At 61.9% G+C, this 55,490-nt stretch carries 55 protein-coding genes, 3 tRNA genes and 1 pseudogene (1 of these 59 running past the window's edge); 28 read left to right on the forward strand and 31 right to left on the reverse strand.

Going from position 1 to position 55,490, the window contains the following annotated elements; translation table 11 throughout:
- Positions 1-77: pseudogene (locus AC0L3H_RS27515) on the reverse strand (GTP-binding protein); the annotation flags it as partial.
- A gap of 306 nt (positions 78-383) precedes the next feature.
- Between AC0L3H_RS27515 and AC0L3H_RS27520 the strand changes: the two are divergent.
- Positions 384-1,271: a DMT family transporter gene (locus AC0L3H_RS27520; protein ID WP_473587564.1), complete on the forward strand. Its 888-nt coding sequence runs from the start codon at positions 384-386 to the stop codon at positions 1,269-1,271.
- Between the two features lie 63 nt (positions 1,272-1,334).
- Positions 1,335-1,781: a GFA family protein gene (locus AC0L3H_RS27525; protein ID WP_473587565.1), complete on the forward strand. Its 447-nt coding sequence runs from the start codon at positions 1,335-1,337 to the stop codon at positions 1,779-1,781.
- Between the two features lie 100 nt (positions 1,782-1,881).
- Here the strand turns inward: AC0L3H_RS27525 and AC0L3H_RS27530 are convergent.
- Both AC0L3H_RS27530 and AC0L3H_RS27535 read right to left on the reverse strand, forming a co-directional pair.
- Positions 1,882-1,955: transfer RNA gene (locus AC0L3H_RS27530), tRNA-Gly, on the reverse strand.
- Positions 1,956-2,025: 70 nt separating this feature from the next.
- Positions 2,026-2,110 (reverse strand) — tRNA-Tyr (locus AC0L3H_RS27535).
- Between the two features lie 200 nt (positions 2,111-2,310).
- Between AC0L3H_RS27535 and AC0L3H_RS27540 the strand changes: the two genes are divergently transcribed.
- Positions 2,311-3,162 (forward strand): TrmH family RNA methyltransferase, encoded by an 852-nt coding sequence (locus AC0L3H_RS27540; protein ID WP_473587566.1) that lies wholly within the window; start codon positions 2,311-2,313, stop codon positions 3,160-3,162.
- 120 nt (positions 3,163-3,282) lie between these two features.
- Here AC0L3H_RS27540 and AC0L3H_RS27545 read toward each other — a convergent pair whose 3' ends face one another.
- From AC0L3H_RS27545 to gcl, 3 genes are all read right to left on the reverse strand, one after another.
- Positions 3,283-4,170 (reverse strand): 2-hydroxy-3-oxopropionate reductase, encoded by an 888-nt coding sequence (locus tag AC0L3H_RS27545; protein WP_473587567.1) that lies wholly within the window; start codon positions 4,168-4,170, stop codon positions 3,283-3,285.
- Between the two features lie 237 nt (positions 4,171-4,407).
- A complete protein-coding gene (hyi, locus tag AC0L3H_RS27550) occupies positions 4,408-5,199 on the reverse strand; it encodes a hydroxypyruvate isomerase (protein ID WP_473587568.1) in 792 nt (263 codons plus the stop codon).
- Between the two features lie 13 nt (positions 5,200-5,212).
- Entirely contained in the window at positions 5,213-6,994 is a 1,782-nt protein-coding gene (gcl, locus tag AC0L3H_RS27555; RefSeq protein WP_473587569.1) for a glyoxylate carboligase, read from the reverse strand.
- 202 nt (positions 6,995-7,196) lie between these two features.
- Here gcl and bhcR point away from each other — a divergent pair, with 202 nt between their 5' ends.
- Both bhcR and AC0L3H_RS27565 read left to right on the forward strand, forming a co-directional pair.
- The gene (gene bhcR, locus AC0L3H_RS27560) at positions 7,197-8,081 is read left to right on the forward strand and encodes an HTH-type transcriptional regulator BhcR (RefSeq protein WP_473587570.1); all 885 of its coding nucleotides are present in this window, start codon (positions 7,197-7,199) and stop codon (positions 8,079-8,081) included.
- Between the two features lie 61 nt (positions 8,082-8,142).
- Complete coding sequence (locus AC0L3H_RS27565) at positions 8,143-8,637, forward strand: YbaK/EbsC family protein (RefSeq protein WP_473587571.1); 495 nt, start codon at positions 8,143-8,145, stop codon at positions 8,635-8,637.
- On the opposite strand, the gene AC0L3H_RS27570 is transcribed toward AC0L3H_RS27565, so the two are convergent.
- The 3 genes from AC0L3H_RS27570 to AC0L3H_RS27580 form a co-directional block, all read right to left on the reverse strand.
- Positions 8,605-8,961 carry a hypothetical protein gene (locus AC0L3H_RS27570; RefSeq protein ID WP_473495596.1) on the reverse strand — a complete coding sequence of 119 codons (357 nt, stop codon included), beginning with the start codon at positions 8,959-8,961 and terminating at the stop codon, positions 8,605-8,607. The genes AC0L3H_RS27565 and AC0L3H_RS27570 overlap by 33 nt on opposite strands.
- Positions 8,962-9,130: 169 nt before the next feature.
- Positions 9,131-9,439, reverse strand: coding sequence for a BA14K family protein (locus AC0L3H_RS27575; protein WP_473587572.1), 309 nt, complete (start codon positions 9,437-9,439; stop codon positions 9,131-9,133).
- A 199-nt stretch (positions 9,440-9,638) separates the two neighbouring features.
- The gene (locus AC0L3H_RS27580) at positions 9,639-9,806 is read right to left on the reverse strand and encodes a hypothetical protein (protein WP_473587573.1); all 168 of its coding nucleotides are present in this window, start codon (positions 9,804-9,806) and stop codon (positions 9,639-9,641) included.
- Positions 9,807-9,953: 147 nt separating this feature from the next.
- On the opposite strand from AC0L3H_RS27580, the gene AC0L3H_RS27585 reads away from it, so the two are divergent.
- A tRNA-Thr gene (locus tag AC0L3H_RS27585) sits at positions 9,954-10,029 on the forward strand.
- A 1,000-nt stretch (positions 10,030-11,029) separates the two neighbouring features.
- On the opposite strand, the gene AC0L3H_RS27590 is transcribed toward AC0L3H_RS27585, so the two are convergent.
- The 3 genes from AC0L3H_RS27590 to AC0L3H_RS27600 all read right to left on the reverse strand — a co-directional run bounded on the left by AC0L3H_RS27590 (position 11,030) and on the right by AC0L3H_RS27600 (position 12,045).
- Complete coding sequence (locus AC0L3H_RS27590; RefSeq protein ID WP_473587574.1) at positions 11,030-11,275, reverse strand: DUF982 domain-containing protein; 246 nt, start codon at positions 11,273-11,275, stop codon at positions 11,030-11,032.
- Between the two features lie 18 nt (positions 11,276-11,293).
- On the reverse strand, positions 11,294-11,479 hold the full coding sequence (locus tag AC0L3H_RS27595; protein WP_287062051.1) for a hypothetical protein: 186 nt from the start codon (positions 11,477-11,479) through the stop codon (positions 11,294-11,296).
- Between the two features lie 392 nt (positions 11,480-11,871).
- A complete protein-coding gene (locus tag AC0L3H_RS27600) occupies positions 11,872-12,045 on the reverse strand; it encodes a hypothetical protein (protein ID WP_254027199.1) in 174 nt (57 codons plus the stop codon).
- A gap of 1,294 nt (positions 12,046-13,339) precedes the next feature.
- Between AC0L3H_RS27600 and AC0L3H_RS27605 the strand changes: the two genes are divergently transcribed.
- Positions 13,340-13,930 carry a recombinase family protein gene (locus AC0L3H_RS27605; RefSeq protein WP_473587575.1) on the forward strand — a complete coding sequence of 197 codons (591 nt, stop codon included), beginning with the start codon at positions 13,340-13,342 and terminating at the stop codon, positions 13,928-13,930.
- A gap of 169 nt (positions 13,931-14,099) precedes the next feature.
- A complete protein-coding gene (locus AC0L3H_RS27610; RefSeq protein WP_473587576.1) occupies positions 14,100-14,342 on the forward strand; it encodes a hypothetical protein in 243 nt (80 codons plus the stop codon).
- An 808-nt stretch (positions 14,343-15,150) separates the two neighbouring features.
- Here the strand turns inward: AC0L3H_RS27610 and AC0L3H_RS27615 are convergent.
- Both AC0L3H_RS27615 and AC0L3H_RS27620 read right to left on the reverse strand, forming a co-directional pair.
- On the reverse strand, positions 15,151-15,894 hold the full coding sequence (locus tag AC0L3H_RS27615) for an ankyrin repeat domain-containing protein (RefSeq protein WP_473587577.1): 744 nt from the start codon (positions 15,892-15,894) through the stop codon (positions 15,151-15,153).
- A gap of 407 nt (positions 15,895-16,301) precedes the next feature.
- On the reverse strand, positions 16,302-16,538 hold the full coding sequence (locus tag AC0L3H_RS27620) for a hypothetical protein (RefSeq protein WP_473587578.1): 237 nt from the start codon (positions 16,536-16,538) through the stop codon (positions 16,302-16,304).
- Between the two features lie 256 nt (positions 16,539-16,794).
- Here AC0L3H_RS27620 and AC0L3H_RS27625 point away from each other — a divergent pair, with 256 nt between their 5' ends.
- The 3 genes from AC0L3H_RS27625 to AC0L3H_RS27635 all read left to right on the forward strand — a co-directional run bounded on the left by AC0L3H_RS27625 (position 16,795) and on the right by AC0L3H_RS27635 (position 18,024).
- Entirely contained in the window at positions 16,795-17,124 is a 330-nt protein-coding gene (locus AC0L3H_RS27625; RefSeq protein WP_023798135.1) for a hypothetical protein, read from the forward strand.
- Positions 17,125-17,276: 152 nt separating this feature from the next.
- Positions 17,277-17,555, forward strand: coding sequence for a hypothetical protein (locus AC0L3H_RS27630; protein ID WP_473587579.1), 279 nt, complete (start codon positions 17,277-17,279; stop codon positions 17,553-17,555).
- Positions 17,556-17,778: 223 nt separating this feature from the next.
- The gene (locus tag AC0L3H_RS27635; RefSeq protein ID WP_473587580.1) at positions 17,779-18,024 is read left to right on the forward strand and encodes a hypothetical protein; all 246 of its coding nucleotides are present in this window, start codon (positions 17,779-17,781) and stop codon (positions 18,022-18,024) included.
- 511 nt (positions 18,025-18,535) lie between these two features.
- On the opposite strand, the gene AC0L3H_RS27640 is transcribed toward AC0L3H_RS27635, so the two are convergent.
- A complete protein-coding gene (locus AC0L3H_RS27640) occupies positions 18,536-19,150 on the reverse strand; it encodes a TetR/AcrR family transcriptional regulator (protein WP_473587581.1) in 615 nt (204 codons plus the stop codon).
- A gap of 91 nt (positions 19,151-19,241) precedes the next feature.
- On the opposite strand from AC0L3H_RS27640, the gene AC0L3H_RS27645 reads away from it, so the two are divergent.
- The 7 genes from AC0L3H_RS27645 (at position 19,242) to AC0L3H_RS27675 (ending at position 26,950) form a co-directional block, all read left to right on the forward strand.
- Positions 19,242-20,348 (forward strand): polyamine ABC transporter substrate-binding protein, encoded by a 1,107-nt coding sequence (locus AC0L3H_RS27645; protein WP_473587582.1) that lies wholly within the window; start codon positions 19,242-19,244, stop codon positions 20,346-20,348.
- Positions 20,349-20,361: 13 nt separating this feature from the next.
- Positions 20,362-21,249 (forward strand): ABC transporter permease, encoded by an 888-nt coding sequence (locus AC0L3H_RS27650; protein WP_473587583.1) that lies wholly within the window; start codon positions 20,362-20,364, stop codon positions 21,247-21,249.
- A 2-nt stretch (positions 21,250-21,251) separates the two neighbouring features.
- Positions 21,252-22,034: an ABC transporter permease gene (locus AC0L3H_RS27655; RefSeq protein ID WP_473587584.1), complete on the forward strand. Its 783-nt coding sequence runs from the start codon at positions 21,252-21,254 to the stop codon at positions 22,032-22,034.
- Positions 22,031-23,095 carry an ABC transporter ATP-binding protein gene (locus AC0L3H_RS27660; protein WP_473587585.1) on the forward strand — a complete coding sequence of 355 codons (1,065 nt, stop codon included), beginning with the start codon at positions 22,031-22,033 and terminating at the stop codon, positions 23,093-23,095. The genes AC0L3H_RS27655 and AC0L3H_RS27660 overlap by 4 nt, the downstream gene beginning before the upstream one ends.
- A gap of 3 nt (positions 23,096-23,098) precedes the next feature.
- Positions 23,099-23,860: an MBL fold metallo-hydrolase gene (locus AC0L3H_RS27665; protein ID WP_473587586.1), complete on the forward strand. Its 762-nt coding sequence runs from the start codon at positions 23,099-23,101 to the stop codon at positions 23,858-23,860.
- A gap of 482 nt (positions 23,861-24,342) precedes the next feature.
- On the forward strand, positions 24,343-25,116 hold the full coding sequence (locus AC0L3H_RS27670) for an NAD kinase (RefSeq protein WP_128246554.1): 774 nt from the start codon (positions 24,343-24,345) through the stop codon (positions 25,114-25,116).
- Positions 25,117-25,306: 190 nt separating this feature from the next.
- Positions 25,307-26,950 carry a DEAD/DEAH box helicase gene (locus AC0L3H_RS27675; protein ID WP_473587587.1) on the forward strand — a complete coding sequence of 548 codons (1,644 nt, stop codon included), beginning with the start codon at positions 25,307-25,309 and terminating at the stop codon, positions 26,948-26,950.
- 100 nt (positions 26,951-27,050) lie between these two features.
- Here AC0L3H_RS27675 and AC0L3H_RS27680 read toward each other — a convergent pair whose 3' ends face one another.
- From AC0L3H_RS27680 to AC0L3H_RS27705, 6 genes are all read right to left on the reverse strand, one after another.
- On the reverse strand, positions 27,051-27,701 hold the full coding sequence (locus AC0L3H_RS27680) for a YiaD family glycine zipper/OmpA-like lipoprotein (protein ID WP_031254560.1): 651 nt from the start codon (positions 27,699-27,701) through the stop codon (positions 27,051-27,053).
- Between the two features lie 200 nt (positions 27,702-27,901).
- On the reverse strand, positions 27,902-28,270 hold the full coding sequence (locus tag AC0L3H_RS27685; protein ID WP_473587588.1) for a GFA family protein: 369 nt from the start codon (positions 28,268-28,270) through the stop codon (positions 27,902-27,904).
- A gap of 204 nt (positions 28,271-28,474) precedes the next feature.
- Positions 28,475-28,861 (reverse strand): hypothetical protein, encoded by a 387-nt coding sequence (locus AC0L3H_RS27690; RefSeq protein ID WP_023798148.1) that lies wholly within the window; start codon positions 28,859-28,861, stop codon positions 28,475-28,477.
- A gap of 444 nt (positions 28,862-29,305) precedes the next feature.
- Positions 29,306-30,437, reverse strand: a protein-coding gene (gene prfB, locus AC0L3H_RS27695) for a peptide chain release factor 2 (RefSeq protein ID WP_473587589.1) whose coding sequence is annotated in 2 segments (ribosomal slippage) — positions 29,306-30,370 and positions 30,372-30,437 — 1,131 coding nt in all. Because the reading frame shifts where the segments join, the coding sequence is not laid out codon by codon here.
- A 142-nt stretch (positions 30,438-30,579) separates the two neighbouring features.
- On the reverse strand, positions 30,580-33,036 hold the full coding sequence (locus AC0L3H_RS27700; RefSeq protein WP_473587590.1) for a penicillin-binding protein 1A: 2,457 nt from the start codon (positions 33,034-33,036) through the stop codon (positions 30,580-30,582).
- 213 nt (positions 33,037-33,249) lie between these two features.
- Positions 33,250-34,527 carry an N-acetylmuramoyl-L-alanine amidase gene (locus AC0L3H_RS27705; RefSeq protein ID WP_473587591.1) on the reverse strand — a complete coding sequence of 426 codons (1,278 nt, stop codon included), beginning with the start codon at positions 34,525-34,527 and terminating at the stop codon, positions 33,250-33,252.
- A 687-nt stretch (positions 34,528-35,214) separates the two neighbouring features.
- Between AC0L3H_RS27705 and AC0L3H_RS27710 the strand changes: the two genes are divergently transcribed.
- Entirely contained in the window at positions 35,215-38,289 is a 3,075-nt protein-coding gene (locus AC0L3H_RS27710; RefSeq protein ID WP_473587592.1) for an Rne/Rng family ribonuclease, read from the forward strand.
- Between the two features lie 95 nt (positions 38,290-38,384).
- On the opposite strand, the gene AC0L3H_RS27715 is transcribed toward AC0L3H_RS27710, so the two are convergent.
- The gene (locus AC0L3H_RS27715) at positions 38,385-39,314 is read right to left on the reverse strand and encodes a glutaminase (protein ID WP_473587593.1); all 930 of its coding nucleotides are present in this window, start codon (positions 39,312-39,314) and stop codon (positions 38,385-38,387) included.
- A 4-nt stretch (positions 39,315-39,318) separates the two neighbouring features.
- Positions 39,319-40,467: a pyridoxal phosphate-dependent aminotransferase gene (locus AC0L3H_RS27720; RefSeq protein ID WP_473587594.1), complete on the reverse strand. Its 1,149-nt coding sequence runs from the start codon at positions 40,465-40,467 to the stop codon at positions 39,319-39,321.
- A gap of 207 nt (positions 40,468-40,674) precedes the next feature.
- Here AC0L3H_RS27720 and AC0L3H_RS27725 point away from each other — a divergent pair, with 207 nt between their 5' ends.
- From AC0L3H_RS27725 to aat, 6 genes are all read left to right on the forward strand, one after another.
- Positions 40,675-42,069 (forward strand): M48 family metalloprotease, encoded by a 1,395-nt coding sequence (locus AC0L3H_RS27725; protein WP_473587595.1) that lies wholly within the window; start codon positions 40,675-40,677, stop codon positions 42,067-42,069.
- 118 nt (positions 42,070-42,187) lie between these two features.
- On the forward strand, positions 42,188-42,991 hold the full coding sequence (locus AC0L3H_RS27730; RefSeq protein WP_473587596.1) for a DsbA family protein: 804 nt from the start codon (positions 42,188-42,190) through the stop codon (positions 42,989-42,991).
- A gap of 307 nt (positions 42,992-43,298) precedes the next feature.
- A complete protein-coding gene (gene aroQ / locus AC0L3H_RS27735) occupies positions 43,299-43,733 on the forward strand; it encodes a type II 3-dehydroquinate dehydratase (RefSeq protein WP_031254564.1) in 435 nt (144 codons plus the stop codon).
- Positions 43,734-43,759: 26 nt separating this feature from the next.
- Positions 43,760-44,218 carry an acetyl-CoA carboxylase biotin carboxyl carrier protein gene (gene accB / locus AC0L3H_RS27740; RefSeq protein ID WP_473495173.1) on the forward strand — a complete coding sequence of 153 codons (459 nt, stop codon included), beginning with the start codon at positions 43,760-43,762 and terminating at the stop codon, positions 44,216-44,218.
- Between the two features lie 19 nt (positions 44,219-44,237).
- The gene (gene accC, locus AC0L3H_RS27745; RefSeq protein WP_473587597.1) at positions 44,238-45,581 is read left to right on the forward strand and encodes an acetyl-CoA carboxylase biotin carboxylase subunit; all 1,344 of its coding nucleotides are present in this window, start codon (positions 44,238-44,240) and stop codon (positions 45,579-45,581) included.
- A gap of 29 nt (positions 45,582-45,610) precedes the next feature.
- Entirely contained in the window at positions 45,611-46,228 is a 618-nt protein-coding gene (gene aat / locus AC0L3H_RS27750; RefSeq protein WP_473587598.1) for a leucyl/phenylalanyl-tRNA--protein transferase, read from the forward strand.
- A 25-nt stretch (positions 46,229-46,253) separates the two neighbouring features.
- Here the strand turns inward: aat and AC0L3H_RS27755 are convergent, their stop codons facing one another.
- From AC0L3H_RS27755 to AC0L3H_RS27765, 3 genes are all read right to left on the reverse strand, one after another.
- Positions 46,254-46,622, reverse strand: a complete 369-nt coding sequence (locus AC0L3H_RS27755) for a hypothetical protein (protein WP_287234631.1) — start codon at positions 46,620-46,622, stop codon at positions 46,254-46,256.
- 118 nt (positions 46,623-46,740) lie between these two features.
- On the reverse strand, positions 46,741-47,340 hold the full coding sequence (locus tag AC0L3H_RS27760; RefSeq protein ID WP_473587599.1) for a DUF2155 domain-containing protein: 600 nt from the start codon (positions 47,338-47,340) through the stop codon (positions 46,741-46,743).
- A gap of 293 nt (positions 47,341-47,633) precedes the next feature.
- Positions 47,634-48,032: an NADH:ubiquinone oxidoreductase subunit NDUFA12 gene (locus AC0L3H_RS27765; RefSeq protein ID WP_473587600.1), complete on the reverse strand. Its 399-nt coding sequence runs from the start codon at positions 48,030-48,032 to the stop codon at positions 47,634-47,636.
- Between the two features lie 252 nt (positions 48,033-48,284).
- Here AC0L3H_RS27765 and panB point away from each other — a divergent pair, with 252 nt between their 5' ends.
- Together panB and panC are read left to right on the forward strand one after the other, a co-directional pair.
- Positions 48,285-49,127 (forward strand): 3-methyl-2-oxobutanoate hydroxymethyltransferase, encoded by an 843-nt coding sequence (gene panB, locus AC0L3H_RS27770; protein ID WP_473587601.1) that lies wholly within the window; start codon positions 48,285-48,287, stop codon positions 49,125-49,127.
- A 13-nt stretch (positions 49,128-49,140) separates the two neighbouring features.
- A complete protein-coding gene (gene panC, locus AC0L3H_RS27775; protein ID WP_473587602.1) occupies positions 49,141-49,992 on the forward strand; it encodes a pantoate--beta-alanine ligase in 852 nt (283 codons plus the stop codon).
- Positions 49,993-50,144: 152 nt separating this feature from the next.
- On the opposite strand, the gene AC0L3H_RS27780 is transcribed toward panC, so the two are convergent.
- The 5 genes from AC0L3H_RS27780 to AC0L3H_RS27800 form a co-directional block, all read right to left on the reverse strand.
- Positions 50,145-50,597, reverse strand: coding sequence for a phasin (locus AC0L3H_RS27780; RefSeq protein WP_027154463.1), 453 nt, complete (start codon positions 50,595-50,597; stop codon positions 50,145-50,147).
- Positions 50,598-50,853: 256 nt separating this feature from the next.
- Positions 50,854-51,342 carry a GNAT family N-acetyltransferase gene (locus tag AC0L3H_RS27785; protein ID WP_473587604.1) on the reverse strand — a complete coding sequence of 163 codons (489 nt, stop codon included), beginning with the start codon at positions 51,340-51,342 and terminating at the stop codon, positions 50,854-50,856.
- 4 nt (positions 51,343-51,346) lie between these two features.
- Positions 51,347-52,846, reverse strand: coding sequence for an Asp-tRNA(Asn)/Glu-tRNA(Gln) amidotransferase subunit GatB (gene gatB, locus AC0L3H_RS27790; RefSeq protein ID WP_023798169.1), 1,500 nt, complete (start codon positions 52,844-52,846; stop codon positions 51,347-51,349).
- A gap of 343 nt (positions 52,847-53,189) precedes the next feature.
- The gene (locus AC0L3H_RS27795) at positions 53,190-53,621 is read right to left on the reverse strand and encodes a CBS domain-containing protein (protein WP_023798170.1); all 432 of its coding nucleotides are present in this window, start codon (positions 53,619-53,621) and stop codon (positions 53,190-53,192) included.
- Positions 53,622-53,722: 101 nt separating this feature from the next.
- Positions 53,723-54,481 carry a rhomboid family intramembrane serine protease gene (locus AC0L3H_RS27800; RefSeq protein WP_473587603.1) on the reverse strand — a complete coding sequence of 253 codons (759 nt, stop codon included), beginning with the start codon at positions 54,479-54,481 and terminating at the stop codon, positions 53,723-53,725.
- Positions 54,482-54,900: 419 nt separating this feature from the next.
- Here AC0L3H_RS27800 and AC0L3H_RS27805 point away from each other — a divergent pair, with 419 nt between their 5' ends.
- Positions 54,901-55,490, forward strand: partial view of a PAS domain-containing protein gene (locus AC0L3H_RS27805; protein ID WP_091591271.1) — the 5' portion only. 49 nt of this gene lie beyond the right edge of the window; 590 of the gene's 639 nt are visible here — the first part of the coding sequence; it begins with the start codon at positions 54,901-54,903; its stop codon lies beyond the right edge, outside the window.

Consider the following 55,490-nt stretch of genomic DNA (forward strand, 5'->3'; position numbering starts at 1 on the left):
GTCTTGCCATGATCGACATGGCCAATCGTGCCGATGTTCACATGAGGCTTTGTACGCTCGAATTTACCTTTTGCCATAGTCTCTTTCCTTGGACGGCCTGGACCTTCAGTTCAGTCGAATGCGGGGCGATTAGCGACTGCGGCCGAAAAACACAAGTGTCTTGTGGCCGGGGCTTTCTCACCCGGTCTGAACCCAGCATCCGGTTTTCGGGGATGTGGCGCGGATATAGGAACGAACAAGAAGAAATGGAATGGCCAAAGATAGGTTCCGCGGGTATCGCCATTCAGCGAATGGACATCGCCGCTTCCGCCTGTCCGCCTTGCCGGATTTACTGCCGGATCTGGCCCATTGCCGGTGTGACGCCGGTCTGATTTCCTGATACGATGCATTTCATTCCGATCGCCATCCGCGGCCCGCTGTTCATGATCCTGTCGACCGGGTCCTATGTCGCCAACGACACCATGTTGAAGCTCGCGACGGTTGGGCTGCCGCCCTATGAAGTGCTGTTTCTGCGCGGGACGGCGGCAACGTTGTGGGGAATCCCGTTGCTGTTTGCGCTGGGCTACGCCAGGCAGATCCCGCTGATCCTCGACAGGAGAGTGTTGCAAAGAAACCTGCTCGAGCTGGCGGCAATCCTTTGCTACGTGGTGGCGCTTGCCAACATGCAGATCGCCGATTCGACCGCCCTGGGACAGATCACGCCCCTGCTCATGCTGATTGGCTCCTCTGTCCTGTTCGGCGAGCGGATCGGCGGCTTGCGCATGGCGCTGATCGGGCTCGGCTTCATCGGCGCGGTGATGGTGGCGCAGCCGACGATGCAGGGAATCTCGGTCTACGCCTTGCTGGCGCTCGGCAACGCGGCGTTCGCCGCCGCGCGCGATCTCGCCGGGCGGCGGGTCGCAGCCGACGTGCCTGGCATGATCGTCGCAATTTCCGCGGTGGTGGTGGTGCTGGTCGGATCGGGCGTCGCGCATCTGATGTCGGAGCGTTGGGTGATGCCCGAGACGCATCATTTGCTGCTGATGGCCGGGGCCGGATTGTTCCTAATTTTTGGCCATTTCTTCATCTTCATGGCCTATCGCGTCGGGCCAACCGGCGTCGTGGCGCCGTTTTACTACTGCTTCACCGTCTGGGCGGTCATTTCCGGCCTGGTGGTGTTCCAGCAATTGCCGAACGCACTGGCGATCGGCGGTATCCTGCTGGTGGTGGCCAGCGGGCTGACCATCGTGTCGCTCGACGAACGCCGGCGCCGGCTGACCGTCGTCGCATAATTTGGGCAGTGGTGACCAAAACAACGGACCACAGATTTTCAACTTGGCCGCTGCCCGCAAAAAATGGAGAAACCTGTGACAAGCCAGGAGAACGTCGGCAATCGCATGCTTGCCGGAAAATGCCTGTGCGGCGCCGTGCAATACGCGGTGGCCGACGAGTTCATCTACGCCGCCAACTGCCACTGCTCGGACTGCCGGCGCACCACCGGTTCGGCCTTCAAGCCGTTTGCCGGCATCGAGCGTGAGAGACTGAGCCTGACCAAGGGCGAGGACAACCTCCTGATCTTTGGCGAGGAGACCGGCCACAACGTGCACTGCAAGACCTGCGGCTCATTGCTCTACTCGGTCGTCCGCGACGGCGCCTTCGTCCACATCACCATGGGAACCCTCGTCGACGAACCGGCCATCCGTCCAACGCAGCACATCTTTGTCGGCTCCAAGGCGAAGTGGTTCACGATCGCCGACGACCTGCCTCAATATGAAGAGCATGCTGCCGGGGGCGCCGACTGAAGACCTGGCGATGTGGCTGACGGCATTGCCGCTCAGCACACGCAGTGACAAGGCGCATTTTCAAGGAAGTTATTTTCGATAATGACTTCAACAGCATGCTTGGAGCGGGTAGCGGGAATCGAACCCGCATATTCAGCTTGGAAGGCTGCTGCTCTACCACTGAGCTATACCCGCGCATTTCACCCGAAAACCGCTATGCACTTTTCGGTCCGAGGCTTGCGTTTCAGGGCTTCCGGGCCGGCAGTGGTGGAGAGGGTTGGATTTGAACCAACGTAGGCATAGCCAACGGATTTACAGTCCGTCCCCTTTAACCACTCGGGCACCTCTCCAGTCTGCCGCCGGAGCCATGCAACGAGGCATCGACGCGTCGCGGCCGCAGGAGCAGCCCGTCGCGAAGCGCCTTATGGCGGCAGCGCCCAAAACTGTCAACCGCAACATCCCGGCAAAACGCGCTGAATTTGTTGACGACCCGACGAGCAGGGTTTTGCGGCTGTATCCATAGGCGAACGACACGGCTATAGAACCGGCCATGAGCAACGACAACAAGCCCAAGACCCCGAAAGACACCCACTACGCCAAGCTGCGCCGCGCGCATCGCGACGAGAAGAGCGGCGGCGCGCCGGCGGTCAGGCCGCGCCAGCCGGTACCACCAGGAGAGACCGTCGCGGATGGGCTGGTGCGGCTGTACGGCCTGCACACGGTGCGAGCAGCACTCGACAATCCGCGCCGGCGGATCAAGAAGATGCTGGTGACGCGCAACGCCGCCGAGCGGCTGGCTATCGCCGACCTCACCGCCCTGCCCTTTGAGACAGAGATGGTCGAGCCGAAAGACATCGACAAGGTCACCGGCTCTGACGCCGTGCATCAGGGCGTGCTGATCGAAGCCGAGCCGCTAAAACCCAAGCGCCTCGATGCGCTCGGCGATACCACGCTGGTGCTGGTCCTCGACCAGGTCACCGATCCGCACAATGTCGGCGCGATCCTGCGCTCGGCGGTCGCCTTCGGCGCCGGCGCGCTGATCACCACGGCGCGCCACAGTCCGAATGAATCCGGCGTGCTGGCAAAGTCGGCCTCCGGGGCGCTGGAGCATATCGACCAGATCGAGGTGAAGAACCTCGCCGACGCGCTCGGCCAATTGCACGAGGCCGGCTTCCAGACCATCGGCCTCGATTCGGACGGACCGGCGGAACTCGAAAAGAGCTTTTCGGGAGAAAAGATCGCATTGGTGCTGGGCGCCGAAGGCAAGGGCCTGCGCCAGAAGACCCGTGAAACGGTGACGACGCTCGCCCGGCTCGACATGCCCGGCGCCATCCGCTCGCTCAACGTGTCGAATGCGGCGGCGGTGAGCCTTTATGCGGCGAGGAATTTTTTAGGGCAGTAAGGCAGTAAGGCAGTAAGGGAGTAGGGAGGTGCAGTTTGTCGGATGCCGTGAATAGACCCTCCCCCTACTGCCCTACTGCCCTACTGCCTTACTGCCTTACTGCCCTATTCCCCTATTCCCCTACTCCCCTAACTCATATCCCGCCATTCGCTCCAGCGCCTTGACCAGCGCCGAATGATCCTCCTTGGCGCCGCCGTTGGCCGCGCAGGAGTTGAACAATTGCTGCGTCGTCGAGGTGTTGGGCAGCGCCACGCCAAGCGCCTTTGCCCCTTCCAGCGCGAGATTAAGGTCCTTCTGGTGCAGTTCGATGCGAAAGCCCGGCGCGAAGCTGCGCTTGATCATGCGCTCGCCATGCACTTCGAGGATGCGCGAGGCGGCCAGCCCGCCCATCAGCGCCTGCCGTACCTTGGCCGGGTCGGCGCCGGCTTTCGATGCAAAAACAAGCGCTTCCGCGACTGCTTCAATGGTCAGCGCGACGACGATCTGGTTGGCGACCTTGGTGGTCTGGCCGACGCCGTTCGGTCCGACCAGCGTGATGTTCTTGCCCATTTTCTCGAACACCGGCCTGGCGCGCTCGAAGGCCTTTTCCTCGCCGCCGACCATGATGGTCAGCGACGCGGCCTTGGCGCCGACCTCGCCACCCGACACCGGCGCGTCGAGATAGTCGCAGCCGAGATCGTTGATTTTTGTGGCGAATTCCTTGGTCTTGATCGGCGAGATCGAGCTCATGTCGATGACCAGCTTGCCCGCGGTCAAACCCGAGGCGACGCCGTTGTCGCCGAACAGCACGTCGGCCACCTCAGGCGTGTCGGGAACCATGGTGATGACGACGTCGGCGGCATGTGCCACGGCGTGATGGCCGGAGACGGTTTTTAGACCCTCGGCGATGAGATCGGCCGGCGGTTTCGAGCGATGGTCGCTGGCGACGACGGTGTAGCCGGCGTCGAGCAGATGCCCCGCCATCGGCGCACCCATGATGCCGAGGCCGATGAAACCGATGGTGTCCATTGTTGTTTCTCCCTGGTATTTTCCTTGTTAAGGCCGCGTTCCGTCGCGCCCCCCTCTGGCCTGCCGGCCATCTCCCCCACAGGTGGGGAGATCGGCAGTTCCGGCGCCGGCTTCTACTTTTCCAACCTCGAAAATTGGCGAAAGCGGCGGTGACGTCCAATCTCCCCACCCGTGGGGGAGATGGCCGGCAGGCCAGAGGGGGGCGCGAAGGAACTCGACGTCAATTGTAAACGTCCCCTACGCCGCCGCCTGCCCGACAAACTCCCGGAACCAGCCCAGGCCGGCTTCCGTCCCGCCCTTCGGCTTGTATTCCGCCCCTACCCAGCCGGTATAGCCGATGCGGTCGATGTGGCTGTACAGAAAAGGAAAATTGATCTCACCCGTCCCCGGCTCATGGCGGCCGGGATTGTCCGCAAGCTGGATATGCGCGATGCGGTCGAGGTTTGCCTCGATGGTGCGGGCGAGATCGCCCTCCATGATCTGCATGTGATAGATGTCATATTGCAGGAACAGGTTCTTTGAGCCGACGCGGTCGATGAGCGCCAGTGCCTGGTCCGAATAGTTGAGGAAAAAGCCCGGAATGTCGCGGGTGTTGATCGGCTCGATCAGCAGCCTCACGCCGGCCTGCTCCAGCTTCTCGGCCGCGAAAGCCAGGTTTTCGGCGAAGACATCTTCCAGCACCGAACGCTCGACACCTTGCGGTGCGATGCCGGCGAGGCAGTTGACCTGTTCGCAACCCAGCGCATGCGCATAGGTAATCGCCCTGGCGATGCCTTGCCGGAACTCGGGAATGCGATCCGGCAACACCGCAATGCCGCGCTCGCCCTTGCCCCAGTCGCCGGCCGGCAGGTTGAACAGCACCTGCGTCAGGCCGTTCTTCTTCAGCCTCGCCGCAACGACATCGGGCGCATGGTCATAAGGGCCGATATATTCGACACCCCCAAAACCGGCGCGGGCGGCGGCTTCGAAGCGGTCGAGGAAATCGTGCTCGCCAAAGAGCATCGAGAGGTTGGCTGAAAACCGTGGCATTCTTTTTCTCCGTTCAGTCCAGCATGACAATCGCCGTCGGCGCGTCTTCATGATGTTCGGCAAGGTCCTCGAATTCGGTGATCTTGTCGATTTCGGTGCCCATCGAAACATTGGTGACGCGCTCCAAGATGAATTCGAGCACGACCGGAACCTGGTGCTCCTTCATCAGGCGCTGCGCCTGCTTGAAGGCGCCGGCGAATTCCTCCGGCCTGCGCACCCGGACCGCCTTGCAGCCCATGGCCTCGGCGACAGCAACATGGTCGACGCCGTAGCCGGCCTCGGGATCGTCCTTCCGGTTGACGTTCTCGAAGGCGAGGCTGACCTCGAAATCCATCGAAAAGCCGCGCTGCGCCTGGCGGATGAGGCCGAGATAGGCATTGTTCACGACGACATGGATCAAGGGCAATCTGTGCTGCGCGCCGGCCGCCAGTTCCTCGATCATGAACTGGAAATCATAGTCGCCGGACAACGCCACGATGTTGCGCTGCGGATCGGCGGCGCGAACGCCAAGTGCGGCCGGCAGCGTCCAGCCGAGCGGGCCGGCCTGGCCGCAATTGATCCAGTTGCGCGGCTTGTAGACATGCAGGAACTGAGCGCCGGCGATCTGCGAAAGCCCGATCGTGGTGACATAGGTGGTGTCGCGGCCGAATGCCTTGTTCATCTCCTCGTAGACGCGCTGCGGTTTTAGCGGCACCTGGTCGAAATGCGTCTTGCGCTTCAGCGTCTTCTTGCGGCCCTGGCATTCCCTGGCCCAACCCGACCAGTCGCGCAGTTTTCCAGCCGTTTTCCACTCGGTGGCGACGTCGAGCAGCATTTTGAGCGCCGCACCGGCATCCGAAACGACGCCGAGGTCCGGCGCGAAGACACGGCCGATCTGGGTCGGCTCGATGTCGACATGGATGAATTTCTTGCCCCTCGTGTAGACGTCGACGGAGCCGGTGTGGCGGTTGGCCCAGCGGTTGCCGATGCCGAAGACGAAATCGGCCTCGAGCATCGTCGCGTTGCCGTAGCGATGCGATGTCTGCAGCCCGCACATGCCGGCCATCAGCCGGTGGTCGTCGGGGATCGCGCCCCAGCCCATCAGCGTCGGGATCACCGGCACGCCGGTGACTTCGGCGAACTCGATCAGCAGATCCGAGGCATCGGCGTTGATGATGCCGCCGCCGGCAACGATGACTGGTTTTTCCGCCGCGTTGAGCATTTTCAGCGCTTTCTCGGCCTGGCCGCGCGACATTGCCGGCTTGAACGGCACCAGCGGCTCATAGGCGTCGATGTCGAACTCGATCTCGGCCAGTTGCACATCGACCGGCAGATCGATGAGAACCGGCCCCGGCCGCGACGAGCGCATCAGGTGGAACGCCTTCTGCAGCGCCATCGGCACCAGATAGGGTTCCATGACGGTGACTGCCCATTTGGCGACGGGTGCTGCGATGGCGGCGATGTCGACGGCCTGGAAATCCTCCTTGTTGAGACGCGCCCGCGGCGCCTGGCCGGTGATGCAGAGGATCGGGATGGAATCGGCCGCGGCCGAATAGAGGCCGGTGATCATGTCGGTGCCGGCTGGACCCGAAGTGCCGATGCACAGGCCGATATTGCCTGATATGGCGCGGGTATAACCTTCGGCCATGTGCGAGGCCGCCTCGACATGGCGCGCCAGGATATGGCGGATCGTAGCCCTCGCCTTCAGCGCCGAATAGAACGGGTTGATGGCAGCGCCCGGCACGCCAAAGGCGCAGGAGATGCCTTCCTTTTCCAGAACGAGAACCGCTGCGTCGACTGCGCGCATCCTGGCCATGTCAGCCTCCACGGAATTGTTGATGGCCGAGAATGGCAGCGCGTCACTTATTTTTCAATTTTTTCAGAATATTTTTTCATTTTCAGGAAACGGCTGTTATATACTGATTTAATTGGATTTCCTGTTTTCCACGAAATTCCCTTGGCAAATAAGTGAAAAACTTGTTCATTGCGCATTTGGCGAAATCGGCAAGAATGCCACTATGGAAACCGCCGAAAAACGCCAGCGCGGACGGCCGCGCGCCTTCAACGGCCCGGCCGAGGCGGCTTCGGTGCAGTCGCTCGACCGGGCGCTGCGCATCCTGGCCATCGTCGCCGAAGGCAGCGGCCTGTCGCTGAGCGAGATCGCCGCGCAGAGCGGCCTCCCCGCCTCCACCGCCTACCGCATGCTGACGACGCTGGAAAACCACGGCATGGTCGAGTTCGACAGCAGCGACCAGCTGTGGTCGATCGGCGTCGAGACCTATCGCATGGGCGCGGCGTTCCTGCGCCGCCGCAAGCTGGTCGACCGCGCCCGCATTGTCATGCAGGAATTGATGGAGAAGACCGGCGAGACCGCCAATCTCGGCGTCGCCGAGGACGATTGCGTCGTCTTCGTCAGCCAGGTCGAGACGCATCAGGCGATCCGCGCCTTCTTCCGGCCGGGCACGCGCAGTTCCTTCCATGCATCGGGCATCGGCAAGGCGGTGCTGGCGCATCTCGAGCCGCAGCGCGTCGGCGCCGTCCTGCGCCGGACCGGGCTGGAGCGCTTCACCGAAAAGACGCTTTCCGACGTCTCGGCGCTGGCCCGTGATCTGGTGACGATCAAGCTGCGCGGCTGGTCGGTCGACGACGAGGAACGGCACCCCGGCATGCGCTGCGTTGCCGCGGCCATCTTCAACGAGTTCGGCGAGCCGATCGGCGGCGTGTCTGTTTCGGGACCGACGGTGCGGGTCACGCCGCAGCGGCTGGCCGAGATCGGCCCGCTGGTGCGCGATGCGGCAGCGGAAATAACCAGGATGATTGGTGGTCTGCCGCCCCCTTCTTCACCAAGCCGCGCCGCCGAACCGGGTTCACTCTTCGAGATTGGCGCTGCGCGCTCACCTTGACAGCCGCCCGGCTACGGCCAAGTTTGCGTCCACCTTCCGCCAGCCGACGCCCGAAAGACGCATGAGCCTCCAATCCGTCAAAGCCTTCTTCGCCGAGTATGCCCGCGACATCGAGGTGATCGAAACGCCGACAAGCTCGGCGACCGTCGCGCTCGCGGCCGAGGCGCACGGCGTCGAGCCGGGGCAGATCGCCAAGACCATCTGCCTGCGCGTCGGTGACCGGGCCATGCTGGTCGTCGCCCGCGGCGACGCGCGCTTCGACAATCGCAAATCGCGCGATGCATTCGGCGGCAAGCCGCGCATGCTCGATGCCGAGCAGGTGGCCGAAATCACTGGCCATCCGATTGGCGGCGTCTGCCCCTTCGGCCTCGCCTCGCCGTTGCCGGTCTATTGCGACGTATCGCTGCGCGCCTACGATCAGGTCGTGCCCGCGGCCGGCGCAACCAATGCAGCGGTGAAAATAGGCGTCGAGCGCATGGCAGCGCTGACCGGCGCCGAATGGTGCGACATCTGTCAGGATGAGCTAGGCCCCGGGCACCGCGCTCTTGGTCGATAGGTCGTAGAAATCAAGCAGCATCGCCAGCCCAACTCCGCAGGCGGTGAAGATCAGGCCGGCGATGAAGATGCGGGTGGCGCGTTCATAGACGCGTCGCTGTAGAGACGTTGTGTCGAGCAGCAACCGCAGCGCTCGTATCTGCAAGGCAATGCCTATCAAAATCGGCACGACGGCTGCCAGGTGATAGATTTCCCAAGGGAGCGGGTTGGCGGCCCAATGCGTGATGAAGCCCAGCGAGAAAGCCAGTAGAATGCCGACGGTGGTGATCGTGCCGTTGCGGAAATCCGTCTCAATCTGCTCTTGCTTGGGTTCGTGCTCGTCCAAGCGTCCCTCTCCCTCTGGTGCCTTCACCGCCAGACTAAGCTGTCGAAAAATCCCTGTACATCCCTCGCTGGAACCGGTCGCGGTGCCGGGTTCAATTTTGCAACCCAGACAGCTGAAAAAGGGCAGTGGGTGCCCCCTTTTTCCCTTGCCTGAAACGGTTCACCTCCCCTCAAAGCCGGCAGCGGTGACGGTAGCCGTCGTAGCCGACATAGGTGTCGGAGTACGGATCGTAACTCTGATAGCGGTTGAGGCAGCGCCGGACGTGCCATGAGCCGCCATTTTCCTCGATGTAAACGGTGCGCGGCGGGGCGAGCGCGCTGCCGAGCAGGAAGCCGCCGACGCCGGCGACGATGCCGATGCCAAGGTGCTTGTTGTGATGGTGCTTGTGATGGGCGGCCGAAGGCTGAACGGTGCCGGCCAGCATGGCGGCGGCGACAGTGGTGGCGATGAGGCCGGAAACGATGGTGCGCTTCAACATGACGATCTCCTTGCTGCGTTGTCTGAGAGGCGATCCATCCCGCCTCTTGACCATCAGTCGTTGCAGCAAGGAAAAAGGTTCAACGGTTTTTTTGGATTTTTTCAAAAGCGCAAAAACGGCCGAACTGAACAGGTTTGCAGGCAGGCGCGCAAATTACGACCGGCGAGAGCGCCGATCGACAGTCCGGCGGCGGGAGGCCTCAGCCCATGCCGGTGATGTGGCGCAGCCAGAAGGCAAGCGCGATGAAGCCGATGATGGTGGTGACTCCGGTCCAGTCGACATTGGCGCTCTTCAAAAGCTTGATGAGCTTCACCAGGAGGAACCAGGTCACGACGACGATCAGGGCAATGACGACAAGTCTGATCATGCGACACCCTCGCCCATGCGATTGCACCTTAGAACGATATAGGAAGCCAATTGGCCGTTTTCAGGATGCCCGCGCCGGCTGCCCCAGCGCACTCAAAACGGAGTTTTGTCTTTACTGGCGCACCAAATATGCTAACCGGAGCGCCGTGCCCTTGTAGCTCAGCTGGTAGAGCAGCGGTTTTGTAAACCGAAGGTCGGCGGTTCGATTCCGTCCGGGGGCACCAAAAGCTCAATAAAATCAGTTGCCTTTCCCTCAAATCGTCCAGTGACATTTGTTCGGGGGAAACGCTCCGGGGAACGATCGCTTCGAAATCGGCTGCTCTGTAACCCGCCTCAAAACCAGCTATGATGGCGTTCAAAGCGGGCATCTTGCCTTGTGCGCAGGGGGCGCAGCGCAGCCGGCGGCCAAACATCAGCAGGAGTCGTTGAATGGAGCGGTTATTCAAAAATCTGTGGGTAACGATACCGCTAATAGTGTGCGCCATTAGTTTTGCGACCATAACTCTGTTCATTTCCTATAAATTATACGATTTAAACGGATATATACATGCGTATATAACTAACTATGGGAGTGTGCGCGATTCCGTAATTGCCTTCTTGTTTCTTGTCGCCTTTTTGACCATGGCCAACCGTAACGCACTTTCCAAACTTGTGGCCGAGGGCGGTACAGGGACACAGGAGACCCTACCTACCAGCTTGGTGAGGGATGAGCTTCTTGGCCTCCTCAGCGGCATCCTCGAATGCCTGCCGTGTATCTCCTTGGGGTCAACCTCCTCGCGACCTAAGGCTGCAAGGCAGAGGGCCGACGCACGTTGCCACTTGGGTCCCCTTCCTGGGCCACTTAAGGAGCTGCTCGGCGGCACCTCGGACATTGTTGCAGGCATAGCTGACACCGACCAGTTCGGTCTTCACGAACACCGGAGGGGAGAACCAGATGGTTGCCATGAAGGGACTTCACCGGCAGTCACTCGTTTACGCACAGGTTCGAGTCTAGGCTCATCCAATTTGATGACTAGGGGAATGGACCATGACCATTTTACTAAATTAGAAATGATGCATGAAGGGGCATACAATTCGCCCCAGCCGGCGACCCCAACGCCCCCCGCGCTGGCTAGGCCCGGCGGCCCGACAGTCACTCGATAGGCTGTCGGGCCGTCCCTAGCAAAATTTGCACGGCAGCGACGACCGACTTGAGCCGAGGTAGAATCAATACGCAATTAAGACCTAATCAGAGGAGCGTAGCAGCCCCTCCTCCTCGGCAGCAGCCTCGATTGCCTTCCTTACGTCGTCGGGCGTGCGCTCGCCTTCAATTAGACCCATGCAGACCTCGACCGCCTCCTTCCACTTTGGTCCCCGCTTGGTCCACTTCATGAGTTCCGCGGCGGCACCTTCGACATTGGTGCAGACGTAGGTGAGCCCAGGTTTGTCGGTTTCAATATAGACCGGAGGGTGAAACCAATGGATTGCCATAAGGGGTATCTAGGGCAGCTAGGGGATTTCGTCCCGACTGGCCTTACCGATCGCCTCAAGCAATGAAGCGAGGGTTGGCGTCAGTTCTGGTTCGACCTCCAGTCCCAACAGCCTGTGTACGTGACGACGATTGTCTTCGGTGCCGATCAATTCGCGAACGGCGTCGGCAAGGGTCCTGTGCCCCGCTGTGTCACGCTTCGCCATGTCTGCATGTCCCAACCCCGCCCGAGCCGCAACTCGCGGGTCACGGAATGGTTCCGTTAGGGGTCAGGAATGTTTTGGATAGGGCTGCCCGGGTTCTCGTCGGACAATTCTTGCTCTCGCCGCTCAAGGGCCTCCCGAAGCTTCACCGCCAAGGCGGCGAGCCTCGGTGGCAAGGTTCGATCGTTCTCCAGACTAAGTCGCTTGCGTAGCTTCCGACGATTATCTTCCGAACTGATCAACTCGCGAAAGCCACGGTCCCTATCTCGGGTTACAATAACGGTCCACCTAGTTTCAGACGCAACTCTTCGACTGAAAAAGGGTTCCGTAAGCGGGGCCGCATGTTTGATAGAAATTTCTGAGCGCGAAGGCCTGGCCCGGGAGCCATTAGATGATCATTCGCGTTGGTCGAAGGCTACCGCGCGCCCAAATGCCGGAGCCGCTTCCACGATAAACTCGATCAGATCACAGTCGGTCACTTCCCAATGGGGGCCATCTTCGCGCACCGCTGCTATGGTGGCCTTAACGGAGACGATTCCGCCGTATGGGGCTGCCTCGATGACCTCCATAACAAGGTCCTCGACTGTGCGCCCGTTCGTCGTCTTAACGTTCACCCGACGGTTCCCCGGTCACTACCCCAAATTACCTATGTGTTGCACCTTGCGGGACAAAATCAATGTACGAAATCGTACCAAGAAACGGGTCGGAATGTTTGGTAGAAATTTCTGAGCGGGGGATCGGATTGCCAGCTCGCGCGAAGACCCCCGTGCCCCCTCGGGTTCCACCACACGCCACCCTCAGGAAAGCTTAGGCAGCCTCGCTTCACCCCACGGTTGGTGCGCCAGAGCTCGTCTCGCGGTAGCGCCAATGCTGTTTCGTGGGTCGTCGAGCAATCGGATGACTGCGAGCTTCAGGTAACGGCGGTGGTTGCCGTTGCGGTCAACATCGGATGGCCCAGGCAGGTAATGCGGTCGCCTTGACGGAGCGGCCGAAGGGATCGTCAGGCTCGGGCAGAGGGCGTTTGTGGTCGACGAGCGGGTGCCTGAGGGGTTGCCTTTGCGTCGGTGATCTCCTCAGGCAGCGTCGGGGAGGACTAGGAGGAGCCACGGCCGAGGGTCGCTGAACGGGCGCTGAAGATGGCGCTCTGGGTCGGTTAGACCTTCGGCGTTCCGGTAAATGAGCAGCGGGGACCGGGTGGGGGGCTTGGGGTTAGTCCCCGCTGCTTTGAGCTGCCTTCGCGGGGTGCAGTGGCAGCACAACTAAATAGTGACTGAGCGATGACAGGACCCAGACAGCGGAGCCTTGGGCACCCTGTCAGTCTTACGCCGGCTAGTGCCGCCCCCCAAGGCCACCCGGGCGGGTGTCTCAAGAGTGCGGCCGGGGACGGACCTTCAAAGATTGCGACTTCCGTACCCCAGCCTACACTCCGGCCTGACGCGCGTGCCCACCCAATCTACCCCAGCGTCAAGCGACAGGTCATTACTAGCCGATATAGATCGCCCCCAAATCGGCCGCTTGAGCTAGCTCGGATAGACAATTCGGGTGAGCGGGTTCAACGGGTCAAGAGGAGGGTCGGAATATCCGGGCCAATTTTCTTACGACCCATCGGATAACAGGCTCATGCGTGGCACCCCCCGTGCCCCTTCATTTCCTCCACAGGCGGACCCGAGCACGCGGAGGTCTTTACCGCTAGCGAGACTAGGGGGAACGGCTCGATGCTCATCCACATCAGGTGTGGTCGGACCGTATCAGGTCGCAAGGCACCGGGCCGAGCCCTCGACCATGCCGGCGGCGGGTCTGTGAACAAAGGGATCTTTTTCTCACAGATCCGTTGAAATGTGAACTTAGCGTGAGGTAATGAATGTGAACATTGGCTTTAAGGAGATAGTTCACACCATGGCAATCGTTGGATACGCCCGGGTTAGCACAACCGACCAGAACACGGCAGTTCAGATCGACCAGCTAAGGGCGGCGGGGGTGACGGAAGACCACCTCTTTCAAGACCGGCTCTCAGGGCTGGACAACGACAGGCCGAAGCTGGCGGAAGCACTCCGGTTCGTGCGGAAGGGTGACACACTGGCGGTGACGAAAGTCGACCGTTTGGCGAGATCAGCGGCGCACCTTCACCAGATCGTGGAAGACCTCGACAAGCGGGGGGTCGGGTTCCGGGTGCTGAACGACCCGTCGCTGGATACGACCAAGCCGCACGGCAAGCTGATGTTTGGCATCCTTGCCAGCATTGCAGAGTTTGAGACCGCCCTCAGGAAGGAACGGCAGATGGAAGGCATCGCCAAGGCGAAGGCCCGAGGCGACCACCTTGGGAGACCCAAGACGGTGACCCAAGAGATTGAACAGAGAGTACGCGACATGCGGGCTGAGAGTGCCTCGATCAGGGCGATTGCGGCGGCTGTTGGTTACTCGACCGCGACGGTTCAGAAGATCATGAAAGAGTGAGGCGGAGGCGACACAAATCCCACCTACTGGGACAGCGGTCGTTCATTAGCGGTTGCTGAATACTCCACCTAATAGGACCACAGTGGTGTTTCATTAGCAATTTCTGAATAGGGGCACTACTTGGACAACGCAGGCGAATTGGTTGCCGATTAGCACTACGCAGGCGAATATGGATGACCGCTCACTGGATCGCTTCAACACTAACGCCCCTTCTGAGGTGAGAGACGCAGCGATTGCCGAGTACATCGACACGGGCACTTTGAGCCATGAGACGGCCCAGGTGGACGTCGTCGAGGTGGCGGTGGTCGAGGCAGCCTTCACGCAGCACATCGAGCGCAACGTCTTGAAGCCTGCAGGGCTCACCATGAGTCAATACACCTCTATGTCGACGAGGCCGACATGCCGGCGCTGAGACGTGCCGTGGTCTCTGGCGACTGGTCGACCCTGCATCGACATGCCCAAGCCGTGGCGGCGCACATTGCGCAGAACGGCGACAGCAACGAGGGGCTCTATTAAGCCCGAGTGACTTCCCCTGCCCCGGTGTGCTTGGCCCAAAACGGGCGTGCTGGGGTGGGGGCTTCCTTCAAACACCATCAGAACACTGTGCGGTACGACCGCCAGAGCGCGTTCAAGTCTCGCCGGCACAACCCACCATGCGGAGCCTTCCGCGCTTCCACCATGCAAATACGGAGAACATGCAACAGATCGAATTGAGCGGGTCATACACTGCCGTCACGACGCTGTCGGGCGAGGAAATCAGGATCACCACCACGCGCAGTCCTGTGTCGGGAATTGGTCAAGCGAGGAGTCGACCCTGGCGAGCCTGTCAGGGTCACAATCGGCACCGTGCCAATGTGGAAAGCAGATCGGACCATTGGCGCTTGGGCGGGGATCGATGTCACCGAATACGGACCGGGATGAGCTTCGGACTGAGAAGCACCGGCCATTCCCAGTCTCTCGAATGAGGTCATAGCACCCAGCGGTTTGACCCTGGAGCGCGTTCAGTGCTCGGCAACGATCGAAGCCTTGGCGCGTGGCAGGTCCGTAGCAGTACTTGCGCAAAGATCGCCGATTCAGGGCAGCGGGATCGGCTTGTCGCTGAGTGTGCGCAAATACGCGATCAGGTCGACCCGTTCGGTCTCGTCCGGGACACCGGGAGTCTCCATCTTAACGCCCGGCGTGGTGAGCATGGGCCCGAAGAGAAATCTGTTCAGGTCCTCCTACGTCCATACACCCTCCCAGCCCATCAAGGCGTCGGAGTAACGCATGTCTGCCATGGATGCCTTGTCGCGGCCGACGACGCTCCACAAGTTAGGTCCTATTTTGTTTCCTCCCTGTGGCTCGGCGTCGTGGCAAGTAGTACACCGGCGGGTGTATTCGGTTCGGCCTTTCTCGACATCGGCAGAAGCCAACTTCATTGAGATTGGGGCTGGTGTTGGCAAGACGACGCCATGCGCCAAGAGATAGTCGGCAACTTCGCGTTGCCCCCTGTTTTTTGCCAGATGGAGCGGCGTCTTGCCGTGCATTGCCTTCGCATTCACGTCCGCTCCGGCCTCGACCAGTGCCTTCACGCAGTCGAAACAATCGAGAGTGACGGCGACATGAAGGGCGAACTCGCCACCACGATCGGAATTTGGATCCGCGTCCCGCTCCAGCAACAGGTTTAACAGATCGATCTTGCCTGTCCCGACAGCCGCCATCAGTGGGGGACCACCAGTCGTCTGGGCGTTGACGTCGGCACCACGTTCTATGAGCAGTTTTGCTGCTTCGATGTGGCCCATAAAGACCGCGAGATAAAGCGGCGTTGCGCTTCCATCACTCTCATCTACATCAGCGCCCGCATCGAGCGCTGCTGTGATCGCCGCGACATCGCCCTCCATAGCGGCATCGTGGATGGCGGCGGCATGCGATACAATCGGAATGTGCAAAAGCAGCAGTGGAATGAAGAGCAAGGGCATGCGCATTTTGGCATCTCCCAAGGCAAACCGCGGTATGTGTCACGCTTTCAAGCCAGCAAAAGTACCACGACTGCCTGATCGTAGTCACTCCAACCAGTGCCTAACAGATTGTGGAAGCCCGAGAGAATGAAAGTTTTCAGGAAGACCGGCCAGATCGTACCGGTTAAATCCCCTGCCGACACAGTTGACAGAAGGTACACCGCTCGGGCACAAAGAGGTACACCGAGCTTAACCGCTTCGGGGGAAGAGCCCCTTCTATCCACTTGATTTTATACGGTAATTTCGGGTGGAACGCCCCGGTTGGATTTGGCCCTTAGCGCCGTCCGGGGGCACCAAAGCCTGTCGTCTTGAATGAGGCCGGCCTTTCGGATTTTGCCGCGCTGCGCAAGGGGGGCGAGGGCTAATCGGGACCTCTAGATCCCATACATCAGGGCAATGAAGAATACCGGTGCAAAGATCAGGAAGATCGCCATTACTATAATCACGGCGAAGGCCAGGCGCTCTGTTCGCCTGACGATTGCAACGATGTCATCGTCGCTCGACGAAACAAGATCAACCACCGAGAAATCTGTTGGGTCAGGAGTTTGATTGTCATTGGCGGGTCGGCTTGCGACCGCATCGACATTCTGTTTGCTCTGGATAAGGGTCACAGTTCTCTCCGCCGTTAGGTGTCATATAGGGTGCCCGCCGATGAGTATACAGCGAGGCACCCGGAACCACCGATGAAGGGACTTGCTCGGCGGCCAAATACCAATCCCTTGCCAAGATCTTGGTTGCCAGCCTCAGCCCTCTGTCTTTAACGCACAGACTTCAGTCTTACTGCGTCATGGACCATAGCCCGGCGCCGGAACTAAGTGCCCGCCGCTCCCGTTGCCGACCAGTGATCATTGAGAATAGGAGATAGTCATGGCTGACGGTCCCACCGTTGTTAACTCAGGCGGAAATGGCGCCGGCACCGCTGTCGCCGTCGTTCTCGCAATTATCGCAATCGTGATCCTGCTGTTGTTCACCGGCGTTATCAACATCAACGGCGGGGGCACCGGAAAGGATGTCGACGTAAAGGTTGAAGCGCCTACGGTCGAAGCGCCCAACGTCGAAGCGCCAGCCGCGTCCGCTCCGGCAGAGCCGAGCGCACCTGCCCCAGCCGCGCCCGCTCCGGCAGAGCCGGCCGCACCTGCTCCGGCAGCACCTGCTCCGGCAGCACCTGCTCCGGCAGCACCTGCTAACGGCGGCTGATTGTGACATCGGATATCGGGCCCGGCGGGATGAGCTTCCGGGCTTGATGAAAACGTTGAGGGCCGTCCACACTCTGCAAAGCGGCCCACGCAACAGAAAGTCTTCGACGGAGTTTCAATCAGTTGCGGAGACCAGCAAAAAGAGGATCGCTTATGAAGGTGCTCGTCACCCTCATGGCCGGCATTGCAATGGCCGGATGCATCAGCATGGCCGCTGCCGATCCGTGGAAGGACGAGAGCGGTCATGGCAAATGGCAGGGCCGCTACCAAGACGAAGATGACTATGAGCGGAAGCGCGAACGCTACAGCTTCAAAAAAGAATTTCGGCGCGGCAATTGCAAGATTGAGCGCAAGTGGGAGGGCGATGAATACAAGGAAGAGGTGAAGTGCAAGCGCGGCTTCAGGAGGCCGGCTTACATCTATCGCTATTGAAAACAGACGCCGTCCGGGGGCACCAGCAAGAAACCGGCTTCTTGTGATTACGTGCCAGGGTCGGTCGAAACCTGCTCATCCCCGATTTCCACAGGCCGCGGCCATAGCCCATCAGCTTCAACGGATATATTCGCTAGCGGACCACAGGTAGTCCCCTTGTGGAGCATAGGTATCCCGTAGCAGGAACCACAGGTATTCCGCAGTGGAACCATAGGAGTCGCCGTTGGAGCAGAAACGCACGATCGCCCCCTTTGTTGGTGGCATGTATGGTGGTCTTGCTGCCCTGGCGTTGGCGTTCGGTTTCCGCTTCCTGATGATTGCCGATCCCGATCCGACCTCGCAGGCCACGATAGCCCTTTCGGGACTGGCCTTTTCGATCTGTTTCAGCCTGACCTTCCTTCGCGAGCATCGACGCCAGATTGCCGCTGCCAGAGAATTTCTAAGCCGCCCAAGATCGTATCAGGACTAATCCCCGCGTTTCGCAAAGCAAAGCGCCCATGCCTCCGGTCCGGGACATCAGAACCAACGGGATGCAGCAGGGCGATGCGGACCGGCCGGCATCTCTCGCTCCCGGCCATTAATGCCATTCGATTAAAATGCCCCTGTGTATATTAGCAATCGCTCAATTTAGCGCGCTGACAATGTCCGGGCGGTGGGCTGAACGACGGGTGGTGTCATGCGAAGCGACTTCGCTGCAGCGCGCGAGCTCTTGGAGTGCGCCCAAAACCGGCTCTGCGGCACGGACGAAACGAGCCAACGCGTCAGCGAGGCACTGGACTTGCTGATTGAAGAAATAGCCATCGCCGAATTCCGTAAGGCGCCCTTGACCGTCGTGCCGTTTCCACGTGCGCGGCCACCCAGGCATGCTCGGTAGAACACTGCCGATGTGGTCGACAGCGGAAGTGCTCCCACCAGCGGAATTGAACCTGCGCGATTGCGGCTAGCGGCGTCCGGGCCGCCAGAAATCCATCGGGAGCCCCTCACACCGCTATCGCCGCCACCAGAATCCGGTTCTGCCTTCGTATCGCGGCGCGCAGTTCGGCAATCCTCGCTCCGTCGCGCTTCACGAATTCGATGAACATCATGTTCATGTTGTTGAACACCAGTTCGCCGAGCGCCTGCCCGTCGATGTCCCGGCGCACCAGGCCGAGCCCCTGCAGCCGGGCGATCAGCGCGCGGATCTGCTCGGTCAGCGCCCGGTCGAGCGCCGTGTAAGCCTGGCCGAACGGGCTGTCGGGCAGTTGCGTCGAGATCGCCATCGCCTGCCGCCACATCTCCTTGCTGAGATAATGCAGCGAATGCTCGATATAGATGCCGAGCAGCGTGTCGAGCGCATCGCCGACATTGGCCGGCGGGTTGGCGACGACGCCGCGCCCGGCATTGAGCACCTCGTTGACCTCCATCGAGACGATGGCGCCGAGGATGTCGCCCTTGTTCTGGTAATAGTTGTAGATCGTGCCGACCGAGACTTCCGCCTGCGCCGCGATCGTCTCGATCTTGGCGCCTTCATAGCCGGTGTCGCGAAAAAGCGCCGCCGCCGCCTCGATAATGCGTCGATGCCGATCCGCCTTTTGCCTTGCCCGCAATCCGCTCATGTCGGCTATCTGCCATAAAAACAGAATTGACTCAATTTTAGAATTGGTTCAATTTTTTGCCAGAAGCCAGAAAGGCAAGGGAGAACACTCGATGACCATCAATCCAGACATCTCGAATCCAACGACCAGGAAGCCGCTTTCGGTTCTGAAGAGCCACCTTCACGCCGCGTGTGCAGCGACAGCGCTGCTGCTGGCGACGGGCAGCCTCGCCCAGGCTGCCGATCTCAACGCCTTGATCTGGTGCGATCACGCCGACCCGGCGCTGCTGCAGCCCTTCGAGGAGGCCAATGGCGTCAAGGTCAATGTCAAGGAGTTCGAGGGCACCGGCGCCGGCATGGCGATTGTCGAGCAGTCGCAGCCCGGCGACTGGGACGTGATGGTGATCGACAGCATCGACATACCGCGCGGCGTCGAAAAGGGCCTGTTCGAACCGCTGCCGGAAGACAAGCTGCCGCTGGCCGACCTCTTTCCCCAGGTGAAGATGGACAGCTCCACCGTGGTCGACGGCAAGCGCTACGGCATCACCGAAAAATTCGGCTACAACACCATCGGCTACAACAAGACCAAGGTCGATCCGGCCGATATGCAGTCGCTGGCCGCGCTGACCGGCGACCAATACAAGGGCAAGATCGCCATCTACGACTATTACCTGCCGGTCATCGGCATGGCGGCGCTGGCGATCGGCAAGAAGACCGCCGAGCTGACCGAAGCCGACCTTCCGGCCATCAAGCAAGAGCTGCTCAAGATGAAGGCCAATGCCAAGCTGGTCGGCGAAGTGACCGCCAGCCAGACCGCGCTGGCGACCGGCGAGGTCGACATTCTGGTCGGCGGCGGCGAATGGGTGACGGCCGGGCTGGCCAAGGAGAACCCTGCCCTCGACTTCTCGATTCCCAGAGAAGGTGCTGTGCTGTGGTCGCAGTCGCTGGCCATGTTCAAGGATTCCAAAAACAAGGACACGGCGCTAAAATTCATCCAGTACATCATGAGCCCTGAAGGCCAGGCGCGGCTTGCCACCTCTGCCTGCTATTGGGGCATGCCGGCGAATACCAAGGCGGCTCTGAGCGATGAGCAGAAGAAGATCCTGCGCTTCGACGAGCAGCCGGATTTCCTCGCCCGCGCCCAGCCCTATCCGGCGCCGGATGCCGATCTCGACAAGAAGATGCAGGACGTCTGGACCGAAATGCTGCAGGCGCAGTGACCGGTAGCCGGTCGTGAACTCTACCACGAAGAGCGGGCGTGCCCTGCCCCGGGCGGGCCGCGCCCTGCCTCGGACGGGCCGTGCCCTGCCCTGGGCGCTGGTCACGCCGGCGCTCAGCTGGACGCTGCTGTTCTTCGTGCTGCCGTTCGTCGCCATGGGGTTTTCCAGCCTGACGGCGCATGACGGCGGCGGCTTTACGCTCGGCAACTACAGCCAGTTCTTCACCAATCCGGCCTATTTGCAGGCGATGGTGAACTCGCTGCAGGTTACAGCCATCGTCACAGTGATTTCGGTGCTGCTCGCCTACCCCTTCGCCTGGATCCTGGCCGAACAGGTGCCGGAACGCTGGCAGCGGCTGGCGCTGATGCTGGCGGTGCTGCCGTTCTGGACCTCCTATGTCGTGCGCTCCTATTCCTGGCTGCTGGTGCTGGCGCAGAACGGCGTGATCAACCGCGCGCTGACCGACTCCGGCCTGTTCAGCGAGCCGCTGCAGCTCGCCAACACGCGGCTGGCCACGGTCATCGGCTTCGTGCATTTCTTCGTCATGCTTTTGACGCTGACGATCTTCGCCAATCTGAAGCAGCTCAGCCCGAGCTACCGCAAGGCAGCCGCCGATCTCGGCGCCGGGCCGGTGCGCACGTTCCTGCATGTCGTCCTGCCGCTGACCTTGCCCGGCATCATGGTCGGCGCCTTCCTCACCTTCGTGCTGTGCATCGGCGACTACATCACGCCGCAGATCCTCGGCGGCAACAACGAGCTTTTGATGCCGCAGCTGGTGATGATGCAGATCGGCAGGCGCGGCGACTTTCCGCTCGCCTCGGCGCTGTCGATCATCCTGATGGCGGTCGTCACCATTGCCTATCTCGCCTGCGCCCGCTGGCTCAAGATCGAGCGGGCCTGACCATGCGCGCCGTTGTCCGCATCGTCTCGTTGCTCTACGCCATCGCCATCTATGGCTTCATCTTCCTGCCGGTGGTCGTGCTGGTGCTGTTTTCGCTGCAGGCGACGTCGTTTCCGATCCCGCCCTTCACCGGGCCGTCGCTGCGCTGGTACGACGCCGTGCTCGCCGACACGCGGCTGACCTCGGCGCTGGTCAATTCGCTTCTGGTCGCTGCCCTCTCCTCGGCTGCCGCCGTCACGCTCGGTTTCCTCTCTGCCTGGGGTTTTGCGCGTTTCGCGCTGCCGGGCTCGGCCCTGCTGCGCGGGCTGATCACGCTGCCGCTGACCGTGAGCTATCTCATCATCGGCATGGGGCTGCTGGTGCTGTTCAACTGGGCCGGCATACCGAAATCGCTGCTTGCTGCCGGCATCGGCCATGTCGTGATCAACCTGCCGCTGTGCTTTGCCATCATCTACAGCCAGATGGGCGACCACCAGATCAACATCGAGCGTGCCGCGCGCGACCTCGGCGCGCCTGAATGGAAGGTGCTGCTGCTGATCACGGTGCCTGTCATGGCGCCGGCGATCTTCGCCGGTTTCTTCCTGTCGATGACCTTCTCCTGGGACGAATTCGTGATCTCGTTCCTGCTGACGCGCTTCGACACGACACTGCCGGTCGAGATCTGGAACCTCCTGCGCTCGGGCCTCAATCCCAAGACCAACGCCGTCGGCTCGCTGGTCTTCGCCGTCTCCATCGTGCTGGTGGTGTTTTTTGAACTGATGCTGTTGCGGAGGAAGCCGACATGACCGCGCCACTGGTCGATGTCCGCGCTGTCTCGCACCGCTTCGGCCAGCATACCGTGCTGAAGAACGTGTCGCTGACGATCGAGCCGGGCAGCTACACCATCCTGCTCGGCCCGTCGGGCTCCGGCAAGACGACACTTTTGTCCATTCTCGGCGGCTTCGTCACGCCGAGCCAAGGCAAGGTGCTGATCCGTGGCGAGGACTGCACCGCGGTGCCGCCGGCGAAGCGACCGACGACGACGGTGTTCCAGGACTATGCGCTGTTTCCGCACATGAGCGTCGGTAGCAATGTCGGCTTCGGCCTGCGCATGCAAGGCGTCGATGCCGCGACACGGACCACGCGGGCGCGCGAGGCGCTGGCGCTGGTCGGGCTGGCCACCGCCTTCGACAAGAAGCCGCACCAGCTTTCCGGCGGCCAGCGGCAGCGCGTCGCGCTGGCCCGCGCGCTTGTCGTCGAGCCTGCGGTGCTGCTGCTCGACGAACCGCTCGGCGCGCTCGACCTAAAATTGCGCCGGCAGATGCAGGACGAGTTGAAAGCGATCCAGAAACGCGTCGGCACCGCCTTCATCCACGTCACCCACGACCAGGAAGAGGCGATGGCGCTGGCCGACCATTGCGTGGTGATGAATGACGGGCGCATCGAGGACGAAGGGCCGCCGGAGCGCGTCTATGCGCGGCCGGCGACGCGCTTCTCCGCAACCTTCATGGGTGAGAGCACGCTGATATCGGGAACGGTGACGGCGGCGGAGCACGGAACAATCACTGTCGCGACCCAAAACGGAGCGCTTTCGCTGCCCGGCACACTGCCGGCCGGAACGACTGTCGCCCTCGCCGTTCGTCCGGAGCACCTTGTCCTCGGCTCAACCGGCGGCGCGGTAAGGCTCGGCACGGCCAAGGTGAGCGACGTGGTGTTTCAGGGCAGCTTCAAGCGCGTGCTGGCTGTCTCCGAGAAAGACCCGGCGCTGCTCTTCATCGCCAGGGTTCCCGCTGCTGCGGTCGTCCAGCCGGGCGACATCTCTGCGGTTTCGTGCGACGCTGGCGATGTCATTCTTCTGGCGGGCTGAGCCATGGGCACGCTTCCGGTCATCGACGCACCGAATTGGTATGAGGCCATCCGTATGGGCGATGGCGTGACGCTGATCCACGAGCCGTGGATCAAGCCGTTCTTCCGCTGCAACATCTGGCATGTGCGCGGCCGCGATCGCGATCTTCTGTTCGACACCGGCCTCGGCCATTTCAGCCTGCGGCGCCACGTCCCGCTGGTGACGGAGCGAAAGCTCGTTTGCGTGGCCAGCCACACGCATTTCGACCATATCGGCTGCCATCACGAATTCCCGGACCGTTGCGTGCATGCGGCCGAAGCAGAAATCCTCGCCGACCCGCGCAATGAATGGACGGTCGCCGACCGCTACGCGACCGACGCCATGTTCGACGCAATGCCGCAGGGCTGGGATGCCACGCGCTACCGGATCCAGCCGGCACCGGCCGATCGTCTGCTTGGAGAAGGCGATTTCGTCGATCTCGGCGACCGTGCCTTCGAGGTTATCCACACGCCGGGCCATTCGCCCGGTGGCATCGCGCTCTACGAGAGGAAGACCGGCATCCTGCTTTCCGGCGACATCGTCTATGACGGCCCGCTGATCGACGATGTCTATCATTCCGCTGTCGACGACTATGTCGAGACGCTGCTGCGGATGCGCGGGCTCGATGTTGCGGTCGTGCATGGCGGCCACTTCCCGAGCTTCGGCAAGGTGCGCTACCGCCAGCTTATCGACGAGTATCTCGCACAAAAGCGGCAGGCCGGCTGCCATCTGCTGCAGGCGCGCTAAGCACCGGCCTCCTATCGCGAGAAGTGCCTGGCGAAGTCACAACGCACGTTGCGGGCACGGCGTGCCGGCGGCATCGCCGCAGCGTGAGGCCGTTGGTTGGGGTCGCAAACTCGTCTGTTCCGACTGGCGCACCAGTTGGGCAAAGGCAAGCGCAAAACTTCCCAGCATCAAGACGATGACAATCAGGCGTGTTACCGGCAATAAATCGGTCCGACTAGCTGGCCCCCACGCCGCCCATCCACTGCCGGCTAACATGGTCGATCCGGCTTTACGAGAGTTTAATCCCCGTCTTAACCATCACATTCGCTTGTCACTCGATACGATGCGCGAGCAGCAGGCCGGCGGCTCCTGCCGGCGCTGTGTCAAGCGGCGCCAGATGTCTTGCTTTGCAGATTTGCCAGCCCATGCTAACCCGGCGCTGGCGCGGCCCAAGCAACCGGTCGCCACCAACCGGTCGCCATCAACATCGCCATTGGGGAGCCATGAACAAAGCCGCCAGCCGCTTCGCCTTCGTCTCGTCCGACACCGCCGACGCCAAGGCGGCGCTGGAGAGCCTTTCGGCGCGCTATGGCCAAGCGTCCATCGAGGATGCGGAGATCGTCGTGGCGCTGGGCGGCGACGGCTTCCTGTTGCAGACCTTGCGCGACACGATGAGCACGGGAAAAAAGGTCTACGGCATGAACCGTGGCACCATCGGCTTCCTGATGAACGAGTATCGCGCCAGCGGTTTGACCGGGCGCATCGCCGCAGCCGTTGCCGAAACGATCCGTCCACTGGAGATGCAGGCGGTCACGGCTGAGGGCGAAACGATCTCGGCGTTGGCGATCAATGAGGTTGCGCTGTGGCGCCAGTCCTACCAGACGGCCAAGATCCGTATCACCGTGGACGGGCAAGTGCGGCTGGAGGAATTGAACTGCGACGGTGTGATGGTCGCGACGCCGGCCGGCTCGACCGCCTACAACCTGTCCGCGCACGGACCGATCCTGCCGCTCGACGCGCCGCTGCTGGCGCTGACCCCGGTCAGCCCGTTCCGCCCGCGCCGCTGGCGCGGCGCGCTGCTCTCCAACAAGTCGACCGTTCGCTTCGATATCCTGGAGGCGGAAAAGCGGCCGGTGAACGCCGCCGCCGACCACACCGAGGTGAAGGCCGTAACCTCGGTTACGGTGCAGGAATCGCCAACGGTAACGGCGACGCTGCTGTTCGATCCGAGCCACTCGTGGAACGAGCGCATTCTCGCCGAACAGTTCCGCTATTGAGCCGGCGCAGCGACAGCAATTCGATTAATCATCGCGATTAAGGTTACGACTTCACAATCGTGCCGTCCCCCGCCTGTTTGTGTTGACAAATCGTAGGCTTGCGCCTACCTGCAATACCAATCTTGCAGGCGCGCGGCGCTTGCCGCGACCGCTTGCGTTGCGCCCCCGAACCAGCCAAAGACAGCCAAACTTGTCCTCAGACACCCAGATCGCTCAAGACGTGTTGACCTTCGCAGACCTCGGCCTGTCGCCGAAGGTCCTTTCCGCAGTTACCGACGCCGGTTACACCGAACCGACTCCGATCCAGGCCGGCGCCATTCCGCACGCCTTGCTCGGCAAGGATATTTTGGGCATCGCCCAGACCGGCACCGGCAAGACGGCCTCGTTCGTGCTGCCGATGCTGACCCGCCTCGAAAAAGGCCGGGCGCGCGCCCGCATGCCACGCACACTGATCCTCGAGCCAACGCGCGAGCTTGCCGCGCAGGTTGAAGAGAACTTCATCAGATACGGCAAGAACCACAAGCTCAACATCGCGCTGCTGATCGGCGGCGTATCCTTCGACGAGCAGGACAAGAAGCTGGAGCGCGGCGCCGACGTGCTGATCGCGACGCCAGGCCGCCTGCTCGATCATCGCGAGCGCGGAAAGCTTCTGCTCAACGGCGTCGAGATCCTGGTCATCGATGAGGCCGACCGCATGCTCGACATGGGCTTCATTCCCGACATCGAACGCATCTGCGAGATGATCCCGTTCACCAGGCAGACGCTGTTCTTCTCGGCGACGATGCCGCCTGAGATCACCAAGCTCACCGAGAAATTCCTGCACGCACCGGTGCGCGTCGAGGTTTCGAAGGCCGCGTCCGCCGCGACCAACATCATCCAGCGTCTGGTGAAATCCGGCTCGAAACCCTGGGACAAGCGCGAGACGCTGCGCAATCTGATAAAGGCCGAGGATGCGGAGCTGAAGAACGCCATCATCTTCTGCAACCGCAAGATCGAGGTCTCGGAGCTTTTCCGCTCGCTGCTGAAACACGATTTCGACGCCGGCGCGCTGCATGGCGACATGGACCAGCGCGCGCGCATGCAGATGCTGGCCAATTTCCGTGACGGCAAACTGCGCTATCTCGTTGCGTCGGACGTCGCGGCGCGCGGCCTCGACATCCCCGATGTCAGCCACGTCTTCAATTACGACGTGCCGATCCATGCCGAGGACTATGTCCACCGCATCGGCCGCACCGGCCGCGCCGGCCGCTCGGGCAAATCCTTCACCATCGCCACCAAGTCCGACACCAAATACATCGACGCGATCGAACGGCTGATTGGCAACAAGATCGAGTGGCATGACGGCGATCTGTCGACGGTCGTCGCCAGCGAGGGCGGAGAGGACGATGCTCCCCGCCGTGGCCGCGGCGCGCCGCGCCGCGCCGGCCGCAAGGACGATGGCAAGGAGAGGGGCGAACGCAGGCCACGCGAACGCCACGCCAAGCAAAGCGAAGCTGCAGCACCGGATGCGGCGCGCGAGGAACAGCCGGTGGCGGCCGAGACGGCGGTCGCCGATGCCGGTGAGCGGCGCGCGCGCAAGGAAGCGATCCGCTCGGAAAACACCGAGCGCCAAGCTTCCCCCGAACGCCAAGCTTCACCCGAACGCCAAGTTTTACCCGATCGCAAGGCTTCGCCCGATCGCCATCGCAACGAACAGCGCGCGCCGGAACGTGGCGACACCAGGCCGCAGCGCGACGGCAATCGCCCGGCCCGCCATCGCCAGGAAGACAACGATGGGACCGTCGGATTCGGTGACGACATGCCCGCGTTCATGCGCATCGTCGCCAAGGGCTGATCACAGCAGAAATTGGGTTGATCACAGCAGAAATTCTCAAAGAAAAACTGGCCCTTGCGGGGCCGTTTTCATGTGCAATGCGGTCTTCTGTCTGGCTTGCTCAGGTGAGCGGTGAGAGCTGGATCTCGACGCGGCGGTTCTGGGCGCGGCCGGCGGCCGACGCGTTGGAGGCGATCGGACGCGTCTTGCCGAAGCCGGTGACGGCGAAGCGGCGGGTATCGACGCCCTGCCCGGACAGATAATTGGCGACCGCCAGCGCGCGGCGCTGCGACAGGTCGAAATTGTGTTCGTCGCCACCGGTCGAGTCGGTGTGGCCGAACACGTCGACGGTGGTCTGGCGGAACTTGTTCAGTACAAGCGCGACCGAATTTAGCACTTGATAGAAGCCGGGCTTCACCGCGTCCTGGTCGACGTTGAAGGTGATGTCGGACGGCATGTTGAGGATGATCTGGTCGCCGCTGCGGGTGACGCTGACGCCGGAACCCTGAAGCTGCCGGCGCAGTTCGGCCTCGTTCTGGTCCATCGTGGCGCCGATGGCGCCGCCAGCGAGCGCGCCGACGCCAGCGCCGATCAGCGCATTGCGGCGATCGTTGCCGCCGGCAAGCAGGCCAAGTCCCGCACCCGCCAGCGCGCCGATGCCGGCGCCGGCCGCAGTGTTGGAAACTTTCTGTTGTCCGGTATACGGATCGGTGGTGGTGCAGGCACTCACGAGCACAGCCGTCGCCACTGCGACGAGCACAGTCTTTTTCATCAGGTAGTCCCTCTCCAGTCCGCGGTCCCACCAGTGGCGCGCCGCATCCCTTGTGCGTCCAAGTGGACGCACGTCGCTCTATGCTTGTAACATGAAATGCGGCGAAAAATGGAAGGGGAAAAGCGGCTGGCCACGGCTTTTCCCGGTCAATTCAACCGCCGCTATTTGCGCAATTCCGATCGGCTGGCAGAGACTGTCGGCTACCAGAGATTCTTGCCGTCGATGACGACGAGCTCGACCTGATCGAGGTCGAAATCGTCGAACAGGCGAGAATTCACGCTGATTTTCGGATTGTCGAAATCCGGCTTGCCGGTCGACCAGTCCGGCGTTTCGGTGAAGGTGCCGCAGCCGCAGGTGGCGCAGAAACCATGTTTTACCGTTTTCGAGCCCCATTGATAGAAAGAGACATTCTTGAGCGGGCTGGTGAGCTTGAATTGCGACGGGACGTAATAGGCCCACAACGAGCCGCGTTTCGAGCAGAAGGAGCAGGTGCATTGCGTCACGGTTAGCGGCGCTTCCGAAACCTCGAACGTCGTCGCCCTGCAGTGGCAGCTTGCCTTTATGGTCATGACGCCTCCCTCGCGATTGCTTCGCGCCAGCGCGGTAAGGCAACATAAAGAGGCGCCGTTGACAACCGTCTGTCAGCAGACTCGGCTTGCCTGCGTCGGACGCGTGGCGCGCTTCACTCTTTTTGATGCATGTCGTATCCCAAAACCGCTGCGCACCCTCGGGTCAGGCCATGGCCCTCGGAGCAAGCTTTTGGGCGACATGCATCAAAACGACGACGGCGGCACGAACAGGCAGATGGTCTTTCCGTCATTGGCGCCGGCGACCGAACACCAGTGATATTCGCCGTCGGGCGAATTCTTGATCCGTGCATCGCTGTAGCCCACGACCTCGCCTGTTCCCTTGATGACATAGCCCTCCGGACGCTCGCTGATCGACGTCTGCGAGACCGCGCGGCAATCGTAGCCGGAACAACAGGAGAATGGGTAACTCCAGCCTTGCGGCTTCGCTGCAGTCGGCGTGGCGTCGTGCGCCAAAGCCGGCGCTGCAAATACAATGGTGGCGGCCGTCAGAACCACCACCGCAATGATCGAATTCAGGAGGCGGCGCGCCGTCTTGACGGCAGAGGCCAGTCGGGTTGTGGAAGCAGGCATGGGCGCAATTCCTATCACCGAGTTATCAAGCGTTTCGCTTGCCCGTTCTTGGAACGTATCTTCCCAGTGGCCGGCTCGTCAGGTCGCAGATACGCCGCGTCCGGCCATAAATGCTTTTTCCCCCAACGTTCGGATGCTGGCCTGATTCCTTTGCTCGCGCAAGAAATTGCTGTGCAATCGAGCGCCGACATCTGCAGCCGGAACCAGCCTGCCGGGGCTGACGAGAGTGACTTCATCAACCCCGGCAGTGGGATCGCGCGGATAACGAGATTGAACTCGCAGTGGTTCCGGGCCAGGCGACGGCAGGCCTGCAGCAATGAACCCGGAGGTAGAAGTAATTGTCGAAAATTCGATGAAAAAACAAAGCCATAAAGCACCCGCTCAATTACAGTGAAGAGCCTGTTACTCTAGCGTGATGTTCCTGCTGCTTGGGGCTTAGAAGCTTCAGTCGATATCGGCCACCACTTCGCCGGCGCCGCCCTCGATGCGCTGCGACAGCGAGGCCTCCATGAAATCGTCGAGGTCGCCGTCCAGCACGCTCGACGGGCTTGTGCTCTCGACGCCCGTGCGCAGATCCTTCACCAACTGATAGGGCTGCAGAACATAGGATCGGATCTGATGGCCCCAGCCGATATCGCTCTTCGACGCTTCGGTGGCGTTGGCCACCGCCTCGCGCTTCTTCAGTTCTTCCTCGTAGAGCCGCGAACGCAGCATCTCCCAGGCCTTCGCCTTGTTCTTGTGCTGGGAGCGCTCAGCCTGGCAGGCGACCGCGATGCCGGTGGCGAGATGGGTGATGCGGACCGCTGAATCGGTGGTGTTGACGTGCTGGCCGCCCGATCCGGACGAACGATAGGTGTCGATGCGGACATCCGATTCGGAAACGTCGATCTCGATCGTATCGTCGATCACGGGATAGACCCAGACGCTGGCGAAGGAGGTGTGACGGCGCGCATTGCTGTCATAGGGCGAAATACGCACCAGACGGTGAACGCCGGATTCCGTCTTCAGCCAACCATAGGCGTTGTGGCCTTTGATCAGCAGCGTGGCGGATTTGATGCCGGCCTCTTCGCCGTCATGCACCTCCAGCACCTCGACCTTGAAGTGGCGCCGCTCGGCCCAACGCGTGTACATGCGCAGGAGCATCGAGGCCCAGTCCTGGCTTTCGGTGCCGCCGGCGCCGGCATGGATTTCGAGATAGCTGTCGTTGGCGTCGGCCTCGCCGGAAAGCAGCGTCTCGATCTGGCGGGCCTTTGCTTCGCCGCGCATCGAGCGGATCGCGGCTTCCGCCTCGGCGACGACGCCCTCATCGCCCTCCTCCTCGCCGAGCTCGATCAAGCCGATATTGTCTTCCAGCGCCTGGGTGAGGCCTTTGACTGCGGCGATGCCTTCCTCGAGGCCCTGGCGCTCACGCATCAGCTTCTGCGCCTCCAGCGGTTCGTTCCAGAGGCTCGAATCCTCGGCACGCACATTCAGGTATTCAAGCCGCTTTATGGCTTGATCCCAGTCAAAGATGCCTCCTCAGCAGGGTTATCGCCTGCCTGATTTCGTCGACAATATTCTGCGTTTCCGCGCGCATGGCTGGCCGTTCTGTCCTGTGCTGAAATGGTGCCCTGTCGCTTAAGCAGAGCTTGGGTTGGCGCGATACATAGGGACGGCACCGCCGCCTGTAAAGCGAAATGGGCCGGCTCGAAAACCGGCCCAAACACCTTAGACCTATGTCAGTAGAGCCCGCCGCCGCCGGACTGGATGGCTTGGTTGGCCTGTGGCGACAGCGCGCCGCCGGAGGCGTTGGAGCCGTCCTCGCCCATGCCGATCACCCAATAGCTGTCGGCGGGGCCGGTGCCCGGCTTGAAGGCTTCGATAAAGGCGCCGGCGTCGTCCGGGTTGGCCCGCATGCCGGTTTTGCGATTGATGGCGATCAGTTTCATGCCTTCGGGAACCTGGAAATCGACATTGGGCGTGCCGTCCAGCGCCACGCGCATGAAATCCTTGAAGATCGGCGCAGCAAGGCCGCCGCCGGTCGCGCCCTTGCCAAGACCTTTGGGCTGATCATAGCCCATATAAAGGCCGACAACGAGGTTGGGCGTATAGCCGATGAACCAGGTATCCTTCTCGTCGTTTGTCGTTCCGGTCTTGCCGGCGATGTGGCGGCCGAGTTCGGCAACGGTAGCGCCGGTACCGCGCTCGACGACGCCCTCCATCATCGAAGTGATCTGATAGGCGGTCATCGGATCGAGCACCTGCTCGGAATTGTCGACCAGTTCCGGCTCAGGCTGGTTCTGCCATTCGGCCGCATTGCAATTTTCGCAGCCGCGTTCGTCCTGCCTGTAGACCGTCTTGCCGTAGCGATCCTGGATCCGGTCGATCAGCGTCGGCTTGATCGACTTGCCGCCGTTGGCCATGATCGAATAAGCCGATACCATGCGCATCACGGTCGTCTCGCCCGACCCCAGCGCCATCGGCAGATACGGCGCCAGTCGATCATAGACGCCGAAGCGCTCGGCATATTCGGCGACCAGCTTCATGCCCATGTCGTTGGCCAGGCGCACAGTCATCAGATTGCGCGACCTCTCGATGCCGGACCGCAAGGTCGCCGGGCCCGCAGTCCTTCCATCGTAGTTTTTCGGCGTCCAGGTCGTGTTGCCGCTCTTGATGGTGATCGGGCCATCCATGATCACCGAAGCCGGCGTATAGCCATTGTCGAGAGCGGCCGCATAGACGATCGGCTTGAACGACGAACCCGGCTGCCGCATGGCCTGCGTGGTACGGTTGAATTCGGATAGCGAATAGGAGAATCCGCCGACCATGGCCAGAACGCGCCCGGTATGCGGATCCATGGCGATCAGGCCGCCCTCCACTTCGGGGGCCTGGCGCAAGATATAGGCCCCATCCGTATCTTCTTTCTTCTGCACGAAGATGACGTCGCCAGGCTTCAGCACGTCCGCCGGCGATTTGGCCTTGACGGTCTTGCCGCCGACCACATGACGCATGGCGAAACTCATGTCCTCGCGGCTGACGGTGCCTTCGATGCGATCCTTGACGAGTTCGCCCGAGATCTGCCGGGTCGGCCGAAGGCCGATCGACAGGCCGCTCTCCGAGCTGTCGAGCACGACGGCGAGCGACCATTCGGGCACGTCGTCCAGTCCCTTGACTTCGCTCAAAGGCACGCCCCAGTCGCCGGATACGTCGATGGTCTTCCCCGGCCCGCGATAGCCGCGCAGCGTATCGAACTTCATCAGGCCGTTCTGCATGGCTTTGCGGGCGATGAGCTGCATCTTGGGATCGAGCGTCGTACGGACGGACAGGCCGCCCTCGTAGAGCGCATTCTCGCCGTAGCGCGCACTGATCTGGCGACGCACCTCCTCGGTGAAATATTCGCCGGCGAACAGATAGGTGCCGGAGCGGCGTGGCTTGACGCCGAGCGGCTCGGCCTTGGCCTTGGCACCTTCCTCTTGCGTAACGTAGCCGTTGCCGACCATCTGGTCGATCACCCAGTTGCGGCGCTCGATGGCGCGGTCGGCATATTTGAAGGGGTGATAGTTGGAGGGGCCCTTCGGCAAAGCCGCCAGATAGGCCGCCTCCGCCACGGTGAGTTCATTCACCGCCTTGTCGAAATAGGTGAGTGCTGCGCCGGCGACGCCATAGGCGCCAAGCCCGAAGAAAATCTCGTTAAGGTAGAGCTCGAGGATGCGGTCCTTCGAATAGGCCTGCTCGATGCGGAAGGCGAGGATCATCTCCTTGATCTTGCGCTCGTAGGTCTGGTCCGAGGACAACAGGAAGTTTTTCGCCACCTGCTGGGTGATCGTCGAGGCGCCGACCTGGCGCTTGCCCGAGCCAGCATTCTGCAGATTGACCATGACTGCGCGGCCAAGGCCGGTCATATCGATGCCGGGGTGATTGTAGAAGTTTTTGTCCTCGGCAGACAGGAAGGCCGCCTTGACACGATCCGGCACCGCCTGGATCGGCAAATACAGGCGCCGCTCGCGCGCATATTCGGCCATCAGCGCACCGTCGGACGCATGGATGCGGGTCGTCACCGGCGGTTCATACTTGGCCAGGACCTCGTAGTCGGGCAAATCCTTCGACAAATGGCTGATATAGATCGCCACGCCGGCCGCGACCAAAAGGGCCAGCGCGGTGCCGATGCCGAAGAAATAGCCAATAAGACGAATCATGCCCGCTCCAGTCCTTGGTTCGGGAATTGCCTAAACGAAGCCGCCTTTCGCGCAAGCTTTCGAGACGATCCCGACCGGTAATCGAAAATCCATGTCGCCACCATGTGGGCAAAATGCGGCAGCATGGAATTTCGGCTTCGAAATGGCGGAAATACAGTGCAAAGTGTTGTTGTCATGCAACGCTGCCACTGACTATGGGCGGCGGCGGGCATCTCAGCCTCCGGTTCCGGCTCCGGTCTTGGCTGAAGCGAATAGGGCGATGGCATTGGTTATGCTCTGGGCCGCCTTGCTGCGCCAATCGGCGCTGAGCAGTTGTGCCTCGTCCTTGGCATTCGACAGATAGCCGAGTTCGACCAGCACGGAGGGAACATCCGGCGCCTTCAACACCTTGAAGCTGGCCGAACGCTGCGGATTGTTGATGAGGCCGACACTGGTGGAGAGCTGGCCGACCAGCGTTTGGGCAAAACTCATCGAGAAACTGTGCGTCTCGCGGCGAATCAGGTCGATCAAGATGTCGGTTACTTCCTTGTTGTCGTCCTTGATTTCCATACCGGCGAATTGGTCGGAAAGGTTTTCACGGTCGGCGAGCGCCTGAGCTTCGGGATCGGAAGCCTTGTCGGAGACGGTGTAGACGGTTGCGCCGCGAAGGCCCTTGACCCTGATGGTGTCGGCGTGGATCGAAATGAGCAGATCGGCCTCGTGCTGGCGGGCAATGCGCACGCGGTCGTCCAGCCGCAGGAATTGGTCCGTTTCGCGCGTCATGAACACGTCGTATTTGCCGACTGCGGCGAGTTTGTCCCGCAATTCGGTGGCGAAAGCGAGCGTGACGTTCTTCTCGACGGTGCCGTTCATGCCCTCGGCGCCGCCGTCGATGCCGCCATGGCCTGGATCGATGACGACGGTGAAGCGATGGCCTGGATTGGAGACAGGGCCGGTGCCGACCCGGCCGCCCTTGTCGGAGGAGACCGTCGAGCCGGTGGTCAACGCCTGATTGGCAAGAGCGGCGTCGAACTCCCGCACGGACGCCGCCGACATGTCGATGGCGATGCGGTAGCCGTTGCCGTCATCGTTCTTGAGCACGTCGAACCTGTCCACGGCGAACGGACCCTTGCCGGTGAGAATCAGCCGCGACACTCCCTCGCCGAGATCGCCGTAGCGCACGCTCCTGACCAGGCCGCGCGCCTTCACCTCCTTGGCATTGATGGCGAATCTCGTGCTTGGCAGGTCGACGACCAGACGGTGGGGGCCGCGCAGCAGGAACCATTTGACGTCGGGCTCACGATCGAAATTCATGACGATGCGCATCTTGGTGGCGTCACCCGCCATTTTGTAGCTCGTCACTGCCAGCGGCGCGTCGGCGGCAAAGGAGACTGGCGAAAGAGCCAGGCAAGCGACAACCAGCAACAGCAGGCAAGCGGCGTGGAAGCGGGCGGCGTAGAAAAAAATGCCTCCGGCGCGACCACTCATGTGGGTGAAGACTGCCAGTCCCATCTCTTCCAGTCGCTCCGGTTTGGCGTGAGGCGCCCGATCCTGTTGTCGGCCAATCTTGCTTGTCGGAGTGTCGTCGTCTTGTCGAAACGCCGGTCAGGCCGCGAACTCGATTAACGGTTGGTAACCAGAGAAGGTTAACCAAGCCTTTTCACGCAACGCTTAAAGCCGTGCTTCCGTTGCGGAACTGCATTTTGCCGGCATCGGAAATCGGGGTTGCCTTCCAACCCGCCAAATCATAAAAGCGATGGTGGATCACTGCAATCCTGGAACCGTCCTTCTCCGCAGCTTCCTGCTACAGGTGAGATGAACGACGGCTCCTTTCGCGTCAGGCGAAAAGGCAACAGGTGATCGCGACGAATTTCGCAGGTGTAAGCCCGTGGCGGGGGAAGCGCCTGCGTGAGGAAAACGGCCGGGGTTGTCCCGCGCCGGCTCTGTACGAGCAAACAAGCTGGTCCGGTTTTCCCGGGCTTTGGTTCAAAAAGGTTCTGCTGGTTACGATGGCTTCAAGCGCAATCATGGAAAGGTCCGCAGCAAACCGCGCCATTATGGCTGCGGGCGGCACCGCCATGGCGCTCAGGCAGCGGCCGGCGGACATTCAATTGCCCGGCACCCATGTTCATCCACACTCACAGCGGCGGGCTTTGCCTCGCAAGCTGCGGCTGACGGCTGCCGGGGGGAAACGAAATAATGCCCAACAAAATGCTGATAGACGCCTCCCACCCGGAGGAAACACGAGTTGTCGTCGTTCGCGGTAACCGTATTGAAGAATTCGACTTTGAATCCCAGGACAAGAAGCAGCTCAAAGGAAATATCTACCTCGCCCGCGTAACCCGCGTCGAACCCTCGCTTCAGGCAGCCTTTGTCGAATATGGCGGCAACCGTCACGGTTTTCTCGCCTTCAGTGAAATTCATCCCGACTACTACCAGATTCCGGTGGCCGACCGTCAGGCGCTGCTGCGCGCGGAAGCGCAGGAGGCTGAAGACGAGGACGATGAGGACGGCGATGGCGACGATCGCCAGAACCGCGATCGCGGCCGGCGCGGACGCCGCCGCGGCGGCAAGAGCCGCGACCGAGGCGAGCACAAGCGTGATGCAGGTGCGGCCGATTCGGACGATTCCGTCGATTCCAGCGACAGCGGGTCCAGCGACAGCGGGTCCAACGACAGTGTCTCCAATGAGTCCAATGACAGCCGTTCCACTGAGGGCGGCGAACACGGCGAGGATGCGGTCGCGCAGAACGTCGATGCCTCAGAAAAAGTCGACACGCCGTCCGCTGCTTCGGAACATGGCGAGGATGTCGCCAGTCATAGCGAGGCAAGTCCTGATGAGACGAGCCGTGACGAGACTGGCCATGGCCGTGACGAAACTGGCGGTGACGAAACTGGGCCTTCCAAAGGCGGTCCGAATTCCATCGCCGCCAGCATCGAATCGGATGTGATTTCCGAAGCCGTGCCGCAGGCTGATGCGGCCGGCGAAGCCACCTCCACCGACAATGATCGCGGCATGCTGGAAGAGGTGCAGTCATCGCATCCGGATGACCATGAGGTCGAATCGGTCGGCGCCGAGGATGCGCTGGAAGAAGCGCGCAACCGCCGCAAGCCGGTGCGCCGCCAGTACAAGATCCAGGAAGTGATCAAGCGCCGGCAGATCCTTCTGGTGCAGGTCGTCAAGGAAGAGCGCGGCAACAAGGGCGCGGCGCTCACCACCTACCTGTCGCTTGCCGGCCGCTATTCGGTGCTGATGCCGAACACGGCGCGCGGCGGCGGCATCTCGCGCAAGATCACCAACGCACAGGACCGCAAGCGGCTGAAGGAGGTCGTCGCCGATCTCGAAGTGCCGCAGGGCATGGGCGTCATCCTGCGCACGGCCGGCGAAAGCCGCACCAAGGCCGAGATCAAGCGCGACTACGAATATCTGATGCGGCTTTGGGAAAACGTCCGCAACCTGACGCTGCAGTCGACGGCCCCTGCCCTCGTCTACGAGGAAGGCAGCCTGATCAAGCGCTCGGTGCGCGACCTCTATAACAAGGACATCGACGAGATCCTGGTCTCCGGCGAAGAGGGTTATCGCGAGGCCAAGGATTTCATGCGCATGCTGATGCCCAGCCACGCCAAGGTCGTGCAGCCGTTCCGCGACACGACGCCGATCTTCGTGCGCAACGGCATCGAGGCGCAGCTCGACCGCATGCTGCAGCCGCAGGTGACGCTGAAGAGCGGCGGCTACATCATCATCAACCAGACCGAAGCGCTGGTCGCCATCGACGTCAATTCGGGCCGCTCCACCAAGGAGCACTCGATCGAGGACACAGCGCTTCACACCAATCTGGAAGCGGCCGAGGAGGTCGCACGGCAGCTGAGGCTGCGCGATCTCGCCGGCCTGATCGTCATCGACTTCATCGACATGGAGGAGAACCGCAACAACCGCTCCGTCGAGAAGCGGCTGAAGGATCACCTCAAGAACGATCGCGCCCGCATCCAGGTCGGCCGCATCTCGCATTTCGGCCTGATGGAGATGTCGCGCCAGCGCATCCGCGCCAGCGTGCTGGAATCGACGATGAAGCCTTGCCCGCATTGCGGCGGCACCGGCCATGTGCGGTCCGATTCGTCCGTCGCGCTGATGGTGGTGCGGGCGATCGAGGAATTCCTGCTCAAGGATTCGCGCAGCCACATCACGGTGCGGACGCCGGCGGCGACCGCGCTCTATGTGCTCAACCACAAGCGCGGCACGCTGGTGGAGCTCGAGAACCGCTTCGGCCTGACCATCACCGTCGAGGCCGACGATACGGTCGGCACCCAGCACTATGCGATCTTCCGCGGCGCGCAGGCCGAAAAGCCTGAAGGCTTCGTCGAGGTGCGGACCTTGCCCGCCTATGTCGAGCCGGAAGAGCCCGCCGACGAAATCGTCATCGAGGAGGAGGAAGACGAGGTCGTTGCACCGGCGGAACAACCGCGCCAGGCGCAGCAGCCGCAGCAGCCAAGGCCCAGCGAGGATGGCGAAGGCCGCGACCGCAAGCGCCGCAAGCGCCGCAGACGGCGCGGCGGCAAGGATCGCGACCGCGAGCATGGCGCCCCCGTGGAAGGTGCGTCCATCTCGGCCACTGCCGATGGCGTCTCCGAGGCCGCAAGCGATGAAGGCGCCGAAGCAGACCACGAGGACCAGGTCGGCGTCACCGAGGCGGTGGAAGCGTCGGATGACGTCCAACGGCCTGATGAAGGTCAAGAGCCTGACGAAGGTCGGGAGCCTGATGAAGGTCTGGGCAAGAAGCGTCGGCGCGGCAAGCGCGGCGGCAAGCGCAATCGCCGTGAAGACGGCGAAGGCGAGGTCGATGCAGGCACTGCCGAGTCGGCTGACCGTCCCGAGGTCTTGGAGGCCGTCTCCGGCGAACCGGCAGCAGCAACGCCGGTCGAAGCAACGCCGGTCGAAGAGCCTGTCGACCTTGCTCCGGCCAATGACGACATGCCAAGCGCCGAAAAGCCGAAGAAGCCGCGCCGCGCCGCCAAGCCGAAGAAGGCCGCGGCGGACGTCGTTGCCGAGACGCCGGTAGCCGAGCCGGAAATTTCTGCCGAGGCTCCCGCAGCTGTTTCGGAGGAAACAGCCGTGGCCGCCGTCGACGAGAAACCGAAGGTCCGCCCATCGCGACGCAAGCCCGTACCGGTCGATGCTCCGGTTGAGCCGATCGTGTCCTCGACTGTTGCCGAAGAGGAAAAGACCGAGGAGAAGCCGAAGCGTGCTGGCTGGTGGCAGCGGAAAGGCTTTTTCTAAGCTTTTCGGTGGTTTAGCCTGATCTTTTGAACAAAAAAATCCCGCGCTGTCCTGTCGACAGCGCGGGATTTTTCTTGTCTGAAGCGGGCAAATCTCTATGGCGCGAAAACCGACCACTTCATCATCTTCGCCAGCCTTTCCAGCGCAATCGACCCCAGCCTGGAATTGCCGTTGGCGTTGAGGCCGGGCGACCAGACGGCGAGCGAGGCCACGCCCGGCACGATTGCTAAAATGCCGCCGCCGACGCCGCTCTTGCCCGGGATGCCGACGCGGAAGGCGAAATCGCCGGAGCCGTCATAGTGGCCGCAGGTCAGCATCATCGCGCCGATGCGGCGCGCGCGCTCGGCCGACACCACGGAATGGCCAGTCGCCGGGTTCTTGCCGCCATTGGCGAGGAAGCGGCCGGCCAGAGCCAGTTGCCGGCAGCTCATCGCGATGGCGCAATGGTGGAAATAGACGCCCAGCGCCAGATCCGGCGCGTGGCTGAGATTGCCGAAGGATTTCATGTAGTTGGCGAGCGCCAAGTTGCGAAAACCGGTGGCTCGTTCCGAAGCCGCGACCTCGCGGTCGATGATGATGGTCTCGTCGTCGGCCAGGAACTGGATGAAGCGCAGGATCTCGCCGATCGCCTCGCGCGGCTGGTGGCCGGCGAGCAGAATGTCGGAAATGACGATGGCGCCGGCATTGATGAACGGATTGCGCGGAATGCCGTTCTCGTGCTCGAGCTGGACGATCGAGTTGAACGGGTTGCCCGAAGGCTCGCGCCCGACACGCTGCCACAACGCGTCGCCGACATTGCCAAGCGCCAGTGTCAGCGTGAACACCTTCGAAATGCTCTGGATCGAAAACGGCTCATCGGCGTCGCCCGCCATCAGCACGCGACCGTCATTGGTCACCGCGGCAATGCCGAACTTTTTCGGATCGACATTGCCGAGCTGCGGAATGTAGGTCGCGACGTCGCCGCGATCGGTGCGCTCGGCCATTTCGGCGGCAATCTCGGTCAAAGCCTGCTCGAGGTCCGGCATCGCGCTATCTCAGCCAGCGTTCGATGCGCATCATCGCCTCGACCATCTCGTCGTGGCTGCCGGCATAGGAAAAGCGCATGGCTCGATGACCTTGAAGCGGATCGAAGTCGCGACCGGGCGTCGCCGCCACATGCGCCTCGGCCAGCATCTTGCGCGCGAAGGCCATGCTGTCGTTGGTGTGCCTGGTGACATCGCAGAAGGCGTAGAACGCCCCGTCCATCGGTGCCGCCAGGGTAAAGCCGAGTTCCGGCAGGCGTTTCATCAAAAGCTCGCGATTGCCTGCGTAGCGCGCCTTCACCGCCTCCAATTCCGCGGTTGCCTTGAACGCCTCGATCGCGGCGATCTGGGACAGTTCGGGCGGTGAGATGTAGAGACTCTGGGCGATGCGCTCGACCGGCCGCACCAAGGGTTCCGGCAGCACCATCCAGCCGATGCGCCAGCCGGTCATGCAATAGTATTTCGAGAAGGAATTGATCACCGTCACGTCAGGGCCGCAGGCAAGTGCTGTGCTGTCCGGCGCAGCGTAAGCCAGCCGATGGTAGATCTCGTCGGAGATCACGGCGATGCTGAGCTCTTGTGCCGTCGTCACCAGCGCCGACAACTCGTCGGCGGGGATAATCGCCCCGGTCGGATTGGCCGGGCTGGCAAACAACACGCCCTTCAGCGTCTTTTCGCGATGCGCAGCCTTCAGATGCTCGGCGTGGAGATAGGCATCACCGTCGAGCTCGATCTCGACGATCTCGATGCCGAGCGCGGCCATGATATTGCGATAGGCCGGATAACCGGGTGCGGCGATGGCGACACGGTCGCCTGGATCGAACATCGCCAGAAATGCCAGGTTGAAGGCGGCCGACGATCCGGTGGTGACGGCGATCCGACCGGGTGAAACGGCCAGCCCGTAGTGGTCGGCATAGTGCTGCGCGATAGCCTCGCGCAGGCCCGCAAGACCCAATGCGTCGGTGTAGCCGATGCGCCCCATCTTCAATGCCTGCGTTGCCGCTTGCCTGACTCCGGCCGGCGCCGGATCGGACGGCTGGCCAACGGCCATGGAAACGACCGGCACGCCCTTGGCCTTCAGCCGATTCGCTTCCGCCAGAACGTCCATGGCGTGGAACGGCTCGACGTCGCCGCGACGCGAAAGCGATACAACCATTTGACCTCATTTCCTTGTTCGCCCTTGGGTCCGCCCATTGGGTCAGCCCTTTGAGATCGCCCATGGGCCGGCGCTTGCCGGCTGCCGGCGCCGCGCTTTGGCGTCCCGCGCCGCACAAATGCCCGATTGATGTGAGGTTCACAAGTTCAGTAAAGTTTCAGTGCCGACTTTTCATCCTTCACCCGCTCGTCTACCAGTGGACCTGCCATGTTGAGCCGACCCAAATCGACGATAGCCAGGGCAGCGCGCGCCTTCGCGACGCTTTCGCTTGCCGCGACGGTCGCTGTGACCGGCACGGTCAGCGCTTTTGCGCAAAATGTGCCGGTGGTGCGCGATGCCGAGATCGAGGCGCTGGTGCGCGCCTATGCGCGGCCGATCTTCAGGGCCGCGGGCCTGCCGGAAGACGGCGTCGACATCGTGCTGGTCAACGACCAGAGTTTCAACGCCTTCGTTGCCGGGTCCCGCCTGTTCATCAACACCGGCGCCCTGATGTCGTCGGAGACGCCCAACGAGATCATCGGCGTCATCGCCCATGAAGCCGGCCATATCGCCGGTGGCCACCAGCATAAATTGCGCAACCAGCTCGAACGCGCCAAGACGATGGCCATCATCGCGACGCTGCTTGGCGCCGGTGCCATGGTTGCCGGCGCCACCAGCAAAAGCCGGGGCCTGGCCGGCGCCGGCATGGGGGTTGCAGCTGGCGGCGGCGAGATGGCGCAGCGCAGCATCCTCGCTTATCAGCGCACCGAAGAGATGACCGCCGACCGCTCGGCGATAACCTATCTCAATGCCACCGGCCAGTCCGGCCTGGGCATGCTGAAGACCTTCGGCCGCTTTCAGAGCGCACTTTCGCTGTCGGGGGCGCAGGTCGACCCCTACCGGATCAGCCATCCGCTGCCGCGCGAACGCATTGCCAACCTCGAAGTCCTGGTCAAAAAAAGCCCCTACGTCGAAAAGGTCGATCCGCCGGCGCTGCAGCAGCGGCACGACATGATGCGCATCAAGATCGCTGCCTATATGGGAGGTCAGGCCGCCGCATCGCGGCTGATGCGCAAGATGCCGGGAAGCCTCGCCTCGCAATATGGCGACGCGCAGACGAGCTTCCTTTTCGGCAATCTGGCCGGGGCGCTTGCCAAGACCAACGCGCTGATCAAGGCACAGCCGAAGAACCCCTATTTCCAGGAATTGCGCGGCGACATCCTGATGAAGGCGAACAAACCGAAGGCTGCCGCGGAAGCCTATGCCAAGGCGGTCAGCCTCGACCCAGCGCGATCCGGGCTGCTGCCGGTTTCCTACGGCCAGGCGCTGATGGCAGTCGGCACGCCCGATTCCCTGGAGAAAGCGGTGGTGCAGATCAACAAGGGTCTCGCGCGCGACCGAGAAAACGCCGTCGGTTACCGCCATCTTGCGCAGGCCTATGGCGAGCTTGGCAACATTCCGGCCGCCGACCTTGCGACCGCCGAAGGCCATTTCTATTCTGGCGCCTACAAGGATGCCAAGATCTTCGCAATGCGCGCGCAGATGAAAATGAAGCGTGGCGAGCCGGGCTGGATCCGCGCGCAGGACATCATAAACTACGCACCATCAGGCAAGAAAAAGTGAACCTTCCGGCCGTGCGCGGCGACAAGTAGTTGGACCAATCGGGTAGTCGAACCAATCGGGTAGTCGGGCCAATCGGATCGGACAACCCGGCCGGAAACCAGGCAAGAGGATCAGGATGATGAAGAAGGCAATTCTGCTGGGCACCACGGGCGTGGCGGTCGCTCTCGCCATGCTGGGTTTCGGGTTCGTGACCGGAAGTCCGCAGACGGCAAAGGCCGATGCCGCGCAGATCGCCCAGGCAGCCTCCCCCGACACCAAGATCGACCGGGCTGAAGTCGAAGGCATCATCCGCGACTATCTGCTGAAGAACCCGGAAGTGCTGCTGGAAGCTCAGGAGGCGCTCGAGGCCAAGCAGAAGGAGGCGCAGCGCGTCGCCAGTCTCGACGTCATCAAGGATGCCAAGGACCAGATCTTCAACTCGGCCTTCGACGGCGTCGTCGGCAATCCGAACGGCAAGGTCACCATCGTCGAATTCTACGACTACAATTGCGGCTACTGCAAACGCGCCATGGAGGACATGCAGACGCTGACGACAGCCGATCCGGATCTGCGCTTCGTGCTCAAGGAGTTCCCGATCCTCGGCCCGGATTCGCAGAAGGCAAGCGTCGTCTCGATGGCCTTCCACCTGATGATGCCGGAGAAATACGGCGAGTTCCACAACGCGTTGCTCGGCGCCCAGGGACGCGCCACCGAAGCGGCGGCCATCAAGGTAGCGCTTTCGCTCGGCGCCGACGAAGCGACGCTGCGCGAGAAGATGAAGGATCCGTCGATCGCCGAGGCCCTCTCCAAGACCTATGATCTTGCCAACAAGCTGGCCATCACCGGAACGCCCTCCTATGTGGTCGGCAACGAGGTGGTGTTCGGTGCGCTCGGCCAGGACGTGCTGGCGAAGAAGATCGAAGCGGCCAAGGCCGCACTCTGATCGGCGGCTGGCTTTCTGCGCAAGCCATTTTCCGCCTGTTGTGGACAGCGAAAGAACCCACTTGCGCTCTTTTCGCAGGCGTCTAAGCCCATTATAGAGGCCCGGTGCGCCGACTGATGCCGGCGCTGATGTGGTGGATTTGAAGTTCCTGCTGCTTTGGCGGCTTGAGCGTTCAGGAACTTTAAATCCACCACATCAGAAATGTATAAATTGCCAGTGTGGCTTTGAAGCCGAAATTCGTTCAAAGCGCTGCTCCAAGGTATTGCGAATTTCGGATTCGAAACCACACCGGGAAAAGGTCGGCATTTTGAAAACGGTTTTCGTCCTGAACGGTCCCAACCTCAACGCGCTCGGCAAGCGCGAGCCGGGCATCTATGGCGGCAAGACGCTGGCCGCGATCGCCGACGATTGCAAGCAGGCAGGTGCGGCACTTGGGCTCGAGATCGATTTCCGTCAGTCGAACCATGAGGGCGACCTCGTCGACTGGATACAGGAAGCCGCCGACAAGGCTGTCGGCATCGTCATCAATCCGGGCGCCTACAGCCACACCTCGATCGCCATTCACGACGCCATCCGCTCCGTCGCGCCATTGCCCGTCGCCGAAGTTCATCTTTCCAACATCCATGCGCGGGAATCATTCCGCCACGTCTCCATGGTCTCGCCGGTCGCCGTCGGCGTGATCTGCGGGTTCGGGCCGCTCGGCTACACACTGGCGCTGCAGGCGCTGGCCGCACGCCTATGACCGGCCAACAAACAGAAGGCTCGAAAATGTCGATAAAAAAGAATGGTGTTGACCAGCAGCTTATCCGCGATCTGGCGGGCATACTGAACGACACCAACCTCACCGAGATCGAGGTCGAGCTGGGCGACTTGAAGGTGCGTGTGTCGCGACAGGCGCCGGCCGTCCATGCGGTCGCCGCAACGCAGCCCGCCTATGCGCCGCCGGCAGCGCAGCCGGCTGGCGCAGCCGCCCCGGCAGCGGCCGACGTGTCCAAGAACGCAGTGGCCTCGCCCATGGTCGGCACCGCCTACCTGGCGCCATCGCCCGACGCCAAGGCGTTCATCGAAGTCGGCCAACAGGTCAAGGAAGGCCAGACGCTGCTGATCATCGAGGCGATGAAGACGATGAACCAGATCCCCTCGCCGCGTGCCGGAACGGTGACGGCGATCCTGTTCGAGGATGCCCAGCCGGTCGAATATGGCATGCCGCTCGTCGTGATCGAGTAGAGCCGGGAACAGCCGAAAAATGTTCCAGAAAATCCTCATCGCCAATCGCGGCGAAATCGCTCTGAGGGTGCTGCGCGCCTGCAAGGAGCTCGGCATCCAGACGGTGGTGGTGCATTCCACCGCCGACGCCGACGCCATGCATGTGCGTCTCGCCGACGAGAGCGTCTGCATCGGCCCGCCGCCGTCGCGCGACAGCTATCTCAACATCCACCAGATCGTCGCGGCGTGCGAGATCACCGGTGCCGACGCAGTGCATCCGGGCTACGGATTCCTGTCGGAGAATGCCAAATTCGCCGATATCCTCGCCGCGCACAACATCACCTTCATCGGCCCGTCCGGCGATCACATCCGCATCATGGGCGACAAGATCGAGGCCAAGCGCACCGCAAAGCGCCTCGGCATTCCGGTGGTGCCCGGCTCCGACGGGGCGGTCACCGAGGAAAAGGACGCCAGACGCATCGCCGCCGAGATCGGCTATCCCGTGATCATCAAGGCGTCGGCCGGCGGCGGCGGACGCGGCATGAAGGTGGCGCGCAGCGAAGCCGATCTTGTGGTCGCACTGCAGACGGCGCGCTCGGAAGCCGGTGCCGCTTTCGGCGACGACGCCGTCTACATCGAGAAGTATCTCGAAAAGCCGCGCCACATCGAGGTCCAGGTGTTCGGCGACGGTGCCGGCCGCGGCGTGCATTTCGGCGAACGCGACTGTTCGCTGCAGCGCCGCCACCAGAAAGTCTGGGAAGAGGCTCCCTCGCCGGCGCTCAATGCCGAGGAGCGCGCGCATATCGGCGGCGTCTGTGCCAGGGCGATCGCCGATCTCGGCTACTCCGGCGCCGGCACCATCGAATTCCTCTATGAGAACGGCGAGTTCTACTTCATCGAGATGAACACGCGCCTGCAGGTCGAGCATCCGGTGACGGAGGCAATCACTGGCATCGACCTCGTGCACGAGCAGATCCGCGTCGCCTCGGGCGGCGGGCTTTCCATGCGCCAGGAAGAGATCCGCTTTCAGGGCCACGCCATCGAATGCCGCATCAATGCCGAGGATCCGCGCACCTTCACCCCCTCGCCCGGCACGATCACCCACTTCCACACGCCGGGTGGCCTCGGCATCCGTGTCGATTCCGGCGTCTATTCCGGCTACAAGATCCCGCCTTACTACGACAGTTTGATCGGCAAGCTGATCGTGCACGGCCGCAATCGCGTCGAATGCATGATGCGGCTGCGGCGGGCGCTCGACGAATTCGTCGTCGACGGCATCAAGACGACGCTGCCGCTGTTTCGCGATCTCGTCGGCAATGCCGATATCGCCAATGGCGAGTATGACATCCACTGGCTGGAAAAATATCTGGCCGATGAGGATTAGGACCTGAACTTATAGAATATAATGATGCGATGACCCGTCCTTACGCGCCAGGCTATCGCATCCCGACCGACCTGTTGCTCAAGGCCTACGCCTCGGGCGTCTTTCCGATGGCCGAAAGCGCCACCGATCCGGAAGTGTTCTGGGTGCGGCCGGAGACGCGCGGCATCATCCCGCTGGATGGTTTTCACACGCCCAAAAGCCTGAGGAAGTCGATCCGGAAAAACCTGTTCGATATTCGTTTCGATTTTGATTTCGAGGCGACCATCGACGGCTGCGCCGAGAGGCGCGAGGAACGCCGGTCGACCTGGATCAACGCGCCGATCCGCGAGGCCTATGTCGAACTGCATCGGATGGGCCATTGCCATTCGGTCGAAGCCTGGCGCGAGGGTCGGCTGGTTGGCGGCCTCTACGGCGTGTCTCTTGGCCGGGTGTTCTTCGGCGAAAGCATGTTCGCCAGGGAAACGGACGCGTCGAAGGTCTGCCTGGTGCACCTGGTCGAACGCCTGAAGGATCGACACTTCGCCTTGCTCGACACGCAGTTCACCACCGAGCACCTCAAACGCTTCGGCGCGATCGACGTGCCAAGGGGCAAATACGAAAAGATGCTGGCCGACGCGCTGAAGGGCGAGGCGGTGTTTTTCCCATGATCTGCGCCAAAGGTCGGGTTTTTGGTCAGGTTTTTGCGGCAGGCTCAAGCGGCGTCTGCGCGTGGAACATCATCTTCCAGCCATTGACGCGATGGACATAGCCGGTGCTGACCAGCGCCGCATAAGGCTCGCCATTCTCGCGCGTGGCATGGGCCTCATAAGTCAGCATGACAATGTCGCTGCCCGGCTCGATGATGCCCTTGAGGTCGATGTCGAGATCGCGCCAGCGATTTAGGCCCGTCGCGGTTTCGGCCAGATCGGCGTTGCTCATCGTTTGCGCCATCTGTGGGAAAGCCACCAGGCATTTGGTGTCGGCATTGGCTTTGAAATAGGCTGCGTCGCCGGTCCAGAACCCTTTTTCGAGATCGAGGAGTTCGTTCTTGTTGGCCATCATGGGAACATCTCCGTAACGCCAGCCATGACCAACGCACGGAGAAAAAGGCGGTTCCGGAAGGCTCAGTAGGGATCCCGAACAGGCGATCCCGCACGCCAGGCATTATAACTGGTCTTGGCTAATTGGTTTTGGCCGCGTCGGGTGCCGGCACTACCGACTTCTGCTTGCAGCCCTTCAGCCAGACGTCGTAGACGGCGTGCTCGACGGCGTTGAGGCCGGGGCTTTCGGCAAACATCCAGCCGGTGAAGATACGGCGGATCTTGCGATCCAGCGTGATCTCGTCGACCTCGACGAAAGAATCGGTCTTCGGCTCTTCGGTTTGCGGCTGCGAATAGCAGATGCGCGGCGTCACCTGCAAAGCGCCGAACTGCACCGTTTCGTCGATATAGACATCGAAGGTGATGATGCGGCCGGTGATCTTGTCGATGCCGGCGAATTCGGCGACAGGATTGGTGATGCGTTGTGGTGCGGCCGGTGCCGCCGGCGCCACTGTCGCATCCGGTTCCACTGTCGCATCCGGGTCCAATGGCGGTGCAGCCGGGTCCACTGGCGCCTCCGGTTCCACTTGCGCCTCCGGCTCCATTGGCGCCTCAAATTCCGTCGGCGCCCCCGGGTCCACTGGCGCCTCCAGCGTCTGAGCGGCGGCGATGCTAAAAGCCGCAAAAGCGGTGGCGGCCACCGTCAGTCCGCCTATCGAGATTCGGCTGAAAATGCTCATGTTGGGATCCGGTGGTTTGCGCCCGGGGTGATTCTGTCGCGCCCAAGGCTAGTCGCTGCTGTCAGATCGACAAGCTGCTAAACGCCAATTGTGGCGATAAAGGATCGATCCGCCCTTGGCGAGCGGTTAGAGACCGTTTGGAAACTCTACTCTGGCGGCCATCTGACGGCACTTTCTGCGCTTACCTACAGCGCCGCGCGTCCTTTCGACGCGCGGCGCTCTAATGTCCGCTCCGCGCCGGTTCTCGAAACCACCACCATATGACTCGCCAGAGCGAATTTCGAAACCGTCTCTTACGACCCCGGCGTCCAGGCGTCGTAATCGCCGGTCACCTGCGGGCGGTGCTGATTGCTGAGTATGGAGCCCTTGGGGCGATAGGCCGCGACACTTCCGGTGAGGTTCGGCTGATGCGGCTTCTGCCAGTCGCGTGGCTTGTAGGTGTCGCTCGTCGGCGGGACATCGAAGCGGTGATGCATCCAGCCATGCCAGCCGGGCGGAATCATCGAGGCTTCCGAATAGTCGCGATAGATGACCCAGCGGCGGGTGCGGCCTTCCGAATCGACACCACCCTCGTAGTAGACGTTGCCAGCCTCGTCCTGCCCGACTTTCTTGCCATGCCGCCAGGTGTGGAAGCGCGTGCCCAGCGTCTGGCTGTTCCACCAGGTGAAAAACTGCAGAAGGAAAGTCTTCATCCAAAATCCCCGTGGCAAATCCCCGCGGTGGCGACAGCGGCGGCGCCTGTTTCCTGCTTATGGCGTCAGGCCATCGCCAAGGCAAGGGTTTTGCCGCATGAGCCCGTGCAAATGGCCGTCGGAAAACCGACGCATCGTGGCAAGTCTTTCGCGTCCTGTCGAGGCATGCCTTGCCAAGGCTGCCTGGTCTTTCTAAAGCTCAGCGCGCCGCATGCAGGTACCCAGCCTGATTGACGGTTGAGGGAGGGAATGATGGCCCCAGACGCATCCGGCGCCGATCCGCGGATCAGTGCCAGCTCCATTCGCCTGCGCAAGGGCGGCGAGCCGATCGTCTGCCTCACCGCCTATACCTATCCCATCGCTCGCCTGCTCGACGATCATGTCGACCTGCTTCTGGTCGGCGACAGCGTGGCCATGGTTCTCCATGGCCACAAGACCACGCTGGGCGCCTCGCTGGAGATGATGATCGCCCACGGACAAGCGGTGATGCGAGGGGCAGCCAGGGCCTGCGTGGTGGTTGACATGCCGGCCGGAAGCTATGAGGCAACGGCGCGCCAAGCCGTCGCCTCGGCGCGGCGGATTGTCGGCGAAACCGGTTGCCAGGCCGTCAAGCTGGAGGGTGGCGTCACAGTTGCCCGACAGATTGCGGCGATTGTCGCTGCCGGCATTCCGGTCATGGGACATATCGGCTTGCAGCCGCAATCGGTGGAAAGCGACGGCGGCTACAGGATCAAGGGCCGGACCGACGAGAATGTGGCTGCGCTTTATCGCGACGCCGAAGCGGTCGAAAAAGCCGGCGCGTTTTCGGTGGTCATCGAAGGCACCGTCGAGACCGTCGCCGCCGACCTCACCCGGCACATTTCCATTCCAACCATCGGCATTGGCGCCAGCGGCGACTGTGACGGCCAGATCCTGGTCATCGACGACATGGTCGGCCTGACCGTCGACCGGGTGCCGAAATTCGTCAAGCAATATGCCGACCTGCGCAGCGTCATATCGCAAGCGGCAGCCAGCTATGCAGCGGAGGTGCGCAGCCGGACATTCCCCGGCTCGAGCCACGTTTATTTGGCCGCAGCCGACAAGAGCGAACCGTGAGCCGGGGCGAAGCATGAGCGGACCTCTCGTCATCGACAGCGTCGCCGCCCTTCGCGCGCAAATCCGCGACTGGCGTCGCGATGGCCTCAGCCTTGCCATGGTGCCGACCATGGGTGCGCTGCATGACGGCCATATCTCGCTGATCAGGATCGCGCTGGAGAAGGCCAATCGCTGCGTCGTCTCGATCTTCGTCAACCCGACCCAGTTCGCGCCGAGCGAAGATCTCGACAAATATCCGCGCCAGCTCGGCCGCGACCTCGACCGGCTGGCCGAGGCCGGCGCACAACTTGCCTTCACCCCTGGTGTGGCGCACATGTACCCGGCCGGCTTCGCCACCAGGATCTCGGTCGGCGGGCCAGCCGCCGGGCTGGAATCGGATTTCCGGCCGAGCTTCTTCGACGGCGTCGCAACCGTCGTGGCAAAGCTCTTCCTGCAGGCGTCGCCCGACTGCGCGGTCTTTGGCGAAAAGGATTATCAGCAGCTTTGCGTCGTCAGGCAGCTCTGCAGCGATCTTGATCTGCCGGTGGACATCATCGGCGCGCCAACAATACGCGACGCGCATGGCCTCGCCATGTCGTCACGCAACGCCTATCTCGGCGAAACCGAACTCGCGGTGGCGCGCCAGCTCAACGCCATTTTGCGCCGAACGGCGGCGGCACTCGCGGCAGGCGCGGATGAAGGCAGCGCGACCGCCGAGGCCAGCCGCGCGCTGGTCGAGGCCGGCTTCGAAAAAGTCGATTATGTCGCGGCGCGCGAGAGCCTGACGCTCGCCCCGTGGCGGCCAAACCGCGACGGACGCCTGCTCGCAGCCGCCTGGCTGGGCAAGACCCGGCTGATCGACAATGTGGAAGTTCCCTCCGCCTGAAGCGCGTGCCGTTTGGATGGATTCATGCGACGCGCTTCAAGTTGTTGCTTTGATGCATGTCGTTATTGCAAAACCGCTTCGCACCCTCGGTTCAAGCCCGAGGGCGTGCTTTTGCGCGACATGCCTTAGGGCCAATCAGGCATCAGGGCCAATCAGGCGACCTTGAGATCCTTCATCGCCTTCTCGTAGACATCCTTGATTGGCTTGGATACGTCTTCAGCGGCTTTCGTCGCCGCCGCCTGAAGCTCCTTGCTCTGCTCGACCGTCTTTTCCACCTGCTTGCGCAAGAAGTCTGTCTGCAGCTCGACGAACTCGGAGGGCGATTTCACGGTAACCAGGGCTTCGAGGTGAGAAAAGCTGGCCTCAACATTTGCGCGCAAAGCGGCGATCGTCTTCAGCGACAGCTCATTGCTGGCGGTCTTGGCTGTTTCGAAGGATGACTCAAGAGCCTTCTGGGTCGCCTCGGCGCCGGTCGCCAATTTCGATAAGGCTTCTTTCGATTGCTCGACGCCCTTTTCGGCGACGGCGCGGAACTGATCGGTTACCTCGGTCTGGACTTCTGCATTCTCAACGTTTTCAGCAGTTTTATCAGCGGTCTTGGTCATAGTTTCCATCCTTTGCGGTGGGCGGCCTTTGTAGAAAGGCCGTCTCGTTCATCTAGAACCTGACGTTACGGCATCTGCAGTGCATTGCAATATTTTTGTGCGTCGCACCATGCTTTTTTGCCCCAGCGTTAGCCACTGGTGAATTTCGACCTGCGGGCGTGTTTTTTGCGGACCGCGATTCCGCAATTCAGCCCGCAAACGACCGGCGCAGCCCCGTAAAAACGCAACTGACTGCGACCTGTCAGGCCAGGCAAATCTATTCGATCGCCTTTTCCAAAATCAGCGCCGGCAGCCCTGAGCCACCGCCACAGTCAGCAGTGTTCCCGGCCGGCAAAAACCCTTTCGAGCGATAGAAGGCGACGGCGGGAGCATTTGCCTCTTCCACTTCGACACGCAGCGTCCGCGCCTCGGGAAAGCTGGCCTCGACCTCTTCCAGCAGCGCCTGGCCGATCCCTTGCCTCTGGCAGGCCGGATGCACGTAGAGCTGGTTCAGCATGACGATCCTCGCATCCGTGGTGGCTGCGGCGAACGCCATGCCGCCAATGCGCTTGCCGTCGTCTGCGACCAGGAATTCGGAGTTCGGCCGTATCAGCCGCGCCTTGAGCGAGGCGATCGAATGCCATTCATCGGTTATCTCAGCGACTTTGGCAGCACCATAGATGGCGTCGTAGGTGGCGTGCCACGTTTCGACCAGCAGCGCCCGGACCGCGGCAAGATCGCGCTCGCCAGCGGTGCGAACGAACATCATCCTATTCGATCCCGAGCTTGGCCTTGACGAGGTCGTTGACGGCCTGCGGATTGGCCTTGCCGCCAGTCGCCTTCATCACCTGGCCGACGAACCAGCCGGCCATGCTCGGCTTGGCGCGCGCCTGCTCGACCTTGTCGGGATTGGCTGATATCACCTCGTCGACCGCCTTTTCGATGGCGCCGGTGTCGGTGACCTGTTTCATGCCGCGGCTTTCGACCAGCTGGCGCGGATCGCCGCCTTCGTTCCAGACGATCTCGAACAGATCCTTGGCGATCTTGCCGGAGATGGTGCCCTCTTTTATCAGGTCAATGACCGCGCCGAGCTGATCGGGCGAAACCGGAGCATTTTCAATACCCTTGCCAGCTCTGTTCAAGGCACCGAGCAGATCGTTGATGACCCAGTTGGCGGCAAGCTTGCCGTCGCGACCAGCGGCCACCTTCTCGAAATAGTCGGCGACCGCCTTTTCCGACACCAGGATCGAGGCGTCGTAGGTCGACAGGCCGAGCGAGGAGATCAGCCGCGCCTTCTTGGCGTCGGGCAGTTCAGGCAGATCCTTTGCCAGCGCATCGACATAGGCCTGGTCGAATTCCAGCGGCAGAAGGTCGGGATCCGGGAAATAGCGGTAGTCGTGCGCTTCTTCCTTGGAACGCATCGAGCGCGTCTCGCCCTTGTTGGGATCAAACAGCCGCGTTTCCTGGTCGATCTTGCCACCGTCCTCGAGGATGGCGATCTGGCGGCGCGCCTCGTAGTCGATGGCCTGGCCGATGAAGCGGATCGAGTTGACGTTCTTGATCTCGCAGCGCGTGCCGAATTCGCCGCCGGGCCGGCGCACCGAGACGTTGACATCGGCGCGCAGCGAGCCTTCGTCCATATTGCCGTCGCAAGTGCCGAGGTATCGCACGATGGTGCGCAGCTTGGTGACATAGGCCTTGGCCTCGTCGGCGGATCGCATGTCGGGCTTGGAGACGATCTCCATCAGCGCCACGCCGGAGCGGTTAAGGTCGACATAGGACATCGTCGCATGCTGGTCGTGCATCGACTTGCCGGCATCCTGCTCCAGATGCAGGCGCTCGATGCCGACCTCGATGTCCTCGAACTCGCCCTGCCGGTCGGGACCGACGGAGACGATCACCTTGCCTTCGCCGACGATCGGCTGCTTGAACTGTGAAATCTGATAGCCCTGCGGCAGATCGGGATAAAAATAGTTTTTCCGGTCGAAGACCGATTTGTGATTGATCTCGGCCTTCAGCCCGAGGCCGGTGCGGATCGCCTGCTTGACGCATTCCTCGTTGATGACCGGCAGCATGCCCGGCATCGCCGCATCGACGAGGCTGACATTGGCGTTTGGCGGCGCACCGAACGCCGTCGAGGCGCCGGAGAACAGTTTTGCCTGCGAGGTCACCTGCGCATGGACCTCGAGGCCGATGATGATCTCCCAGTCGCCGGTGGCGCCTGATATCAGGCGCTTGGCGTCGGGTGTGCGGGTGTCGATGAGGGTCATGGTGGCCTGCGCGTTATCGGTGACGGAATTCACGTGAATTCGACGTTTAAAGTGAAGTCATCCGCTAATGCAAACCGCAGAAGGAGACAAGCGTGAAGCCGCAGGCTGGTGGGGCAACCGTTATTGGAAACGTTTGCGCTGCCCCTCACCTGCCTGCCGGCATCCTCTCCCCGTATAGCGACGGGGAGAGGGGCGCCTGCATCAACGATTTCGCCAATCTCCATTGTAGCAAGAAAAGCCGCCAAGGCTGCGGCCGGCCCCTTCTCCCCGTCACTATACGGGGAGAAGGGGCCGGCAGGGCGATGAGGGGCGGCGCCGACTTCGACAAAACTTGCTGGCGATCTCACGCCGTCGCGATATAGGCCCTGATCTCCGCGGCCTCGCGCTCGACATCCTCGATGCGCCGCTTGACTACGTCGCCGATCGAAACGATGCCGTCGAGCAGGCCGTCCTTTTCCACCGGCAGATGGCGGAAACGGCCACTGGTCATGATCTCCATGACCTCGTTGACGGTGTGGTTCTCATTGCAGATCTTCACCTTGGGGGTCATCGCCGAACGCACCGCGATATCCAATGCGGCGGCCCCTTCCCTGGCGAGGACCCGCACGACGTCGCGCTCGGAAAGGATGCCGACGATCTTGTGATCACCATTGGTGATGACCAGCGCACCGATCCTGTGCTCGGCCAGGATGCGAATGGCCTCGCTCAGTTTTTCGTTCGGCCCGAGCGTCAACACGTCGTGGCCCTTCTGCTCGAGAATTGCCTTAACAGTCATGGCGTCCTCCTCAGTTTTACTTGCCGGTTCCTGCCCTGACCGGCTTGCTTAGTAGTGAACATCGTGCGCCGCGATCGATTGCTTTTCAAGTGCGGCGAGGCTTAAGCGCCGAACTCATCCGCCTGCTGGCGCCGATCGAAAGCCCGCAGGCCGAAGAAGCCGGCGACGAAACCGCCAATATGAGCCTCCCAGGCGATCTGGCTGTCGATGCCGGGCGCGAAGGCAACGAGGCCGGTGGCGAGATTGATCACCATCCAGATGGCAAGAAAAGTCACAACGCCGCGCGAGCGGAACACCGCCGCCATCGGCAGCGGCGCGCCGGCGAAGGCGGCTTTGCCAGACGAGCGGTCGGTGCGGAAGCCGAAGCGCGCGGCGGCCCCCATCATGCCGGAAATCGCCCCCGATGCGCCGACCAGCGGCGCCTCGCCGAGCGGATGCACTGCCCAGAACAGCACCACCGCCGCCAGCCCCGTCGCAGCGAAGAACAGGCTGAAACGAAGCGCGCCGAAGCGGTTCGCCAGTGGTGAGCCGAAAGCCGCCAGCCACACCATGTTGACGGCCAGATGAGCAAAGCCACCATGCAGGAAGGCATAAGTGAAGGGCCGGGATAACAGGAACCAGTCGAAGCCATATTGGCCAGTATAAAGAACTGGAATGAAGGCCGCATCGTACAACAATGTCAGCAGCTGGCTTTGGCTAAGCACGTACTCCTGCATGAGATAGAGGACGACGCAGATGCCGATCACCGCCAGCACAACGGGCGGCATGTTGAACACCGGCTCGCGGCGCGGCTCCGGCTCATGGCCGACAGGTCCGCCCTTGCCCTGTTCGATTTCCGAGGGGCTTGCTGGTTCGCTCATATGGCTCGCACTCAGTCGCTGGTTTCGACTTGGCGAGCATGTAGATCACGGTCACCCGATTCACAAAGGGCGAATCGCCCCACGCAATCAAAACGGCGCGAATCAAAATTGGCGCGAATCAAAAAGAAGCCGTCCAAGGTTGCCCTTGAACGGCTGGTCGAGCCCCCATGCTCCCCCAAACTCTTGACTGAAATGCTGCCGATCGCTGCGAAACGACCGCTTCTGGAGTGGTTTTAACGTGCCACGGGCCTGGGCGGAGCGCAACGTAAACCAATTGTTAACCTTAACGGCCCCGACCCGTGAACAAGTGTTAACGATGCTGGCACGCATCCTGCTCCGCAACGCATGTAGGTCCTCGGAGGGCGCCCTTCTGTTCACCGATGGGACATCAGACGACAGATTGCGCGGAGCAGCATAACATGAACCAGAACGGATCGATCACGCTGTTCCATTATTGGAACCGGCTGCGTGACGGGCGCCCTGCCCCGAAGCGTTCGGAAGTCGAGCCGGCCGATATCAAGTCGCTGCTGGCCGACACATTCATCCTGGAAAAGGATACGCGCGGCGAAGCGGTATTCCGGCTCGCCGGCACCAGGCTTTGCGCGGTCTATGGCCGTGAACTCAAGGGGTTTTCCTTTCCCTCGCTGTGGCGCGAGAAGGACCAGCGGCTTATCTCGAAACTGATCCAGGGCGTCTTCGATCAAAAATCCGTCGTGCTCATCACCTATGAAGGTTTCAGCCGCACCGACCGTTCCAGCAAGTTCGAGCTGCTCGCCCTGCCGCTCGACGGCGGCGTCGACAATCCGCGCTGCCTCGGCGTGATAAGCGCCGCTGAAAAACCCTTCTGGCTGGGCGCGGATCCGATCGCCGACGCCCTGATCGATTCGATCCGTCTCGTCGATCCGGAGAAGGAACCGAAATTCCTCAAGAACCGGCCGGCCATCGACGTTCCCTCGCTTGTCCCGTCGGAACTCGATCCGTCCCAGACGATTTCGGCGCTCGGCCAGGC

The organism is Mesorhizobium sp. WSM4816 (genome assembly GCF_055811535.1).

Bases quoted from the DNA above. Each gene is read 5' to 3' on its own strand.
- AC0L3H_RS27665 (WP_473587586.1), top strand. From the start codon at position 23,099: ATGGGCACGCTTCCGGTCATCGACGCACCGAATTGGTATGAGGCCATC.
- accB (WP_473495173.1), top strand. From the start codon at position 43,760: ATGTCGATAAAAAAGAATGGTGTTGACCAGCAGCTTATCCGCGATCTG.
- AC0L3H_RS27725 (WP_473587595.1), top strand. From the start codon at position 40,675: ATGTTGAGCCGACCCAAATCGACGATAGCCAGGGCAGCGCGCGCCTTC.
- AC0L3H_RS27715 (WP_473587593.1), bottom strand. From the start codon at position 39,314: ATGCCGGACCTCGAGCAGGCTTTGACCGAGATTGCCGCCGAAATGGCC.
- aat (WP_473587598.1), top strand. From the start codon at position 45,611: ATGACCCGTCCTTACGCGCCAGGCTATCGCATCCCGACCGACCTGTTG.
- AC0L3H_RS27660 (WP_473587585.1), top strand. From the start codon at position 22,031: ATGACCGCGCCACTGGTCGATGTCCGCGCTGTCTCGCACCGCTTCGGC.
- gatB (WP_023798169.1), bottom strand. From the start codon at position 52,846: ATGACCCTCATCGACACCCGCACACCCGACGCCAAGCGCCTGATATCA.
- AC0L3H_RS27730 (WP_473587596.1), top strand. From the start codon at position 42,188: ATGAAGAAGGCAATTCTGCTGGGCACCACGGGCGTGGCGGTCGCTCTC.
- AC0L3H_RS27710 (WP_473587592.1), top strand. From the start codon at position 35,215: ATGCCCAACAAAATGCTGATAGACGCCTCCCACCCGGAGGAAACACGA.
- AC0L3H_RS27765 (WP_473587600.1), bottom strand. From the start codon at position 48,032: ATGAAGACTTTCCTTCTGCAGTTTTTCACCTGGTGGAACAGCCAGACG.
- AC0L3H_RS27655 (WP_473587584.1), top strand. From the start codon at position 21,252: ATGCGCGCCGTTGTCCGCATCGTCTCGTTGCTCTACGCCATCGCCATC.
- AC0L3H_RS27565 (WP_473587571.1), top strand. From the start codon at position 8,143: ATGAGCCTCCAATCCGTCAAAGCCTTCTTCGCCGAGTATGCCCGCGAC.
- AC0L3H_RS27545 (WP_473587567.1), bottom strand. From the start codon at position 4,170: ATGGACACCATCGGTTTCATCGGCCTCGGCATCATGGGTGCGCCGATG.
- AC0L3H_RS27800 (WP_473587603.1), bottom strand. From the start codon at position 54,481: ATGAGCGAACCAGCAAGCCCCTCGGAAATCGAACAGGGCAAGGGCGGA.
- AC0L3H_RS27670 (WP_128246554.1), top strand. From the start codon at position 24,343: ATGAACAAAGCCGCCAGCCGCTTCGCCTTCGTCTCGTCCGACACCGCC.
- AC0L3H_RS27685 (WP_473587588.1), bottom strand. From the start codon at position 28,270: ATGACCATAAAGGCAAGCTGCCACTGCAGGGCGACGACGTTCGAGGTT.
- AC0L3H_RS27575 (WP_473587572.1), bottom strand. From the start codon at position 9,439: ATGTTGAAGCGCACCATCGTTTCCGGCCTCATCGCCACCACTGTCGCC.
- AC0L3H_RS27590 (WP_473587574.1), bottom strand. From the start codon at position 11,275: ATGGCAATCCATTGGTTTCACCCTCCGGTCTATATTGAAACCGACAAA.
- AC0L3H_RS27580 (WP_473587573.1), bottom strand. From the start codon at position 9,806: ATGATCAGACTTGTCGTCATTGCCCTGATCGTCGTCGTGACCTGGTTC.
- AC0L3H_RS27625 (WP_023798135.1), top strand. From the start codon at position 16,795: ATGGCTGACGGTCCCACCGTTGTTAACTCAGGCGGAAATGGCGCCGGC.
- AC0L3H_RS27780 (WP_027154463.1), bottom strand. From the start codon at position 50,597: ATGACCAAGACCGCTGATAAAACTGCTGAAAACGTTGAGAATGCAGAA.
- panB (WP_473587601.1), top strand. From the start codon at position 48,285: ATGGCCCCAGACGCATCCGGCGCCGATCCGCGGATCAGTGCCAGCTCC.
- AC0L3H_RS27645 (WP_473587582.1), top strand. From the start codon at position 19,242: ATGACCATCAATCCAGACATCTCGAATCCAACGACCAGGAAGCCGCTT.
- AC0L3H_RS27705 (WP_473587591.1), bottom strand. From the start codon at position 34,527: ATGGGACTGGCAGTCTTCACCCACATGAGTGGTCGCGCCGGAGGCATT.
- AC0L3H_RS27520 (WP_473587564.1), top strand. From the start codon at position 384: ATGCATTTCATTCCGATCGCCATCCGCGGCCCGCTGTTCATGATCCTG.
- AC0L3H_RS27700 (WP_473587590.1), bottom strand. From the start codon at position 33,036: ATGATTCGTCTTATTGGCTATTTCTTCGGCATCGGCACCGCGCTGGCC.
- AC0L3H_RS27755 (WP_287234631.1), bottom strand. From the start codon at position 46,622: ATGATGGCCAACAAGAACGAACTCCTCGATCTCGAAAAAGGGTTCTGG.
- accC (WP_473587597.1), top strand. From the start codon at position 44,238: ATGTTCCAGAAAATCCTCATCGCCAATCGCGGCGAAATCGCTCTGAGG.
- AC0L3H_RS27640 (WP_473587581.1), bottom strand. From the start codon at position 19,150: ATGAGCGGATTGCGGGCAAGGCAAAAGGCGGATCGGCATCGACGCATT.
- AC0L3H_RS27630 (WP_473587579.1), top strand. From the start codon at position 17,277: ATGAAGGTGCTCGTCACCCTCATGGCCGGCATTGCAATGGCCGGATGC.
- AC0L3H_RS27680 (WP_031254560.1), bottom strand. From the start codon at position 27,701: ATGAAAAAGACTGTGCTCGTCGCAGTGGCGACGGCTGTGCTCGTGAGT.
- hyi (WP_473587568.1), bottom strand. From the start codon at position 5,199: ATGCCACGGTTTTCAGCCAACCTCTCGATGCTCTTTGGCGAGCACGAT.
- bhcR (WP_473587570.1), top strand. From the start codon at position 7,197: ATGGAAACCGCCGAAAAACGCCAGCGCGGACGGCCGCGCGCCTTCAAC.
- AC0L3H_RS27785 (WP_473587604.1), bottom strand. From the start codon at position 51,342: ATGTTCGTTCGCACCGCTGGCGAGCGCGATCTTGCCGCGGTCCGGGCG.
- AC0L3H_RS27610 (WP_473587576.1), top strand. From the start codon at position 14,100: ATGGATGACCGCTCACTGGATCGCTTCAACACTAACGCCCCTTCTGAG.
- AC0L3H_RS27760 (WP_473587599.1), bottom strand. From the start codon at position 47,340: ATGAGCATTTTCAGCCGAATCTCGATAGGCGGACTGACGGTGGCCGCC.
- AC0L3H_RS27690 (WP_023798148.1), bottom strand. From the start codon at position 28,861: ATGCCTGCTTCCACAACCCGACTGGCCTCTGCCGTCAAGACGGCGCGC.
- gcl (WP_473587569.1), bottom strand. From the start codon at position 6,994: ATGGCCAGGATGCGCGCAGTCGACGCAGCGGTTCTCGTTCTGGAAAAG.
- AC0L3H_RS27600 (WP_254027199.1), bottom strand. From the start codon at position 12,045: ATGGAGGTCATCGAGGCAGCCCCATACGGCGGAATCGTCTCCGTTAAG.
- AC0L3H_RS27795 (WP_023798170.1), bottom strand. From the start codon at position 53,621: ATGACTGTTAAGGCAATTCTCGAGCAGAAGGGCCACGACGTGTTGACG.
- AC0L3H_RS27615 (WP_473587577.1), bottom strand. From the start codon at position 15,894: ATGCGCATGCCCTTGCTCTTCATTCCACTGCTGCTTTTGCACATTCCG.
- AC0L3H_RS27525 (WP_473587565.1), top strand. From the start codon at position 1,335: ATGGAGAAACCTGTGACAAGCCAGGAGAACGTCGGCAATCGCATGCTT.
- AC0L3H_RS27540 (WP_473587566.1), top strand. From the start codon at position 2,311: ATGAGCAACGACAACAAGCCCAAGACCCCGAAAGACACCCACTACGCC.
- panC (WP_473587602.1), top strand. From the start codon at position 49,141: ATGAGCGGACCTCTCGTCATCGACAGCGTCGCCGCCCTTCGCGCGCAA.
- AC0L3H_RS27595 (WP_287062051.1), bottom strand. From the start codon at position 11,479: ATGGCGAAGCGTGACACAGCGGGGCACAGGACCCTTGCCGACGCCGTT.
- AC0L3H_RS27720 (WP_473587594.1), bottom strand. From the start codon at position 40,467: ATGGTTGTATCGCTTTCGCGTCGCGGCGACGTCGAGCCGTTCCACGCC.